A 57,671-nucleotide genomic window follows, 5' to 3' on the forward strand; every position below is an offset into this window, starting at 1 on the left:
CTGCCCGGCTGGCGGCAGCGCCTGCACTCGGCGACGTCATAGCGTTTCCTCGCCAAGCGTGATCCAGTAACGACCATCCAGGGGCACCGGTTGAAACTCCCGATAAAAGGTTTCCAGGGTTTGCTCCGGGTCCAGTTCAGACAGCGCCTCCGGGTGCAGCCAGCGAGCCAGCGCCTGAACCGCAACTACGTTCATCGGTGTGTTATAGAAGTGATGCCAGATCGCCATGGCCCGCAGCTCCCGGATTGGCTCCAGGGCCCGAAGCCCGGGCCGATCCGTCGCTCGCCGGAACGACTCGCGGGCCATCGGCCCATCAACACCTGCCCCCAGCATCACATAGGGCTGATCGGCATCGGACACCTGGTACTTGCGCGAACCAATGGCCGTGGCCAGGTAGCGATCGGGAGGGTCACTGAGCAGGTACTCCAGATTCATCACACCGGAAACCCCGGGCACCCGGTCTGCCGCCACATTGCGCCCGCCCGCTGCGTCAATGAAGCGCCCCATCATTCCCCGGACCATGGTTTCGCAGCAGCTGTCATGCAGGCCTAACCGGCTGTGGAGAAACACCCTGGGCCGGTTGTCCGGAGGGATGTCAGATACCACCTCACTGACCCGTGCAAGCTCCTCCCGGTAGAAACGGTTGAACCTCTGCGCCTCCTGCTCTCGGCCAAGAACATCTCCCAGCAGGGCCATACTTCGGGGTGTATTGACCAGGGGCTGCTGCCGGAAATCGACAAACACGACCGCCACGCCAGCCCGCTCAAGGCGCTCAATCAACGCCCTGTTGTGGGCTCCGGGACCATGGCCCTCCAGGCTGAAGATGGCCAGGTCGGCCCCGATGGCCAGCACCGATTCCAGACTGAAACTGTCGGCAGATGCATGCCCCACCTTGGGCACCTCCGCCAATGCGGGAAAGCGTTCCAGATACTGGGCATAACCACCGGGGTCGGTCTGTTCGAAATCCGGCAATATGCCGGCCAGGCGATCAATCGTTGCATCGCCGTCCAGAATGGCCAGCGCCGGTATATAGCGGCTCTCACCCAGTATCACCCGGTCCACGGTCTCGGGAATGGTCACCTGCCGGTCGGCCAGGTCCGTGACGGTTATCGCCGCATGGACCACGCCAGCCTGGATCAGAAGAACGCCGCCCAGCAGGGCGGCGACAAACTGTGACAATGCCATCAGCGACCTCAGAACCGCATGGCCAGGCCAAGGCGAATGTCACGACCGGGTTCGGGCATACCAACAATGCCTTCGTAGTCCTCGATATGCTGGTAATCGGCGTTACTGGCATGATCCAGGTACTGCTTGTCACCCACATTCTTGACCGTGAGGGTCAGTCTCAGATCTTCACTGCCGGTAGGCAGCCAGTGAACAAACACGTCGTGTACGCCGTAGCCGGGCTTGTCGATGGTACCCACAGAGGTTTCCAGGCCATCAATACCCTTGACGAACCGGCCCTGCCAGCCAAACTCCAGGTTGCGGTCCCAGCGGTAGGCCAGATCAGCAATCCAGGTGTCGCCCATGGTGTTGCCAAGCAGGTTATGCTCGTAAACGGTCAACGGCTGGCCATCCACTTCGGCATCGTTACTGTGGAAACTGAGCCCGGCGGACAGCGCCTGCCACTGGTAACCGGTTGAAATCAGGTAGCCATCGGACTCCAGGTCACCGATGTTCTTGTAGATGGACTCCCGGAAAGGCAGCAGCGGGTCGGCAATCGCATCCTTGATCTCGGAACGGTACACCTCCGCAGACAGGCGGAAGCGGTCATAGCGGTAGTCGAAACCAACTTCGGTATTGCGGGCCTTTTCCCCCTTCAGGTCGGGATCGTTTTCCGAGCCTTCCAGTTTGAAGGAGTCCTGGGTGGTGGGCCCACGAAATGCCTCGGCATAGCCGGCCTTCAGGGTCAACCCGTCGACCACCTCCCAGGCCAGGTTGGCGTTCGGACTGACCTCATCCTCACTGAAGCGCTGGTCATTGTTGTCCTTGAGCCGGTAGTCATCATAGCGGGCACCGGCACTGAACAGCAGACGGCTGGTGAGCCATACATCACCCTGGAGGTAGATACCCAGCACTTCACCGGTCTGCTGTTCGGCCTTCTTGTCGTCCTCGTAGCCGGCATTGACATTGTCTTCCCGATAGTCCACGCCGTAGGTGAGGCTGTGCTCGCCGAAACGGCTGGTATTGCGTAGGTCGCCGCCGGTGTTCTTGCTGAACCCAAAGTAGCGACCCCAGCGGTCCTCAACGTTCTGCTCGATGTCGGATTCGGTGTGGTAAACGGTTGCTTCCAAATCCACCAGGGCATTGCCGGAGGGTGCATATCCGTAATTCAGTGTGGTGGTATCCCGGCGGCCATCAAGGTCGTACAGGCGATTGAAACCACTAACGATCCACTGTGGGCGCTGGGGCCGTTCGCCCTTGTCGGTGCGGACTTCGTGACTGAGTTTCAGGGTCTGATCGGCCGGCAACTGGCCTACCAGTTTGGCAAAGCCAAGCTGTTGGCGGGCATCACTGCCGGCAACACGCTCACCATTCCCATCCTTGAAGGGCTCGTGATCACTCTGGCTGACAGACACCAGGGTGCTCCAGTTATCGCTCAGGCGGCCAAAGGCTGTTCCGCTTGCCTTGTAGCCGTCGGTGTTGGAGAAAGAACCCAGCTTGACCAGGGCGCCAGCGTTTTCTCCCGGTCGCAACAGGTCTTCCGGATCCCGGGTCACGAAACGGATTGAACCACCCAGGGCACCCGCACCATCCGTGGCCCGACCGGCCCCGGCGTTGACCTCAACCTGCTTGAGCAGTTCAGGCTCCACCGACAGACGACCGGAATGATGAAACAGCGCCCCGGCCTGGGTGGCGCCATCCACTGATACGTTCAGCAGGGGATCTTCAAAGCCCCGCACATAGACTTTCTGGGCAATGCTGTTCGAACCACCCACATTGACATCCGGGCGCCCGGCAAACACATCGTTCAGATCATCCGCCTGGTAACGATCCAGGTTCTGCCGGTCAATGACGATATCGCTGGCAGCTTCCCGCTCAGCGGTCACCTGTATTGCCTCCAGGGACACCGGGTCTGCATGGGCCAGGGGGGATGCGGCCAGGGCAAGCCACAAGGCGTTGCGACGAAAACCAGCCACTCGAGATTCAGTTCCTAGATTTGCCATGGGTACTGCGCTCCAATACTGAAAATGATTCCTATTTGGGGCGCATTCTCGATTAGAAAATCGAGGAAGTGAACGACTTTTACATTTGTTACAAACGTGACGCAGGAAACCACAGATCCATTTGAAGCCCCCGGCCGGGCCGATTCCGGGCCTGAATCCAGCCACCAATGGCCTCAACCTGACGACGAGCCAGGGATAGCCCCAGTCCATGCCCGCCAGGTCCGGACTGACCCGTGCGGGAGGCCCGAAAGAATGGCTTGAAGATCAGCTCAAGCTGCTCGGCCGGCACGCCCGGCCCCTGGTCGCTGACCGACAGCCGGTATCCGTTGTCCTGGGGCTCCAGCACGATCCGGATACAGCCCTCCGCCGGGGCGTAGTGACAGGCATTGCGCACGACATTCTCAACCGCCTGGGCTATGGCCCGGTGACTGCTCCCCGCCAGCATGGCCTGATCAGGCAATTCGGCCACAATCCTGCGGCTGGGGTTCTCGTAGCGGGCATCCTCAACGATGGAGTCCACAAGGTCGGTCAGGTTCAGGTCTTCGTTGCCCAGGTCCGGCTGTTCGTTCTCGAGCCAGGCCAGGGTCAGGGTATCTTCCACCAACGCCCGCATCAGATCACACTCCCGCCGGATACGCGGCAGGAAATGATGAGTATCAATGCCTTCCTCAACGCAACTGACGGCCATATCGATCCGGGTCAACGGGGTTCGCAACTCGTGAGAGAGGTCAGCAATCAGACGGCGCTGGGACAGGATCAGATCGCCAATACGCTCCGCCATACGGTCAAAGGTATCTGCCAGGGCGGTGAGTTCATCGTTACGATTGCCCAGCAGGGCACGCACCCGGGTTCCCAGATTACCTTCACTGAACTGACGGGTAGCCAGTTCCAATTGCCGGATGGGATTCATCACATGCCGGTAAATGACCAGTGACAGCACCAACAGCACCACTAACGGCAAGGCCACTTTCAGGAACAGCTTCATCTCCGGCAGGTAGGTGCCCGGGCGCATCCGTTGCGGCAGGGTAATCAGAAAATGGGTATGGCCATCGGCAAAGGTCATGTCCATGATCGGGTTGTCCGCGAAGTAGAGATGGATTTTCCACTCTACGTTCCGGCCAAGACGAAAGCCTTCCATAAACTGCCCGGACAACTCACTTCCAGCCAGGGGCTGCACCGACGACCGCACCACCGCCGCCCAGGTATCCTCCTGCACCTGAAGGTTCTCCAGCCAGTCTGCCAGCGCCCGTTCATCGCCGGATAGGTATAGCCGCTCGGCCGTTCGCCCCCATTGCTTCAGAGTGTCCTGATGGTGCTTGGCGATAAAACTCATCTGCTGTTCGGTGGTGGCCCCCAGAAAGGAGATCACCCAGACCAGCACTAGCGTACCCAGGGCCAGGGTGCCGCAAAGGCGCCACCAGAGTTTGCGGCTCACAGAAAACAGTACCCCCGGCCATGGACAGTCTGCAGGCGGTCCGCCGCCATGCCGGCCTCAACCAGCTTGCGGCGCACCCGGCTCAAATGCATATCCAGACTCCGGTCGTAACGGCTGAACTCCTTTTCCAGAACCACCTGGTACAGATAGGGTTTGCTGAGAGCCTCCGACTGGTGCAGAACCAGCATCCAAAGCAGTCGAAACTGGATGGGCGTCAGGCAAATTGCCTCGCCGTTGCAAACCACCGACAGACTTGCGCGATTGAGCGTCAGATTACCAACCACCAGTTCCGTGGGGTCGGCACGCTGGTCGCCTGCCTTGAGGGTGCGCCGGAGCAGTGCTTCGATCCTGAGCAGCAATTCGGTAAAGCTGAACGGCTTGGGCAGATAATCGTCCGCACCCTGCTGGTAACCCAGGATACGCTCCTCCTCCGCGCCACAGGCGGTCAACATCATGACCGGCGTCTGGCGGGTCTTTCGCAGGCGCTCCAGGACATCAAACCCGTTCATCCTGGGCAACAACACATCCAGCAGGATCAGGTCCAGCCGCAGGCTGAGCGCGTCAAGCAGGGCCTGGTCGCCCTCAAAGCACTGTTGAACCTGATACCCCTTGCTGGTCAGCAGCCCTGATAGCTGATCGCTCAGGGTCTGGTCGTCTTCAACAATCAGGATTCTTGGGCGGGACTGGGTACCAGAGGACATTACCGGGCAACCTTAACTTATCAATTCACCTTATCATATGCAGTTGATTATCATTTATCAATCACACGACTACCAACGTTGAGACTTATTCCCGAGAACCCGAAATAACCAGGAATTCTAATAACCAAAGCGAATATCATATACCGCCATATTATTGGCCTACCCGAGGTCTGGCCCAGTAAATTAGCTGTTCTATCATCCAGTTAATCCGGGCAGACCACTCCATGAAAACAAGATTCGCTCTGACCTTTGCCTTGCTGCTGCCGGCCTTGCCGGCGCTGGCTGACGACCAGGCAAACGCCGCGCAAACCGCGCTGCTCGCCGCTTCCTGCGCCAACTGCCACGGTACCGATGGCAAGCTGGCCGGCGTTATCCCGGCGATCGCCAACCGGCCCGCCACGGCGCTTGAAAACCAGCTGATGGAGTTCAAGCACAGCGACTCCACCCGGGCCACCGTCATGCCGCGGATTGCCAAAGGCTATTCCGATGACGAGCTGAAAGCCCTGGCCCAGTATTTCTCGCGCATCGGCTCCGCCCAGCAGCGCTGATTATCACCACGACAGAAGAATCGAGACCATGACCAAATCAAACATCAAGAATCAGGGCCTGAACTCGTCCCGTCGTGATCTGCTCAAGTTGATGGGCGCGGCCTCTGCCTTGCCTCTGCTGGGCGCCTGCAGCAGCCTTGGCGGGCCCGCCAGCAAAGATCTGTCGGCACGGGTCGTGGTAGTGGGTGGCGGCTTTGGTGGCGCCACCGCCGCCAAGTACCTGAAGCGAAACGCACCGGATCTGGACGTTACCCTGGTTGAACCCAACAAGGTGTTCTACACCTGCCCGTTCTCGAATCTGGTACTGGCGGGCATGCGTACCATGGACAGCATCAGCCACAACTACAACGAGCTGCGTGAGCTGGGTGTCCGGGTAGTACACACCACCGCCCAGGATGTTGACCCGGTTTCCCGCACGGTCAGCCTCGGCGATGGCAGCAGTATCCGTTATGAGAAACTGCTGTTATCACCGGGCATTGATATCCGCTGGAACGCCATCGAAGGCTATGACCAGGCTGCTGCAGAACAGGCGCCCCATGCCTGGAAGGCTGGCGACCAGACCCGATTGCTGCGTCGCCAGATCGAAGCCATGGATGATGGTGGAGTGTTCGTACTGACCGCCCCCGCCAACCCGTTCCGGTGTCCGCCAGGGCCCTATGAGCGCGCCAGCCTGGTAGCCCATTACCTGAGCCAGCACAAACCCCGCTCAAAGGTGCTGATCCTGGATGCCAAGGACAACTTCTCCAAGCAGGGCCTGTTCATGCAGGGTTGGAAAGACGTGCACGGCGACCGCATTGAGTGGGTCGGGCTGTCTGGCGACGGCAAGGTGGTTCGTGTTGATGCCGGCAAGCGGGAAGTGGAAACCGAATTCGGCACCATTCACAAGGCCTCAGTGCTGAACGTGGTGCCACCCCAGAAGGCCGGCTTTATTGCTGACCGGGCGGGCGTAACCAATGAGTCCGGCTGGGTGCCGGTGGACCCGGTTACCTTCGAATCCACCCAGGTAAAAGATATCTACGTGGTGGGCGACGCCACCATTGCCGCCCCGATGCCAAAGTCCGGCTTTGCTGCCAACGCCCAGGGCAAGGTGGCCGCCGCGGCCATCATTGCCGCCCTGGAAGGTCAGCGGCCGCTGGAGCCGTCCTGGGCCAACACCTGTTACAGCCTGATCAACCCGGAATACGGCATTTCCGTGGCTGCGGTGTACCGGATTCAGGAAGGCCTGATTCACGAGTCCTCCAGCGGCGTAAGCCCCAGCGATGCCAATGCCACCTTCCGCAAACTGGAAGCCGATTACGCCTCCGGCTGGTACAGCGCCATCACCCAGGACACCTGGGGCACGCGCCGCTAGGCCGGGACGATGGGCAACCTGTTCTCAGACCACCTGAGCGCCGTGCTTTGGGCCGGCGCCCTGCTTGGCGTAGTGTACGGCATGATCGCCCAGTGGAGCCGGTTCTGCCTGCTGCGGGGCCTGTTTAATCGTTGGCAGCAGAACGACAGCCGCCGGCTCAGGGCCTTTGCCCTGGCCATGGCGGTGGCATTAATCAGCAGCCAGTGGCTGGCCTGGCAGGCCGGCATCAACCTCACCCGCACCCCCTACCACCCTGGCAGCCTGCCGGTGGTCGCGCTGATTGTCGGCGGCTTGCTGTTTGGCTATGGCATGGCCCTGGCCAATGCCTGTGGCGCCCGTTCGCTGGTGTTACTGGGCACCGGCAATCTGCGGTCGCTATTGGTATTGCTGGTGCTTGGCATTGCTGCCTACATGACCATGTCCGGCGTGCTGGCTGAATTCAGGTTATGGATGGAAGATCTTTACCGCCCTACCCTCCCTGTCACCGATCTAACCCTGATTACGACGCCCATGGGGCTCGACACCACAACCGGTCGCCTGGCTCTGTCCGGTGTTCTGTCTCTGGCATTGATTGCCTGGGCACTGTCTTCCCGAGCATTCCGGACCTCGCCCCGGGACTGGCTGGGCGGGCTGCTGATCGGGCTTCTGGTGGCTGCAGGCTGGTGGATTACCGGGGTGCTGGGCGCAGACGACTTTGACCCGGTTCGGCTGGCGTCTCTCACCTTTGTCGCACCGGTTGGCGACAGCCTGCAGTACCTGATGCTCTCCACCGGCACCTCTCTGCGCTTTGGGGTTACCGTGGTGGCGGGCATTGTAGCGGGCAGTCTTCTGGTGTCGCTGCTCACCCGGGAATTCGTCTGGCAGAGCTTCACCAGCCCGGGCCACAATGGCCGTGCCATCGTCGGCGGATTCCTGATGGGCGTGGGCGGCATCATGTCGATAGGCTGCACACTGGGCCAGGGGCTCAGTGGCTTTTCCACCCTGGCAATTTCCAGTTTTCTGGCCCTTGCCGGTATAGTAGCAGGCTCACGCCTGGCGCTTCGTTTCAGTGGCGGCAGTGCTGCCAGCCGCTAAGCGCACGGCCAATGGTTCTGATCAATTCGAGGTAGTCATGATATCCCGTTTCCTGCTCGCTGCTCTTGCCCTGATGTTCGTGATGGGTACCGCCAACGCCGATCAGCGTTGGCAAAGGGTAGAAGCCGTGACCCAGGCACTCGACAACCGGGTACCTGAACTGGAAGGCCTGAGCCTTGAGCTTCCCTTGGTGGCGGAAGACGGCAGCAGTGTTGCGTTGTCCGTGTCGTTTACCGGTAGCCTGGAAGATGGCGAACACATCGAAAAGATCCGCCTGTTTGCCCCCGGCAATCCACGCCCAGAGGTAGCCGATATTACCCTGGGCCCGCTGGCTTCACCCGCCAACATTGCCACCCGGATTCGCCTCAGCGAAACCCAGCAGGTGGTGGCCCTGGCCATCACCAACCAGGATCGCGCCTTTCTCACAACCCGGGATGTAAGAGTGACCGTCAGCGGCTGTCTGGTGGGGGGCGGTGATGCGTCTGCGATGGCCATGGCCAATCCGCGCCTGGCGCTGGCTGGCAGTGCTCGCCCGGGGCAACCGGTTACCGTGCGCTCGCTGATCAATCATCCGATGGAAACCGGACTGCGGCCGGATGGTCAGGCCGACAACAGCATTGAACAACTACTGGTTGAATCGCTGACCGCCACCCTGAACGACGAGCCGGTACTGACCGCCCGCTTTTTCACGGGCACCTCCGCCAACCCTTACCTCCAATTCCAACTGACGCCGGAAGAGGAAGGCGAACTGAAGCTGGTCTGGCAGGATCAGAAGGGTGAACAAATGGAAGCAAGCCAGGCTATCAGGTTCTGAACCGCACCCGCAGCCGGCGTCATTCGGCCAGGGCCTCCTGCAGCAATGCCTGAAGGTGGTCTGGCAGATTGCCGGCCAAATTCAGGGCCGCCTCGTGGCCCCGGAGGGTCATCTTGCCCCAGGTGCGGCGCACGATGCGCAGCCACTTCTCTTTGTCGTAGTCCGGCTTTTCCTCGAAGAACTGCGCAAAATAGCGTTCCAGAAACACCATGCACGCCACGTCTTCCAGCAATTGGGTGTCTTCATCCTCCCGCAGCTTGCGCTTGGTCAGAATCAGCTCCACCCGTTCGCATTCTTCCGGCGGGTAGCCACATTCGGCCATGATTTCCGCGGCCCGCCGGCCATGCATGCGGCCACAGGCCTGGCGCCACTGGTAGTAATTTTGCCGGCCCTCCCCGTAATCACTACGGGGTATGGTCCAGCGCTCGATATGCTGGGCCCGGCAGGCAATCTGCATACGCTCGGAAGGCGCCGGTTCCAGCGTGAACAGCCAACGCGTCATGTGCAGGCTGTAGGCATATTCCCTGGGTAGCGCCTCCCCTTCCACCAACTCCTGGTTCGGATCGGCCAGATTGGCCCGATCAATCATTTCAAGAGCTTGCTGCAATCTGGTCTCATCCGTCATTCAGATATTCCTTGTTAACCCAAAAGAGGTAGCGCATTTACCTTATAGATGCGGGCAGCTCTTTCGGTGATTATTGCAATATATTGATATTCCACCCAAGTAAGGAATCGGCCTATGGCAGTATCCCGGCCCGCAGTTCCCATGAAGTGGCAAGCCGCTTTCGAAAGCTATCAGGAACGCATGGAAGCTGCACTGGCCTATGCCGGCGCCTGGCTCTTGCTGGTGACGGTCTTACTGTATCATTTCAGCCACACCCACTTTCACCAGCACGAAGCCGACCTGGGCAATCTTGAGATGATACTCAGAATACCCTTAATGGTGGCGATTGGCCTTGCCTTTAGTGCCCGATGGATCGGCTTTCCCCGCTGGCCTGCCCGGTATTTTCTGCGTTTGATGGGTATTTGTCTCAGTGGGTTGGCCCTGTCCTTGCTGTTTTTGTTCGCCCTGTACGAACCCATCATTGTCACCCAGATTTCCGACTCCATGACCATCGCCCTGTTCGGTGCCACCATCATGGGGCTGCGCAGTTTTCGGGAGTGGTTACTGATTGTGGCGTCGCCCCTGGCGATCTTCCTGATCGCTGCCGTCGTTGCGGGCCTGCCGATCATGACCCTGGTTGCCGTCCTGATTGCTCCGGCTTTGTTGATGTTCGTCACCTGTATCCTCATGGCCTTTGTTCGCAAGGTCGCCGTTGACGGATTTATCGCCCGTGAAAGCGTGAACGAGGTGGCCACCACAGACCCGTTGACCGGACTTCTGAACCGTCGTGCATTCATGCCATTGTTGCAACAGGAACACGCCCGCGCCATGAGGGCCGAAGCCCCTTTCAGTGTCATACTGGCCGACCTGGACAAGTTCAAAAAGGTGAATGACACCTGGGGCCACGAGGCGGGGGATGACGTACTCAAAGAGGTGGCAGCCCGAATGCGCGACTGCCTCAGAAAGCAGGATGCGCTTTGCCGCTGGGGCGGTGAGGAGTTTCTGATTCTGTTGCCAGGGACCGACGCGGAAGGCGCCCGGGTGGTCGCAGAAAAATGCCGAGAACAGATACAGGAAACCCCTATCAACATGCACGGTGTGCACCACACCCAGACCGTCAGCCTGGGCGTGGCGGTATTCGGCCAGGGCGAGGCCATCGATCACCTGGTCAATCGGGCCGATGGCGCTTTGTATCAGGCCAAGCAGAATGGCCGCAACCGGGTCGAACTGGCAGGCTACGGCAATTGATCAAGCCTGGGCCGATTCCCGGGCCTTGATCCGGTCGTACCAGGCCTGCAGGTTGGCCTGTTCCGGCTTGATGCGGATATTCACCACCCGGGCAAAAGCGATGGTGGTAAAGGCATTGATGTCGGCGGCGGTAAAGCGGTCGCAGCAGATGTACTCTTTGCCGTCCAGATGCTTGTCCAGGAAGTGCATGAATTTCTCAACACCCTTCCCGCATTCCTCACCCCACTCTTTGATCGGGTTCATCCGGTCCTTGAAGTATCCGGTGGTGTGCTGGAAGCACATGCCAGTGGGCATAAAGAAGTAGAATTCCAGCCAGCGCAGCCATTGCTCCACCAGCGCTTTTTCGACCGGGGTTTGCCCCAGCAGTTTTGGCGTGTCCGGATAGGCTTCTTCAAAGTAACGGCAAATGGCCATGGTTTCCGCAATACAGGTGCCATCATCCAATTCCATGACCGGCACTTTCTTCATCGGGTTGCGGGCTACGTATTCCGGTGTCAGGTTCTCGCCCTTTTCGATATCCACCTGTACAAACTCGGCCTTATCCAGAAGGCCCTTCTCCGCCATGAATATGCGCACGCGACGGGGATTGGGGGCAGACTTGGTCTCAAAGATTTTCATATTGTTATTGGCTCCGTTCAGGGTGACGTCAAGGCTTTGAGAGTGAACGGAAAAAACGGTTGCGTCAAGCAACTGCTACTGGCCCGGCAACCATTCCCGAATCTGCCTGATAACCCAGGCGGGCTCGTCCAGGGGCAGGTCGTGACCCGCATCCGGATGCACTTTCAGGGTCCAACACCAGCGCTTTTCCAGCTCCGCACTGCACTGCCAGTGCACAATCCGGTCCCCTTTGCTGGCCAACAGCAAGGCATCGGCCATCGGTGCCCTGGTTTGAGGCTTATAGCGGGCCGCTGCCGCCAACTGCCGTATCGCGTTGTAGAACGACACCGGGCGCTGACGCTGAATGCTGTACCAGGCTTTACAGAGAGACAACGGCACCTCGCGGTTGGAGGTCAGCTCAAGGATATCCCGCTCCCGGTGGAACAGCTCCCGCCTCGCCAGCAATCGAAGTACCCGGGGCCAGGTGCCTGGCCGCATCCGGCGCCAGGGTGGGCTGAACCCTGAACTGGTATTGATCAGAACCAGATGCTGCAGTTCACCGGGCTCAGCATGCTGCGCCCAATCCAGCGCCACCATGCCGCCCATGGACAACGCCACGATGGAGAACGGGCGCGGGATGTGACCAACCTGCTCCAGCACCTTCTGCCGGATACCGGCAATAGTGCCGGGGCTGTCATCCCGATAGTGAATACCGGTACCAGGCAGATCCACCAGATGCACATGGTCGTCCGGCATCGCCGCTCGCAATTGCTCGGCAAAGGGGCCCCAGTGACCGTGTTCACGCGTCAAACCCCTGAGCAGTATCCAGTGCATATCATCGGGTATCCCTGTACCAGTGCATGATGGCCGCTTCTCTCAGCATGGACTGCTGCTCACCGGTGGGCAACCAGTTCAGGTGACTGGCCGCCGCACTGATCAGAAAGTCCATCCAGGTCAGATGGCTGCGCAGTACGCGCTGATGCCGGTGTGGCACCAGCGGGTTGAAAAATCCATCCAGCCGGAACAGTTGCCGTGGGCGTTTGCGTATCCAGCGCCAAGACCCCATTTCCAGGGTCAGGGGTAGAAACACACCACTGTTTTCCCGGTTTACCTGTTTGTAGAAATAGTCCCACAGATCGCCATGGGTCAGGTAGTGGGCAGACTGGGGCTCAAACCGGTAGTTGTGATTGGGGTAGGCCTGCTCCCAAATCAGTTTAAGCGCCATAACCGAATCAATACGTCGCATCGGGCGGCGGCGATAGGCATAAGGAAACCAGATCTGGTCCTGCCAGCCAAAACCGGAATGGCAATCCAGTGCCAGACTGAACGGTCGGTTTGGCAACAGGTCCTGAATCACTGCTTCCAGCGCCTGATTTTCCACTTCCATCCCCTGCTCTGGCCGGCCCCGATACCAGGGTAGTCGAGACGACCATTGCTGGCCGCCCAGTAAAAAGGCACTGCCATCCTGCGCGGTAATGGGCGCGTTGCGCATCAGATCCACTCCGCTGGGATTGCTGCGCTGGTTCAGATACATGCCACCGGGGTTCATGATCGGTAACAGGGTAATGTGGACTTTCTCAAGCAGGGCGTTGAGATGCTGGTCCCAACCCAGGCGAGCCAACAGGGAATCCAGCCAGGCCATCACCACCTGACTGCCAATACGTTCCAGCCCATGCACCCCACCCACGATCAGCACCACCGGCGCGTTGGTGGCCGGAGTACCTAAATCCACCCGATAGATCGGCAATTCGATGGGGCCGACCGCCACTCGGCCAGCCACCGCCGTGTTGACTAACTCCGGCGCTTCCGCCAACTGCCGCTCCAGCTGCACAAGTTCCGGCAGAAAGGTTCTGAGCAATCGCTTTTGCTGGCGATTCCGGCTGGCCTGCTCAGCCGGAATGACGCTGTGGGGAGTCAGTGCCCGTAGTTCGGTCATGGTGCAATCTCTGGTCGCTGAACGCCCGAGTTTACCCCCGAAATGCTGCAGTAGATTGACAGTGCGTCAGCGCCAAAAATATGCGATACAAACTATTCAGGAAGCGATATGATCAGAGCATCTGCCCCGATACTGATGGCGGTTTAACCTTCCATGTTCAGAACCCTGCTGCTCTGTGCGTTTTTCCTGCTGTCGGCCTGTTCCGACCAACCCCCACCGGGTTTGCCCGCCACTGAGCCACCCAGCCAGCCAGAACTGTCCAATGCACCGCCTGAATCCCCAGCAGCCACCGACATACCCGTTCGGCGAGTGATTCTCGCCGCGGACCCATGGTGCCCCCACAACTGCCTGGCAGGCGCGCTGCAGGAGGGCTACATGGTGGATATTGCCAGGGAGATCTTCGCGGAGGCGGGCTACGAATTCGATTACCAGAATTTCGGCTGGGCACGCTCGCTGCAGCTGGCACGGGAGCAATTGATTGACGGAGTGGTTGGCGCGCTGAAAGGCGATGCACCGGACTTCATCTTCCCCGAGACCAGCCTTGGCGAAGCCCGAATTACGCTATATACCCACCCACAAAGTCAATGGGAGTATGACGGCATTGACTCCCTGCAGGGCAAGACATTATTGGTGATTAACGGGTACGCCTACTCTCCGGAACTTGATCACTATATCAGCGAATACACGGATGATTCCGAGCGGATCTGGATTCTGTCTGGCCCGGCACCACTGGCCCGAGCCCTCCAGCTTCTGGAACGCGAACGCACCGACGTGTTTGTTGAAGACAGCGCCGTGATGTCCTGGTTTCTGGCTCAAAACACGTCCATTGCCGCCCCCAGAAACGCGGGGCTGGCCTACGAGGCCCCCCTGTTTATTGCCTTCCCGCCGGAAAACCCTGACGCAGCCGAACTGGCAAACCTGTTGGACAGCGGCCTCGCCCGGCTGACGGCCAATGGCAGGCTCGCCGCCATCCTGTCGGCTTACAGGCTCTCTGACCCGGACTTATAGGCGGTAATAGTGTCACCGGACGCGGTCCGCAACAGCAGCTCGCCATGGCGGCCAATTCGGCCATCGACCACCTCTGACATCAGGTCAAGAAACCGCTGTTCCTGGTTCATCAATGCCGGCGCGCAGGCCATCAGTGTGGTGGCCGGCGGCGTAAAGCTCAGGCCTTCTCCGGTCAGCCGGAAACCGCCGGAATAGCGGTTACAGGAGGCCCGGCCCGCAACCCGCCCCTCGTCAAGAAACTCGATCGTGATCCGGGACCGGTCGATGATCCCACTGCCTGCAAGATCTTCAACAACCCATTCCGCACCGCGGAACAAACGTTCCCGGTCACCACCGCAGCCCATGAAGGTTTCACCGTCCAGAGTCAACCGAACCTGCGCCGGATACTGGGCCCCGGCCATGTCGTCCTCGCACAGCTGGTGGGCTATACGGAATTCCAGTGCCTGACCGTCGAACCGTGCCTCGTAGGTTCGCCCGTGCCGGTTGGCCAATGTTTCATTCAGCACGATCTGCTCGCTGAGCTGCTGATCGTATGGACGGCTCAGGCTCATCTGGTTCTGCTCAATCTGCACTGACCAGAATGGCTCGGTACCGATGGCACGAAACGAACTTTCGATCGCCCCCGGCTCCAGGCACTCGGGATAGACCTGTCCGCGCAATGTCAGTGTGCCCCGCTCTCCCTTGCCCCAGAAACTGGTATCCGGGTCGCCCGGCGCCTTGTAGAGCGCACCGGAGGCAGCCACTGCCGGCTTCAGAAGTACCCGCTTGTTCAGGTATTCCAGCCCCACCAGATCACTGCCTTCAGAGCTGGTCATCCGAACATCCAGCTGACCGCAGCGATATTGGCCAAAATCGGACAAGCCCTCGGTTTGTGGATGGGAGGCACAGGCTGCCAGGGTGAGGCCCGTCAGCGCCACGACGGACAACGGCAATACTCGTCGCAAAAACATGAACACATCCTCTGTTGTTCCACACTACAGGTCGCTAGTTTAGAGATTCCCGGCCCGATTAACCATCATTGCGGACACGGGAACCTTGCATCCCGGAAAACAACCTTCGACGTGTCTCAGACAACCAGCGGAGCGGATTACTCCTGACCGCTGGGCTGTGGTACCGCAGTCATTTTTGTTCCATCGGCCGTTTCAAGCACCAATCGGCCGTCAGGCTCGAACTGATAATGCCGTACATCCCCCAGCAGCTTCAAAAACCGGTTTTCCTGCTGCATCAGAGGTTCAGGGCACGCCATGCGGGTGGCCGCCATGCGAGAGAGTTCAAGCTGGGTGCCATTGGCATCCCAGCCACCCTGGTAGCGGTTGCAGGAGGCACTTCCGGAAACCCGCCCTTCGTCAGTAAAGGCGATGGTGACATCGCTTTCTTCTGCCACCGGGTCGCCGTCAATTTCTTCGACCTGCCACTGACTCCCTGCCAGGTTCATGGTTTTTCCCGTCGCCCGCTCCTGGGACAGGGAACATCCCCATAACGACCCGGTGACCAACAACATAGCGAGGACATTCTTTGCAAGACTCATATAACCCCTTGAAACTTATGGAACAACCCTCACAGTCTACGCCTCGCCTGGTGGGAAATCGCTGACAGAAGAGTTAATCTTGCGTCATCAAAACACCGGGAGCACACCCATGACCGTCAAGCTCTATCAGTTCTGTATTTCCCACTATTCGGAGAAAGCCCGCTGGGCACTGGACTACAAAGGTGTCAACTACAAGCCGATCAATCTGCTCCCGGGCCAACACGCGCGAACCATCACCCAAATGACCGGGGCGGATTCCTCGGTGCCGGTGCTGGACCATGACGGCCAGATCGTTCAGGGTTCAGCGCAGATCGTGGATTATCTGGACCAGATGTTCCCCGACAACCCTCTGACACCGGAAGACCCCATACTTCGTGAACAAGCCCTGGAATGGGAAAAAAAGCTGGATGAACAGGCTGGGCCTGCCATTCGCACCTGGGTCTATCATTACTTTCTGCAACGGCCCAAAGTGGTGGTTCCTTTGCTCGCCGCCGGCACCCCGTTCTATAACCGGATTCTGCTCAGCCTGGCCTTCAGCCGGGTGGATGAGATCATGCGCAAGTGGATGAAGATCAACCAGAAAACGGCAGATGCGGCGCAACAGACCCTGGAGCAGCTGGTCACGGAACTGACCGACATCTACCGCCAGCGGCCCTACCTGGTGGGCGACCGGTTCAGCCGGGCAGATCTGGCCGCTGCAGCCCTGCTGGCGCCGCTATTCCAACCGCCCCAGTATCCGGTGCCCTGGCCAAAGCCCGCCCGTATTCCCAAACCGGTACAAAGCTGGCTGGAAGAGTGGCGCCCCAAACTCGAGCCGATCGAAGCCCTCTACCAGAAGCATCGCTGACGGTGTTCGTGTGTCGGAAACCGCCACTTGCGCTGACGTAATAGGACAACGTGTTTGGCGGTAATTGTGCCAAGATAGACCCTGAACAAGAACAACACCGGGTTCCTTAATGGCACTGATAGACATGATGAAGGCGGTGCTGGAAAACAGCGGCCTGCTGGCACTCTGGCAAACCGTAGCCCCTTGGCTGGCACTGGATGAGCGCCAGCTTATTTTTGTGGTAGCCACACCGATTTTTATCGGCGTTACCCTGTGGGAATACCTGAAAATCCGCCACGACCCGGCGCTGATGGATACCCGCGAGGCGGTCCGGAATTTCGCCCTGGGCGCTGGCTACCAGACCACAGAGCTGCTGTTCGCAGGCATCATCGCTTTTCCGGTTTATGCCCTGTGTTATCACTTCCGACTGTTCGACCTCGAGCTCAACGGGCTCACTGCCTTTCTGACCTTCCTGGGTGTCGACTTCTGTTTTTACTGGATGCACCGGGCCAGTCACCGGATGCGCTGGTTCTGGGCCGCCCACGTAGTGCACCACTCGTCAGAGCGGATGAACTTCTCAACCGCGATGCGCCAGAACGCCACCAATATTTTCAACGGCATGTGGATGTTCTATCTGCCGCTGGCACTGGTCGGTTTCAATCCTGTCTGGATTGGCGTGGCCTATGCGCTTTCCCTGGTCTACCAGTTTTTTATCCATACCACGCTGGTAAAGAGGCTGCCCGGCTGGTTCGAAGCTGTATTTAATACCCCAAGCCATCACCGGGTGCATCACGGCCGCAATCCCGGTTATATCGATCGTAACTATGGCGGCACGCTGATCATCTGGGATCGACTGTTTGGCACCTTCGTGGACGAAGATGCCAAGGACCCGCCCGAGTACGGCATCACCCGCCCGGTGGCCTCAAATAACCTGATTGTGCTCTGGACCCACGAATACGTGGACCTGTTCCGCGACATGCAGCAGCCAGGCGGACTATTGTCTCGACTCAAACACCTGTGGAAACCGCCGGAGTGGCAACGCCCGGCCGCAAAGGAACCCGGCCAGGACCATGCGCAAACAGACCCTGCTACTGACAACCCCTGACAACCATCAGATCAACGCGACCCTGTTTGAACCAGAGCCGTCACCCAACTGCTGCCTGATCATCAGTCACGGCATGGCCGAACATGGCGACCGCTATGCGGCCCTGGCCTCCTGGCTAGCCGACCAGGGCGTGGCGGTCATCAGCTATCACCATCGCGGCCATGGCCCGGGCAGTGGTCACCCAGGACACTACGCAGACTCGGACGGCTGGCAGAAAGTGGTGGACGACCTGAACCAGGTGGTCCACTGCGCCCGGGAACAGATGCCGGGTATTCCGGTCGCCCTGCTGGGGCACAGCATGGGTTCGTTCATTGCCCAAAGCTACGCCCAGCAATACGGCCAGAACCTGGATACGCTGATCCTCAGCGCAACCAACCGAATCCACACAGCTGAACTTCGGTTCTCGCTGCTACTGGTGCGCCTGATACGGGCGTTGCGTGGGCAGCGGCACGCCAGTAAGACCCTTGCCCGGATGACGTTTGGCAAATTTAACCGGATGTTCAAACCCAACCGCACGCCCTGTGACTGGCTCAGTCGGGACCCGCATCAGGTGGATCTGTACCTGGCCGACCCCTGGTGTGGATTCGAATGCACCACCGGGCTATGGCAAGACTTTATCCAGGGTATGCTGTCGATCAATCCCGCCCGGTGGCGCCCGGACCTGCCCGTTCACCTGTTCGCCGGCACCGATGACCCGGTGGGCGAAATGGGCAAAGGCATACGCTGCCACTTTCAGGCCATTCGGGAGGCCGGCGTGCAACAAGTCACCCTCCGGCTGTTTGAGGGCGGGCGTCACGAAACGCTGAACGAAACTAATGCTGAGGTGGTCTGGCAGCATCTGCTGCAATGCTTGCCCGGCCGAAGCCAGGGCCTCCGCCGTGACCAGGCCCTGGCAGGCTGACATCACCGGCATGGTTTCTGGCCTGTTTGGCCGCAGAGCCTGCCACCGGATACCGCTAACCTGATCAGACTTCAATGCCACCACAAGGTAATGATCAGCGTGAGTATCGAACAAGAACATTGGGTGACCAGCGGTGACCTGCTCCTGTACGCCAGAGTCGAAGGTAATCCCCAGGCCACGCCATTGGTATTGGTACACGGCTACCCGGACAACCACAGTGTCTGGGACAAGGTGACCGAGCAACTGAAAAAGGAATATCTGGTCGTCCGCTACGACGTTCGGGGCGCTGGCCGCTCCGACAAGCCTGCCAGAACCAGCGCCTATCGCATGAAGTGGCTCGCGCAGGACCTCAAGGCCGTGGCTAACGCGGTGATCCCGGATCGCAGCTTCCACCTGGTGGCCCACGACTGGGGCTCTATCCAGAGCTGGGAAACGGTGACCACCGGAGCCCTGGACGGGCGCATTCGATCCTACACCGCCATTTCGGGACCTTGCCTGGATCACGTGGGCTACTGGTTGCGGGACCAGATCATGGCACCCGGTTCCGGGGGCACCACCAAGGTCCTGAAGCAGCTGGCCAGCTCCTGGTATGTGTTCATGTTCCAGTTGCCGGTGCTGCCAGAAACCCTGTGGAAGGCCGGCCTCGACCGCTTGTGGCCGGGGTATCTTCGCAAACACGAACAGATTGCCGATGCCCAGTTCAGCGAATACCAGAAAGCCGACGGCCGCTATGGCGTCAAACTCTACCGGGCCAACTTTATTCGTAAGCTGCTGCGACCAGAGCCGAGGCTGGCAGGCTGCCCGGTGCAGGTGATCATCCCCACCCGGGATGCCTATGTGGGCCGCCAACTCACCGAGAACCTGGCCCGCTGGACCGGCAAGCTGACCCTGCAGGAACTGGATACCACGCACTGGGCACCCATCACCGAACCGGCGGCCGTGTCACGGTCGGTACGGGAATTTGTCGAAGCCCATCGCTGATATGGGCGACCGCCACAACGCAAAAGGCCGCTGAAATTCAGCGGCCTTTGAGGCAGTTGCCAGGCGGGAATCGTTCAGCGGGTGCCGTACACCACCATGGTTTTGCCCTTGACCCGAACCAGGCCCTGGTCTTCCAGCGTTTTCAGGACGCGGCCCACCATCTCCCTGGAACAACCAACAATACGGCCAATCTCCTGGCGAGTGATCTTGATCTGCATGCCATCGGGATGGGTCATGGCGTCTGGCTCCTTGCACAGGTCCAGCAGGGTGCGCGCCACCCGGCCTGTCACATCCAGGAACGCCAGGTCGCCAACCTTGCGGGTAGTCTGGCGCAGGCGAGAAGCCATCTGCTCGCCGATGAAATAGAGCACCCTCGGGTCCTGCTGGGCGATCTCACGGAACTTGGTGTAACTGATCTCCGCCACCTCACACTCGGTCTTGGCCTTGACCCAGGCACTGCGGGAATCCATGTTGTCGAACAGGCCCATTTCGCCGAAAAAGTCTCCGGCGTTCAGGTAGGCCATAATCATCTCGCGGCCATCATCGTCTTCAATGATGACGGTGACGGAACCTTTGACGATGTAAAACAGGGAGTCGCTTTTGTCACCGGCATAAATAATGGTGCTTTTGGCGGGGTAACGCCGACGGTGGCATTGGGAAAGGAAATAATCCAGGTGTTTGGTTTTCTGCTCAACCGGCTTGACGATGGTAGCCATAGTGCGGGACATGCCTCCTCAGAGTCTGGCGATTCCTGATGTTTTTCTGCCCCGCATTTCCTTGCGGGTTTCGCGATTTTTATTGTTTGCAGCGCAACTTATAACAAGAAGGTCATCTTTCGGCAACTCGAAAGCGGATACAAGATGTATCTGGGATCAATGCCTCTTTGGTCGCAAGCGGTAGCTGTCGCCACTATCAGACTGTGCTAGCATCCTCCATCAGGCTCCGGAGCAACCTTGATCACATCCGGCCATGAACCATCACCCATGGGAGAACCCGATGAAAGCAACCGTCGACTGGACCGGCAACGCCAGTTTCAGGGCTACCAGTGGCAGCGGCCACAGTGTGCAGATGGACGGCCCGCCCGATCACGGTGGCGAAAACCTCGGGCCACGCCCTATGGAAATGCTGCTGATGGGCGTGGGTGGTTGCTCGGCCTTTGACGTGATGAGCATCCTGAAAAAGAGCCGGCAAGACGTCACCGCCTGCCATACCGAACTTGAAGCAGAGCGGGCCGATGCCGTACCGGCTGTCTTTACCAAAATACACCTGCATTTTGTGGTTACCGGCCACAACCTCAAAGAGAAGCAGGTCGAGCGGGCGGTCAGCCTGTCTGCTGAAAAATACTGCTCAGCGTCCATCATGCTCGGAAAAGCCGGTGTCGAGATCACCCACAGCCACGAAATCCGCACCGCAGAGTAAGCGATTTCCGTAGCCAGCGCGCCCCATGCCGCCAGTGGGGCCACCGTAACCAAAAATGTCATTGTAGATACTATTCATTGACACACACGGTATGCATAATACGCAACTTTCTCCGCAGGTCTGCGCAAAAGGTGAGCAATTATTATGGAAACCAAACTCCAGCTGCACGGTTTCAACAACCTGACCAAATCCCTGAGCTTCAACATCTACGATATCTGTTACGCGCAGACCGAAGAGCAACGTGAAGCCTACATTGACTATATCGACGAGATGTACAACGCCGAGCGTTTGACCCAGATCCTGTCTGACGTGGTCAAGATCATCGGCGCCAACATCCTCAACATTGCCCGCCAGGACTACGAGCCCCACGGCGCCTCGGTGACCATGCTGATTGCAGAGCATGAACTCACCGACAGCGAAGCCAACAATGAGGAATCTCCGGGCCCGCTGCCCGACACCATCGTGGCGCACCTGGACAAGAGCCATGTGACCGTTCACACCTATCCGGAAAGCCATCCCCACGATGGCGTCAGCACCTTCCGCGCCGATATCGACGTGTCCACCTGCGGCCTGATTTCACCCCTGAAGGTGTTGAACTATCTGATCCACAGTTTTGACTCCGATGTGGTCACAGTGGACTACCGGGTGCGCGGCTTCACCCGTGATGTCGATGGCACCAAGCACTATATCGACCACGACATCAACTCGATCCAGAACTACCTGACCGAGGACACCCAGAACGCCTATCAGATGATCGATGTGAACGTGTATCAGGAAAACCTGTTCCACACCAAGATGATGCTGAAAGAGTTTAACCTGGATAACTATGTGTTCGGTGTGAATGCCGGCGAACTGGACCCGGCCGAAGCCCAGTCCATCGAAGACCGGCTGCGCCGCGAAATGCTGGAAATCTTCTATTCCCGCAACGTGGAATAAGCTCGTTCAGCGGTGGCATCGTGCCACCGCTGAACTTCTTCAGTTTTTTTGATCTGCCCCGCCAGAATTCTGCGTTTTCATCCTTCGTCTCTCCCCGGTTTAATAGAACCATCATCAACGAGAGGAGGACGACATGACGCTTCGCTCCCTGAAACAAATCATTCCCGCCCTGGGCACCTCTGATGGCGCCGGCGTAAAAATCAAACGCTCACTGGGTCAAAGCCAGGCCATTCGCATGGACCCGTTCCTGATGCTGGATGAGTTTGGCTCCGACCAGCCCCAGGACTATATCGCCGGCTTCCCTGCACACCCGCACCGGGGCTTCGAGACGGTCACCTACATGATCGAAGGGCACATGCTGCACGAAGACCACCTGGGCAACCGTGGCAACCTTCGTAATGGTGGCGTGCAGTGGATGACCGCCGGCCGGGGCATCGTGCATTCTGAAATGCCGCAACAGGAATCCGGTGTCATGCGCGGCTTCCAGTTGTGGCTGAACCTGCCGGCAGCCGAGAAAATGAAGCCAGCCGGCTACCGGGATATTCAGCCCGAAGACATCCCCGTGTTCAATCAGCCCGGAGCCTCGGTAAAGCTGATTGCCGGCGAGATGAATGTCAGCGGCGTGCAGGTATCCGGCGCCGTGACCGGCGGCACTACCGAACCGCTATACGCCGACATTCACCTTGAGCCCAATGCCCAGCTTTCGCTGCCCGTGGCACAGCCCCTGAACGCCATGCTGTACCTCTACGAGGGCAACGCGAGCCTGGTGACTGGTGAGGCACAAACCCAACTTCGGCTATCGGCTGCCAACCTGCTGGATGACGGCGATGAGATCCTGCTGGCGGCTGGCCCATCCGGTGCCCGGCTGCTGTTGATTGCAGGCCGCCCGATAGGTGAGCCGATTGTTCAGTACGGGCCGTTCGTGATGAATACCCGTGAGGAAATCGAGCAGGCACTGAGGGATTACCAGACCGGTCGCTTAACCGCCGCCTGAACATCAGGCGAAGGTTCGGCCCGCCATCAGGCGTTGGATCATGGGACGAATGATCAGCTCCATGGCCAACGCCATCTTTGGCCCCGGAATCACCAGCGTGTCGTGGCGTGACAGCGTGCTCTGGGGAATGGCCTGCAACAGCCAGGAAAAGTCCACCTCGTTGGAGTCTCGAAAGTGGATCACCACCATACTTTCGTCTTCACTGGGCACATCCCGGGCAATGAAGGGATTCGACGTATCCACCAGCGGTATCCGCTGGAAGTTGATGTGAGTATGGGAAAACTGGGGCACGATATCGTGCACGTAGTCCTCCATACGGTTGATGATGGTCTGTACTACCGCCTCCTGACTGTACCCCCGCTGGTTGGTATCCCGATGGATTTTCTGGATCCATTCCAGGTTGACAATGGGCACCACGCCGATCAGCAGGTCAACGTACTGGGCAATGTTGAAGCTTTCGCTGACCACGCCCCCGTGCAGCCCTTCATAGAACAGCAGGTCCGTGTCTGCCGGTAGTGGTCCCCAGGGGGTGAAGGTCCCCGGTTTATGACCGGCCTCAACCAGCTGGCGATCTTCATCGTGAACGTACTTGCGGTATCGTCCGTTGCCGGTATGGCTGTAGTCATAGAACAAAGCTTCGAGACGGTCGATATGATTGGCTTCCAGGGCGAAGTGGTTACGCTCGCCAAACTGCCCCTTGGCCGCCAGCCGGGCCATCTGTTCCCGGGTGTACCGGTGAAAACTGTCCCCCCCCACCATGGCGGCGTTCAACTCCTCGCTGGCAAACAACCGCCTGAAAATCTGGCCGGTGGTGGTCGTGCCGGCCCCGGAGGAGCCAGTCACCGCTATGATAGGGTGGCGTTTGGACATAATGAGAAATTCCCCGGATCAGGTCAGGCTGGTGAGCAGGCGTGGTTTTTCAACAACAAAGCCCTGAGCATAGTCCACACCCAACTGCCTGAGCATATCCAGAACGTCTCGGGATTCAACCTGGGAGGCAATGACTTCCCGGTTCATGTAGTGCGCCATGTCCACCATGGATCTCACCATTGCCTGGTCAGTCTGGCTCGACACCAGCTGGCTGGTGAAGGCGCTGTCAATCTTGATCAGATCCACCGGCAGGGAACGCATGAACTGGAACGAACTGGGGCCACTGCCGAAATTACCCAGACAGAACCGGCAGCCCAGTTCTTTCATTTCCATGATGAAATCGGCCACCGCCTGCACGTCGCTGATGGCAGAAGCCTCGGTCAGCTCAAACCACAGCCGTTCGATGGGCGCGTCTTTTTCACTGAGCTTCTCATAGATAAATTCCAGCAAGCTCTGATCATTCAACGAATACCCAGACAGGTTGATACACACGCCACCGACGTGTCGGGGGTCCGGCGCCTGGTCCCTCAGCCAGTCCAGCATATGCCCGACCACCCAGCGGTCCACCGCCTGCATGCGGTCATAGCGCTCAGCCATGCGCACAAAATCCTGGCCGGTTATCAGGGCGCCGCTGTCATCGTACATGCTGATCAGAATCTCATACTGGGCCGTCATCCGGGCCTCAGCATGAAGCGGTATGATCTTCTGGCAGCGCAGCAGCATGCGTTCTTCATCCGGATCCGACAGGCTGGCGACGCGCGCGGCGATCTGCTCCTGGCGGGCCTGGTCATCGGCATCCAGGGTATATTCGGCGATCTTGCCCGGCCCCATTTTCCGGGCCTGGGATAACGCCTGCTCCGAACTTCTCAGCCAGCGTTCAGCACTCACCAGAGCCGGCAACTCGGCCACCAGGCCAACGTTCGCCGACAACGTATACTGGCGGCCGCCAAAGGCAAACTCTGCCGATTCAATGGCCTCAATCAGGGCCGCGGCCACATCCTGGCCCTGCTCTTCCGCAACCAGCATGGCGAACTCATTGCCGGCCAGGCGCGCCACCGGCATGCCATCACCCACATGGCGGCACAACAGCTCTGCCACCTGTTTGAGGGTTTCATCACCAGCCTGGTAGCCAGCGGTATCATTGAGCAACCGGAAGCCACGCAGGTCCAGATGCAACAGAGTGCGGCTGTCTTCACGACGGGCCAGCTGCTGCTCCAGCATCCGTTCGAACTCCCGGCGGTTGAGCAAACGGGTCAGCTCGTCATGGGTGGATGCCCAGGACAGCTGGTCATAAACGTTGCGGACCATGCGGTCGATACTTTCATCCACCAGTGGTCGGTCGTACTGGTTATCAGGCACGATGACGCCTTTGCGCATCTGCCGGGCCAGCGCGTCCAGCTCCAGCTCAACCACCCGCATGCCCTGATGATTGACGAAGACAAAGCGGCTAAAGCCCCGGGCAATCCAGACCAGCCGGATATACTGGGGTTCATCAGGCCGGGTCTGGTCCCGCAGCCAGTCCCCGGTACGCAGCTGCTGTGACCGGTTGATCCAGCGCTGAAGGCTGCGCTGTTCCCGCTCGTTGAGGGTTTGCGGGTCTTTCTCGGCTGGTTTTGCCGGCGGCACTTCGACCATCTCAGGGGTTTTGTCGGGCCGGCGAACCAGGAAGTGCTTCAATTCATCGCGAATCTGGGATGACGGCATGTGATTGCTGGATATCGACGCCAGGCCGTCCTGGATCAGCCGCAGAAGCTCCGGCAGGTTGATACTGCTCTCCGGATCATCGGCAAAGGCCAGCAGCGAATCAATCACCGCCAGGTAGTCCTGCCAGAGCTGACTGTCTGGCCCCTGGCGAATCCAGGTCAGTGACAACAGGTCCCGCCAGCCGCCTTCCAGCAAACTGACCAGCGCCCGGGGTACCTTGCGACCGGCAATACGCTGATCAATCGCGGCGCTCACCGCCGCCTTGGACTCAGACACCTTCTGGGCACCCTCGGCCGCTGCCGTTACACGCTCGACGTTCCGGCGGTAGACCAGATTCTGCCGGTCAATCAGGGTGTCCAGCTCGGTCACCGTCTGTTCAAACACGCCGGTGTCCTGCTCGAAATCCGTGGCAATGCGCTGAACCAGCTCGTCGACCCGTCGCTGGACCACCGGGTTCAGGCGGCCACCCTTCACCCCCAGCTGGGCCAAACGGTTCATCACGCCGCGGACAGGGCTGTCCTGATCCTCAAAAAACGCCGGATCCCGCATCACTACCTTGAGCACCGGCACTTCCAGTTGGCGCATCCGGGCCTGCACATAGTCACTGAGCTTGGGGCTTTCCACGACACTTTTGAAAAAGCGATCAACGACATCCAGGGTTTGCTGCTGCTCGTCATCCAGCCGGGCTTCGCCGATTTCCTTGATCTTCTCGACCACACGCTCTTTCAGCGGGGCGGCGGATTCTTCCTGGCCCGCCGCGCGCACCTGCAACTCCTGCAATTCCCGGTGCAGTTCACCGGTCGACAGTGGGCGCGCATTGGGGGCAAAGTCCTCCCGGGGACTTTCCCCTCGGGAAACCCGGCTTGCCTGCAGGGTTGTGAGCAGATTGCGAACGGTGGAAAACGCCGTCTGGGCGGCCTGGGCGTAGCCGCGGAATTCGCCGGATAACCGGCTTTTCAGGGCTCGACTTGTGGTCGTGCCGCGGGATTCCTCGGCGGGCTGAGCCGGCCTCCCGGCCCGAGTCTCTTCTGGCCGGGTATCTTTCGGCGCGGGCGTGGGCTCGCTCTTTGGCGGTGCCTGCTCACTGAGGTATTTGGACAGGTCCAGGTCTGGCAGCACCCCATGACGAATGAGAATGTTGTTCAGTTCCCGGTACAGCGGCGCCAGTTGTTTAAGCACGGTTTGCTCAAAGGTCTTCAGGCAGATCTTCTCCACTTCCCGGGATGCCTTGAGCTGTAACAAGGCATGATGGAAGGCCTCACAGACCAGCGCCGGCCCAAGCGGGTTGTGGTGGCCGGTGCGATTGGCGATACCGAGCTTGTCCAGTCGCAGCTTGAGCTGAAGCAGGTCGCCCCGGTACTGGGTATCGGCCCGGGTGACCATTACCCGGATGGTCAGCCAGTCTTCGAACTCGTTCTTGTCGACCACAGACAACTCAGCCCCCGGCACCCCCTTCTGGGCTGGCTTCAGAGGAGATTCCAGGAACCTCGCCATATGGTGCCAAAGAATCCTCTGGCGCGCCTGGAGCTGCCCTGAGGCGTCCATATACTCGTTGGCCAACTGGTCGCTGGGTGCCTTCTGGGCAGCCTTGCGGAGCGCCTCTGCCATCTGCACGAAACAGGCATCCATCAGTGGCTCAATGAAACTGGTTACCGTTTTTGCGGACTGATGGAGAACAAACTGCACACGCTCACTCGGCGCCCGCAACGACGACCTTGCCTGATCACCACTGCTGCCGCAAAGCTGCAGCATGGCATTCAAGGCGTCGGGATTGGAGCGGGTGAAGTTTACCCCCATGGCGCCGTCGATACGCCGAACGGGACTGACGTGCAGTTCGTAACGACGCTGACCATCCGCACCGCGAAAACGAACCACCAGCTCGGACGGCTGGTTTTGATCGAACACCCGGTCCAGTTTTCGGGAGGTTTCACCGGAATAACGTATGAACAGGCCTTCGGCGCAAAAATCAGCAATCTGGCAGGGCCAGGTATTACCGCCACCTGCGTCGATCTGTGCCGCGAGTTTAATGGGCTGTCGGGTACTGCTACGACGTTCTCTCGGATCCATGAACTACCTGACCAATTGATAAGCCGGCCTGGTCGCCAATGACCGTTGCCCTGGCGAACATCCCTGAGTTAGTGGCTGTGATCTGCTGTTATGATAAAAAGAGTATAGCCAGCCCCGGAAAACAGCCAGCGAGCCTGTCACGACGAGCACCAGGGCGGAGCCGGAAAGACCATCAATCACAACGTACGGATACATGAGACAGCTTAGTCAGATCTATCTTCTTTTGCTACTGTTAACGGGGCTCCAGGGGTGTTCGACCATTGGCTACTATGGCCAGGCAGTGGGCGGCCATCTTTCACTGATGCTGCGGGGACAACCTGTGGAATCGGTTGCCCGCGACCCACAAACTGACCCTGAACTGAAACGAAAACTGTCCGTTGCACAGTCCGCACGCACCTTCGCAAATGACGTACTTCAGCTACCCGTCGGCAAGGCCTTTACCAAATACGTTGAACTGGACCAGCCCTGGGTTGTGGTCAACCTGGTTGCTGTACCCGAATTCTCGCTGGACCCTCACCAGTGGTGTTATCCCGTGGTGGGCTGCCAAGCCTACCGAGGCTACTTCAATCTGGAGCGGGCGCGCAAGGAGCAGGCCCGGTTCAACGCACAGGATTACGACACCTTCATCGGCGCTGTCACTGCCTACTCTACCCTGGGCTGGTTCAATGACCCTCTGCACACCGGTTTTACCAGCCTGCCAGATGACCGCATGGTGGCACTGATGTTCCACGAACTGGCCCATCAGGTGGTGTATATCAAGGAAGACACCGCGTTCAACGAAAGCTTTGCCACCGCCGTTGAACTGGAAGGCCTGAGAATCTGGCTGGAACAGCAGGCGTCCGAAGCCGGTTTTGACCGCGCCCTGCAGCGGCTGGAGCACCGTAACCGGACCCTGGACCTGGTCAACGGAACCAGCGCACAGCTCCGACAGCTTTATCAGCAACAACAGGTACTGGCCGCTGACGTGCTAAGGGGCCGCAAGGCAACCCTGTTGGAGGAACTGGCCCTTGCCTACGCCAAGCTATCCGAAGACTACCCGGAGCCTGGCCCTTTTGGCACACCACCGGTGCGCCTGAACAACGCCAACCTGGCTCTGTTCCAGCAATACAACCAGCATGTGCCGGCATTCCGGCAATTGTTGCGGGATCACCACTACGACTTCGGGCGCTTCTATGACTCGGTCAAGACCTTGTCCAGGGCCACGCCGGAGGCGCGGGAACAACAGCTCAGCGCCCTGTCACAACGGTTTGTAGAACACCTTTGAGTTGCGTTGGGTGTTGTAGGAGGCCAGCTTTGGCCCGGGCAAATCCTGCACCGCCGTGGGCAGAAAGCCCCGCTCCCGGAACCAGTGTTCGGTCTGGGTGGTCAGCACGAACAGTTTGCGGATACCCTGGGCCTTCGCCAGCTTTTCAATCATCGCCAGAATGTCGTCACCACGCCCGGCACGCCGGTACGACGGGTCGACCGCAAAACAGGACAGTTCACCGGTGCCTTCGTCCGGGTAGTGGTAGAGTGCGGCACAGCCAACGATCGTGCCATCCCGCTCGGCCACCACGAAGCGGTCCACTTCGGTTTCCAGCATTTCCCGGGAACGACGCACCAGGATACCCTGCTCTTCAAGGGGCTGGATCAACTCCAGAATACCCCCGATATCTTCCACCCTGGCCTGGCGGATCTGCTCGTAGTTATCCCCACTGACCAGGGTACCGGAACCGTCCCGGGTGAACAGCTCCTCCAGCAACGCGCCATCCTCAACGTAGCTGATGATGTGGGCCCGCCGCACGCCTTTCACACAGGCATCACAGGCTGCTTTGAGCAATGCCGCGTCGTGGCCGGTCACCGCATTGGTATTGAGGCGTTCCGATGCCTGGCGAGCCGACAGTTCCCGAATCAGCGAGCCGTCTTCTTCAAGCAGGCCTTCGTCATCGATGAACACGATCAGTTTTTCTGCCTGCAACGCAGCCGCTACCTGGCTGCCAACGTCCTCGTAGGACAAGTTGAAGGCATCGCCGGTGGGCGAATACCCCATGGGCGGCAGTAGAACGATGTGGCCCTGTTCCAGCAGCTGTTCGATGCCACGGGTATCCACCCGGCGCACTTTCCCGGTGTAGCCGAAATCCACGCCATCCAGGACGCCCACGGGCTTGGCGGTGACATAGTTTCCACTGGTGACCCGGATTCTGGCATTGTGCATGGGCGAGTTGACCAGGCCCATGGATAACTGGCTCTCCAGGTAGGCCCGTAATCCGCCAATAGCCTCCATAACCAGGGGCAGATGGTTATCCGGGGTGATGCGCAGGCCACGGGCAAAGGCGGACTCCAGGCCGGCGTCGTCCAGCCGGGACTGAATCTGCGGGCGACCACCGAAGGCCACCACCAGACGCACACCCAGGCTGCTGAGCAAGGCAATATCGTGGATGATATTGATGAAGTTCCGGTGCTCGATGGCGTCGCCGGGCATCGTCAGCACGACGGTTCGGCCGCGATGAGCGTTGATGTACGGAGATGAGTGGCGGAATCCGTGCAGCCATTCGTTCGATTTCAAACCTTTCTCCCCTTCCATCACAGACAGAACTGCTTGATCAGCCCGCGCAGAATGTCCACGGTTGGTTGTAATTGCGACATCTCAAGAAACTCATCCGGCTGATGGGCCTGGTCGATGGAACCAGGCCCCATCACCAGGGTTTCCAGGCCCAGCTTCTGCAACCAGGGCGCCTCGGTGGCGAAGGCAACCGCGTGGGCGGTATGGCCGGTCAGCGTTTCACACGCCTTGACCAGGGCCGCATCGGCCGGCGTTTCAAAAGGCGGTACGCCGTCGAACAGGGGCTCGAAAGTCAGATTCAATTGCCGGCGTTCTGCCAGGGGCTGCATCCGGTTGAGGATCGCCTGGCGCAGGGTTTCCATGTTCATCCCCGGCAACGGTCGCAAATCGAAGTGGAGTTCGCACTGGGCGCAGATCCGGTTCGGGTTGTCACCCCCGTGAATGCAGCCCAGGTTCAGCGTCGGCACCTGCACCTTGAAGTTGGGGTTTCGATATTTTTCCTGCCATTCCGTGCGCAGACTCAGCAGTTCCCCCAAGGCCTCGTGCATGCCCTCCAGAGCATTACGACCAAGGTCCGGGTTGGAGGAATGGCCGGACTGACCATCAAAGCGCAGCCGCTCCATCATGATGCCCTTGTGCATCCGCACCGGCTTGAGATTGGTCGGCTCGCCGATCACCGCATACCGGGCCTTCGGTTTGCCGGCCTCAGCCAGAGCCCGTGCGCCGTTCATGGAGCTTTCTTCGTCGGCGGTAGCCAGGATGATCAATGGTTGCTGAAGCGGTTGGTCGACAAAGGCTTTGGCCGCTTCAATGGCCAGCGGAAAGAAGCCTTTCATATCGCAGGTGCCCAGGCCGTACCAGCGATTGTCCTTTTCGGTCAGCGTGAACGGATCGCTTTGCCAGCGCTTGTCATCGAACGGAACGGTATCGGTATGGCCAGACAGCACCAACCCGCCCGGACCGCTGCCCAGGGTGGCAATCAGGTTGTATTTGCCCGGCATACCCGGCACTTCCAGGATTTCCACCGCAAACCCCATGGGCTCCAGCCATTCGGCCAGGGTTTTTACAACCGCCTCGTTACTGTGGTCCCAGTCCGGTGATGCGCTGCTGATGGAGGGCAGCGAAATCAACCGGGTCAGCATGTCCCGGATGTCCGGTACGGTCTGTAACTTGTCAGTGCTGTGCGCCATGGTAGCCTCCCGGCCGTTGATCTCAGTCTGCCCTGCCCCGCCGCCAGACATCAAATTGGGTGATGGCCCGAATCAATATTGGATAAGCCACCTCTCCGCCGGCAACGGTGCGTGACACTTCCAGCTCACGCTCACCCACGCTGACCAGGCGGCCTTCTACCTGATTACCGTTAGACAGCGTCACCCTGACCTGCCGCCCCAGCCAGGTCTGCACCCCTTCCAGGTCCGCCGGGTACCATTGCTGAACGCCGGGCTCCTCCCGGGGAATCACCGGTTCCAGCGCCTCCAAGGGCAACTGTGGCTCAGGGACTACCATTTCGGTCAGGTAGATGTCGGGGACCCCGGCACCGTTATAGTCAACGGGCCAGGCCGCTTCGGTCACGGATTCCGAGCGTACCGGTATTCCATAAGTTCCAGCGCCGGGCTGAATGGCAAATTGCAACTCGCCACCTTCCATCAGCCACTGTCGATAGAGCGCGAGCAACTGATCGCTACCATCGTAGCCGCGGGCTTTCAGGCCTGCCTCCATCACCGAGACAGCGTTACGGGCCCATTGGTTCACGTCCTGCCCGGTTTCCCGGGCACAGTATGCCGACAGGCGGCGCATCAGGCCGGCATCACGAAACGTAATACGAACCGGTTCAGCACTGCTCTCCAGGGTGGCCGCCAGGCCGGATAGATGAACCCGGGCGCCCGGCCATTCCGCTTCCAGGCTGCCGGTTTCTGCACTGTTGATCTCCAACCGGACCCCCTCAGGGCTCTGCTTCAGGTGCACATCACCGCGAATAGCGGAAATGCCCATGCGCATCAGGTCGCCACTGCCCAACTGCTGCCGGGGATCAGGTGCACAGGCCAGTGACACCAGCGGCGGCAGCCGCGATTGTGTCTCGGTACCCGCGGTCAGCCAGTTCCGGAACATGGTAGGCTCCAGAGCCATGCTGGCCTGCTCTGCCGCCAGCGACCAGGTCGCCGGCAGCGGTGACGGGTTGGCCAGGGTGGTCAGCAGGGTCACCGGGGAACCGGCATCAAACTCAATCAGACCCAGCTGCAACGGCTGGGTCAGTCGGAAATCTTCCCAGCGGGATTGCCTCAGGGTCACCCGCCCATCCAGAGCGGAACCAATCTGGCCTCGCTCCAGCACACCATAGCTGGAAAGCTCCGACCGCGCTTGTGCCATGCGCTGATCCGTCAGCCACCAGACGCCGGCCTTGAAACCGACAAAAGCCACGATTCCCAACGTGATCAGAAATGACAACAGGCGCTTCATCCGGTTGCTCCCGGGTCAGGTTGTTTAGTTCCGGGAAATCAGGGTACCAACGCCTTCGTCGGTAAAGATTTCCAGCAGACAGGCATGGGCAACACGGCCATCAATGATGTGGGAGGTGCGCACGCCGTTTTCCACCGCACTGAGCGCGCAGCGAATCTTCGGCAGCATGCCCCCGTGGATGGTGCCATCATCAATCAGGTCGTTGACCTGCTGGGCGGTCAGGCCGGTCAGCACCTTGTCTTCCTTGCTCTTCAGGCCGGAGACATTGGTCAGCAGAATCAGCTTTTCCGCCTTCATGGCTTCCGCCACCTTGCCGGCCACCAGGTCGGCGTTGATGTTGTAGGAGGCGCCATCCGGGCCCACACCGATCGGGGCGATCACCGGAATCACGTTGCTGCGGGTGAGCATGTCGATCACGTCGACATTAACACTAGCAACCTCGCCCACGTGGCCAATGTCGATGATCTCCGGTCGTTCCAGTTCCGGTGAACGGTCAACCACCTCCAGCTTGCGGGCACGAATCAGGTTGGCGTCTTTACCGGTCAGGCCCACGGCGGTGCCTCCCTGGGCGTTGATCAGGGATACAATTTCCTTGTTTACCTGGCCACCCAGCACCATTTCCACCACATCCATGGTTTCAGCATCGGTTACGCGCATGCCGTTCACAAAGCGGGATTTGATGTTCAAACGCTCCAGCAGCTCGCCAATCTGGGGGCCGCCGCCGTGAACCACGATGGGGTTGATACCCACCAGTTTCATCAGCACCACGTCCCGGGCAAAGCTGCTTTTGAGCTCTTCGTTTTCCATGGCATTACCGCCGTATTTGATCACAACGGTCTTGCCAGTAAATCTTTGGATATAGGGCAGGCCCCGGCTCAGTACCGAGGCCACCTGCATTGCTGTTTCACGATCCAGCGCCATGGTGATGTGCATTCCTTACTGTCAGAGAATGTGTCTTGTCAGAAGCCCGCAACCAGGTCGGGTGCGGCCTTCTGTAATTGTTCGCGGAAGACGGCTTTGATTCGTTCAAGCGCCTCGTCGGTTTCAGCTTCGAACCTGAGTACCAGAACCGGCGTGGTGTTGGATGCCCGGCACAGCCCCCAGCCATAGGTATAATCTACCCGAATGCCGTCGATGGTACTGATGTTGCCGTCACCAAATTCACCCAGTTCACCGAGGCGCTCAATGATCGCGAACTTCTCGCTTTCCGTCACCTCGACATTCAGCTCAGGCGTGCTGATATCCTCAGGGAAATCGGCAAAGACATCGTCACTGTGACGATCCTCAATACCCAGGATTTCCAGCAACCGGGCTGCCGAATACAGGCCGTCATCGAAACCGTACCAACGCTCACCAAAGAACACGTGGCCGCTCATTTCACCAGCCAACAGGGCACCGCTTTCTTTCATTTTCGCTTTCATCAGGGAGTGGCCGGATTTCCACATGATGGGCCGGCCGCCAGCTTCGGAAATCACGCCCGCCAGGCGGCGGCTGCATTTCACATCGTACAGTACGTCCGCGCCCGGGTTACGGGACACCACATCCCGGGCGAACAGCATCAGTAACCGGTCTGGCCAGATGATCTTGCCAGTGTTGGTCACCACGCCCAGGCGGTCGCCGTCACCGTCGAAGGCCAAGCCGATATCGGCGCCGGTTTCCTGCACTTTGGCGATCAGATCCTGCAGATTGGCTGGCTTGCCGGGGTCCGGGTGGTGATTGGGGAAGTCGCCATCCACCTCGCAATACAGCGGGGTTACCTCACAGCCAAGTTCCTCGATCAGCATGGGGCCGAGTTCGCCCGCGATACCATTGCCGGCATCCACCACGACTTTGAGCGGGGCAGCCACGGCGATGTCACCGACAATCCGGTCCAGATAGGCCCGGCGCACATCTTCCCGGGACTGGGCGCCCTGACCAGAGGTGAAGTCGGCGGTCTGAATACGCTGGTAAAGTTTCTGAATCGCCTCGCCAGACAGGGTTTCACCGCCCAGCATGATTTTCAGGCCATTATAGTTGGCGGGGTTGTGGCTACCGGTCACCATCACACCGGAGCCTGTCTGCAGCTGGTGTGTTGCGAAATAGAGCACCGGCGTGGGTACTGCTCCGACATGGATCACATTGCAGCCGGTGGCCATGATGCCACCGGCCAGCGCATCGGCCAGCTCCGGGCTGGAATGGCGACCATCGTAACCAACGCAGATGGAGGTAACTCCACGGGCCGAGGCCTCGGAACCAATGGCAAGACCAATCACCCTCACCACGTCGGGCGACAAGGTCTCGCCAACAATGCCCCGGATGTCATAGGCCCTGAAGATTTCAGGGGCAACCTCGACCGACGGCAGCTCGGCTTCCACTACCTCGGGGATATCCTCATCAAACAGGGCATCATCGCCACTGCCAAAACCAAGCACATCCTCGTCGCCATCGAGCATATCGATGTCGGGCATGTCCTTGTCCTGGAACAGGGGTTCTTCTTCACCGGAGGCGGGCTTTCTGGCACCGGCTGCCGATGGCTGCGGTTTTGCGCTCTCGGCGGCCTTTGCCAGCCGTTTATCAACCATCTGCGACAGGCGGAACAGCACCTCGCCAGTAGAGGCCACCATATCCCAACGGAAGGTCGGCAGTTTCACCCGCTCGCCACCAAACACCTTGTGCGACCACTGGATCAGGGCCGTCACATCCTGGCGAATGCCTCGCTGGGCGCCGCCCAACAACACCCAGACAACAATCGCGGCCGCCAGTGCCGGAATGCCGACCAGCACGGCAGCCACAATGGTATTGACCGGCGCCTCTGGCGCCCGGGCCGGCTGGAACACCACCGACCAGTCCGGATTCGTCAGGGTTCTGGCTTCAGAAGGGCCCGCCCCCCGGCCGGCGCTGACCACGGTGCGCTGGGAACCCGATGCCGCCTGCACCAGCGACAACTGGCCTCCCAACTGGCGGTTGCCAACGGTCAGAAGCGGCTGGAGCTGATCCGCGCCGTAAACCACCAGCACACTGCCCTGCACTGCATTGCTGACCGGATGTCGAACTGGCGCGGCGTACTGAAGATACCACTGATCGTTACGGGGAAAGGCGTCCGGCAATAGTGACTGCCCGTTCTCTGCCCGCCGGGCCAGCTCCAGGCCGGCAAACCCGAGCAGGCCGTCGCTGCTGCCGGTGCGGGGAATATCGCGGTAACGGAAGACAAAAACCGCCTGGGCTCCCGGCAACGCCGCCTGCAGCTGGCGCGCCAGCTCGTCCCGGTCACCTTGTTCGGCAAGCTGATTGCTCACATAGCGCTGATTGGCCAGGGCACGCACTTGTTCCTGCTGGGCGCTAAAATACTGGTTCAGCCTCTGTTGGGCGCCGTCGGCCTCAACCACCCGGGCCTGCTGGTAACTGCGCTCACCGGCGGGCACAATGACCAGGAAATGAAGCAGGGCCACCGCAACCACGCCGGCCAGAACCACCACCAGCGCCTGGTTGAGTGCTACGGTATTGAGTCGCTTGAGGCCTGACCCTGAAGATTCTGCTTTTCGCTTGTTTTTCTTTCCCGGCTTCTTTTCGGGATTGTCATCCACCGACGGCTCTTTGATTTTCTTTTTACCGAGTTTCATAGTGCTTCCCGCAATGATTTTTACGTCCCGGACAATCAGTTACCAGCAAAGTATAGACGCCGACCTGCATAAACGCTGCCAGCCTCCGGTAACCGACTCAGTGCGTTCCGGTTGAACCAAACCCGCCCTCTCCGCGGGTACTGGCGCCGAATTCAGACACCACTTCAAAGTCTGCCTGCACAACCGGCACCAGAACCAGCTGGGCAATACGTTCACCGATGGCGATGGTGAAAGCGGTTTGGCCCCGGTTCCAGCATGACACCATCAATTCACCCTGATAATCGGAATCGATTAACCCCACCAGGTTGCCCAGCACGATGCCGTGCTTGTGGCCAAGACCGCTGCGCGGCAGGATCATTGCCGCCAGCGACGGGTCGGCAATGTGCACGGATAGTCCGGTCGGAATCAGGTGAGTCTCGCCCGGCTCGACCGTTAATGGCGCATTCAGGCAAGCACGCAGATCCAGGCCGGCCGAGCCCGGCGTTGCATACTCCGGAAACGGTATGTCGGTGCCAATTCGATCGTCCAGGATTCGTACCTGCAGTTTCTTTTGCGTCATGAGTTCCCGACCTTGTTGCTGTGTTCGGCGATCAACGCCACCAATGTGTCTGCGATGGCCTGTTTGCTGTCCGGGCCAATCGCCTGCTCCCCGCTCGGCCAGAATACCGTGACGGCGTTCTGATCGCTGTTAAAGCCCAGCCCCGGGACGGACACGTCGTTGGCCACGATCATATTGAGCTTCTTGCGTTGCATTTTATCGTTGGCATAGCGGGCGACATCTGTGGTTTCCGCGGCGAAGCCCACGGTAAACGGAGGATTCTTGCGGGCGGCAATGGTCGCCAGCGTATCCGGATTGCGCACCAGCGACAGTGTCATCGCTTCGTCCGTTTTCTTGATCTTGTCGCCGGCACAGGCAGCAGGCCGGTAATCAGCCACCGCCGCCGTGGCGATAAAAATGTCGCAGCCCTCCGCCACTACCCGCTCGGCTTCCTGCAACATGTCTTGCGCCGTCATCACCGGCCGGACTGCCACGCCATCCGGCACCGGCAGGTTAACCGGGCCACTCACCAGCACCACCTGGGCGCCCGCATCTGCTGCCGCCCGAGCCAGGGCATAACCCATTTTGCCGGAGCTGTGGTTGGAGATATAACGCACCGGATCAATGGGTTCACGGGTAGGGCCGGCAGTGATCACCACCCGTTTTCCCGCCAGCGCTCCGACAGTGGCCCGGGTGGCATCAGCCAGAATCCAGCTGGCAAGGGCGTCCGGCTCCAGCATCCGGCCAGGGCCTGTATCACCACAAGCCTGCTCGCCCTGATCCGGCCCCCAGACGGTAATCTGCGGGTCTTCCGCCAGCAGAGACATATTTCTCTGGGTCCGGAAATTTTTCCACATGGCCTGATTCATGGCGGGGGCCACTGCAATGGGCGCCTCAGTGGCACAACAAACCGTGGTCAGCAGGTCATCCGCCATGCCCTGGGCCAGACGGGCAAGAAAATCCGCAGACGCGGGCGCCACCACCACCTGATCGGCCCATTTGGCCAGTTCAATATGACCCATGCCGGCCTCGGCCTCCGGGTCCAGCAGCGATGTACGCACCGGCTCGCCGCTGAGAGCCTGAAACGTCAGCGGCGTCACAAATGCCTCGGCACCCCGGGTCATCACCACCCGCACTTCAAGGCCCGCTTTCTTGAGCAGCCGGACCAGTTCGGCACTTTTATAGGCAGCAATGCCACCGGTGATTCCCAGCAGAATTCGTTTGGCAGCCATGAAGGGCTCCGTAATCCCGTAAAATGAAAGGGTTATAAGATAGCACGCCCGGGCCCGGCAGGCAGCCTGCAAGAGCACCCGTTCGTTTACCAAATGTTACTTTTTGGAGTAACCTTTGTAATTCTGAGAACCGATGCAGGATGCATCACAATCTGACACGCAAGGAAGCACAGCATGACCAACCCTGCCTGGCCAACCGATGAACGGCCCCGTGAGCGCCTTCTGGCCCACGGCCCGGAAGCCCTGTCTGACGCCGAACTCCTGGCCATTTTCCTGCGCACCGGCGCCACCGGCATGCCGGTGATGCAACTGGCCCGCCATCTGATCGCCGAGTTTTCCGGCCTGCGGGGCTTGATGACCGCCTCCCGCAGGCAGTTCTGTGAGGTCAAAGGCCTGGGCACGGCCAAATACGCCCAGGTTCAGGCCGCCATGGAGATGGCCCGCCGGGTGATGGACGAACCACTGCGCCAGGGCGATCCGCTACGCTCACCGGCCGACACCCGCCGTTTTCTCACCAGCCGGCTGGGCACTTACCCCCACGAAGTGTTCGCCGGCCTGTTTCTGGATAACCGCCACCGGGTGATCCAGTACCGGGAACTGTTTCGCGGCACCATTGACGGCGCGGCCGTGTATCCCCGGGAAGTGGTTCGCCAGGCCCTCGAAGACAACGCCGCCGCTGTCATTTTTGCCCACAATCACCCCTCTGGCGTCGCGGAGCCCAGCCAGGCGGACATTTCCCTGACCCGCAGACTGAAAGAAGCGCTCGGACTGGTGGATATCAGGGTTCTTGACCATATGGTTATCGGCCATGGTGAGGTAATATCCCTGGCTGAAAGAGGGTTGATGTAGCTGCAGCAGGGTCGATTCCGGAAAACTGGCCAAATTCCCAACAATTTTTTGCGTTGGTCGGCCAGTTCTGGTATAAAAGCGTCCCTTTCTGGCGGCGTCTGGCGAGCAGCGTTCAGTTTAGAGGCGCGAACCGGTGGCAGTTATTGCTCCGGAGCAACCAGAGACGCATTAAAAAACGAATTCGTATTGATAGACCATTGCTCAGGTCGGAGGCAAGTATGTCCAGAGTTTGTCAGGTTACCGGTAAGCGTCCGGTTACCGGTAACAATGTATCCCACGCGATGAACCACACTCGTCGTCGTTTTCTGCCGAATCTGCAGAACCACCGTTTCTGGGTTGAGACCGAGAAGCGTTTCGTGAAGCTGCGCGTTTCCACCAAGGGCATGCGCATCATCGACAAAAAAGGCATCGACGCTGTGCTGGCCGATCTTCGTGCCCGCGGCGAGAAAGTTTAAGGAGCCGCATCATGCGCGAGAAAATCAAGCTGGTTTCATCAGCAGGCACTGGTCACTTCTACACGACCAAAAAGAACAAGCGTAACACTCCGGAAAAAATCGAGATCAAAAAGTACGATCCGGTTGTCCGCAAGCACGTTGCGTACAAGGAAGCCAAGATCAAGTAATTGATCCTGCCTCCACAAAAAAACCCGGCCAGCGAGCCGGGTTTTTTTATACCTGAGCAAAACACCCCTGCACCGAAAGGGCCTCGCAGGCCTTAAAAAGTTTCCAGGTACCCCTTCGGCAAGGCCACATCCATGGCGATGGGCAAATGATCCGATACCGGATAACTGATCACCTCGGCACGTCGGATTTCCAGGGAAGGACTGACCATAATGTGGTCCAGGGCCTTTTCGGGCCGCCAACTGGGGAAACTGTGAGCCGTGCCCGGCAGGGGTATCAAGTCGGTTTCTTTCAAGGGCGTTTGGGTCAGCAGCTGCTCTGCATGAGCATTCATATCCCCCATCAGGACTACGTGCCGGTAGTCGGCAATGAGATCCCGCACGTAACCCAGTTGCCGCTGCTGTGCCGCCTTGCTGAGAGACAGGTGCATTTGTACCAGTATGAGCGGATCGTCTTCCGAACCATAGCGGGCAATGATCGCTCCACGGCCAGGAATCAGGCCGGGCAGCTTGTGCTCAGTGACATCCAGAGGCCGATACCGACTCAACAGACCGTTACTGTGCTGCGCGATCTGACCAAGATTGCGGTTTAATTGCTGATACCAGTAGGGAATACCGGCGGCTTCTGCCAGATACTGAACCTGGTTGATATAGCCACTGCGCAAACTGCCACCGTCGCATTCCTGCAACGCCACCACGTCGTATTGCCGCAACAGGGTGGCAATACGGTCGAGATTCTCGATGCGGCGACGATGAGGCAGAAAGTGCTGCCAGCTGCGGGTCAGGTAGTGATGGTAAGACGAGGTATTGATGCCCACCTGGATATTGAAGGTGAGCAGCCGGATATGACGATGGGGCTCGAACTCAGGCACATGCTCGCTACCAGAACAGGCCCCCCGGGGACCTTCCGGCCCCCGGAGAATGCCATTAATCTGATTGCGCAGACGCTTATACATAACAGGGGATTCCCACGCTGAACCTGAACGCGCCCCTCACTACCGGCGGCTCATTCTGCCGCAGCACGTTCCTGCTCGACCAGGTAGTCAACCACAGACAACACGGCCTCATGACCACCTGCCATGGAGGCGCTGACCACGTACTTGCCATTTACCAGCATAGTCGGTGTACCGGTGATGCGCGCGCCGCGGATCTTGGCCTGGGCCTGCTGAACCCGTGCACGAACACCGAAGCTGCGGTAGTTGTTGAGAAACTCCTCGGCATCAACGCCGTGCCCGCTGACGAAATCCGCCAGGGCTTCGGGGGAATTCAGGGGGCGACGTTCACCAGCCAGCGCGGTAAACAGGGCGTCATGAACCTTATCCAGCTCGCCCATGGCCTCTAACGCATAAAAGGCATAAGCATGCGGCTCCCAGCTCTGCCCAAGTGCCGCTGGCAACTTCACGACGTTCACGTAATCGGGAGCCTGATCAGCCCAGGACTCGATCAGTGGTTTGAAGGTATAGCAATGCGGACAGCCGTACCAGAACACTTCAGCAACCTCTACGCCGTCATCGGATGCGGTGCGAACGGGATTATCCAATGTGCGGTAATGGGTGCCTTCAACCCATGACTGAGCCTGCGCAACAGCACCGACCGCCATAGACAGCGCGAAAACAACAACTGTGCCTAGTGTTCTTATCATCGGGAATCTCCGAGTTCGATGTTCTGATGTGCCAACGATTATGACCCAGCAAACCGGGAAAGTTCCACTGCTGGCCAGAAGGGAATGGTTACGGAAAGGTAAGCAGCAAAAACCCCGCCTTGGCGGGGTTTTTACAACTCGCTACAGAAGCCGGACTCAGTTAAGGCCAGAAACGTAGTTTGCCAACGCCTTGATTTCAGCATCGGTCAGGCGGGTGGCAACGTCCACCATGATGTTGGCATTAGAGGTACCAGCACGCTCACCGTCACGATAGGCTTTCAATTGCTTTTCGATGTACTCGGCGGTCTGACCACCCAGTGCCGGGTAGCCTGCAGGCTCATTGCCAACGCCGTTCGGACTGTGACAAGCAGCACAGGCAGGAACGCCGGAGGCCATGTTACCGCCACGGTAGAGTGCCTGACCACGCTCAACCAAATCCGGATCCGCCTGGCCCACAACCATTTCCTGCTCGTTGTAGTAGGCAGCCAGATCCCACAGATCCTGATCAGACATGTTATCCAGCAAACCGGTCATTTCCGCAATGGCGCGATCGCCATTCTTGATATCCACCAATTGCTGATACAGATACTTCTCTCCCAGCCCGGTCAGCTTCGGATACACCGCCATGATCGGCTTGCCACCACCCTCGCCATGACAGCTGGCACACACCGCTGCGTTCTGTTCACCCGCTTCCGGATCCCCTGCCCCGTGAGCCATTGCCGTCAGGCCAACTCCGAGAACAACTCCTGCGATCAGTCTTTTCATGCTCGCTCCGCTTCTCTCATCTTTGCATCTTGAAAGTATTCTTCGTTGTGCAGCCGGCAGGCGCCAATCTGTCTGGCTTTTCACCGGGGCTGACAGCGGCAACGCGCAGCGTCCCGCCGGAAATTGGTGTAGCATTATACATTAATCGCCGATAACTGAAATCCAAAGGAATACCAACCATCGTGGACCCTGATCTGACTCAAAAAAGCGTTTCGTTCAACAGTGCCCGTTTTCTGATCAGCGCGTCCAAACTGGACGAGTGCCCGCCAGACATCGGTGCCGAAGTTGCCTTCGCCGGGCGTTCCAATGCCGGCAAGTCCAGCGCGCTGAACGCCATTACTGCCAACGGCAAACTGGCCCGGACCAGTAAAACACCCGGCCGCACCCGGCTGATAAACTTTTTTACACTCAATAAAGAAAACATGCGCCTGGTCGACCTGCCCGGTTACGGCTACGCCAAGGTCTCCCGAGACATGAAAGACGACTGGCAACAGCATCTGGGGCATTACCTGAATGATCGCCGCTGCCTGCGAGGCCTCGTGCTGGTGATGGATATCCGGCACCCACTCACCGACTTCGACCAAATGATGGTGGAATGGTGCGAGCATAACAACCTGCCGTTGATGATTCTTGCCACCAAAGCTGACAAGCTGAAATTCGGGCAAGCGAAAACGGCCATGCTGGGCATTGCCCAGAAACTGAAACCCTTTGCGTGCGTTGCACACCTGATTATGTTTTCCGCCACATCAAAACGAGGCGTGGATGAATGCCGGGAAGCATTGACAGACTGGCTGGAAGCGCCGGAATCGGAAACCCCCTGATGAAAAAACCGGCCTGCCATCAGACAGGCCGGTGAAACGTCAGGGTTTGCGACGTACCTGAGAACTCACTCAGGAGACGCAGGAAATGTCCGGTTTCCCACGTCACTACCTTTGAACGCGATCGCGGAAAAAAGTTCAATTTTTAACCAACCCCGACAGAAACCCCGGTTTCAGCCCGCGAGGACTCGCCGTTCTGCTCCGGATTTTCCGGCAGCGTTGGCCGATACTTTTCACGTAACGCCAGCACCTGCTCGCGATAATCCGGGGTCAGATAAGGCAATTCCAGAGTCAGCACCTGATAAATACCCTGCTTGAGTTCGGTCAGGGTGAGACTGGCAGGCTCGTCACTGGCGTGGGCGGTCTTCAGAAAAGCCATCCAGTTGGTGATCACCAGCCAGACGTTGAGCGACATGGCCGAACGTAGATCTTCCGGCTGCGGCTCGATGATACCCGCCTCCGCCAGCTTGCCGAAGATCCGATTGATGGCAGCAAGGCATCGATTGGTGAATTCCCGGTAGTCCTGGCGCAGCCGGGTATCGCTGTCCAGCAGATATTCCAGGTCCCGGTGAAAGAAGCGGTAACTCCACAAACCGTCAAACACCGATTCCAGGTAAAAGGTCAGGTCGTCGAGCGTCAGCAGCCGATCCTCCGGAATATCGAGGTAATAATCCACCAGTTTTTCATACTCCTGGAAGATCTCGTAGATGATGTCGGACTTGTTCCGGAAGTGGTAATACAGGTTGCCCGGAGAAATCGCCAGGTGCGCGGCAATGTGATTGGTGGTGATGTTCCTTTCACCCCGCTCGTTAAACAGCTCCAGACTGGATAGCAGAATCTTGTCTCTGGTTTTCATCGTCCCGCCAGTGATTGTTGTTATCTGCATCACGGATGGCCCGATGAGCCAACCGTCATTTCTTGACTGCCTAGAGTATATACTCTAATAATAGCCTCAAGTGCAAATCGTCCAGATTTTAGCCAACCAAAAACAACAGGCTCAGGGTATCGCCCGGCAGCCAATGGGGAGAGAAACATGGGAGCCACTGTCGTCCAGCTCACCGAGAGCAAAAAGCAGATTCAGCACACCCATCGCGTGTTTGAGGACCAGAAGAAGGCGTTCCGGAACAACCCGATGCCGTCTCTGACCGAACGCAAGGAGAATCTGAAACGGCTCAAGCGTGCCTTGCTAAGCCATCAGGACCGTCTGGTAGAGGCCATTGACAGGGACTTCAGCTGCCGTTCCAAAGATGAAACCCTGATTGCCGAGGTAATGCCATCCATCCAGGGTATCAACTACACGCTCAAGCACCTGAACGAGTGGATGAAGCCATCCAAGCGGCACGTCTCCGTTCTGTTCCAGCCCGCCAGCAACAAGGTGCATTACCAGCCCAAGGGTGTGGTCGGTGTGATCGTGCCCTGGAACTATCCGCTGTATCTGGCTGTCGGTCCACTGGTGGCGTCTCTGGCTGCCGGCAATCGCACCATGATCAAGATGTCGGAATTCACTCCGCACACCTCCGCACTGTTCAAGGAAATCATTGAATCCATGTTCCCGGAGGACCTGGTGTCGGTGATTACCGGCGAGGCGGACGTGGCCGCTGATTTCTCCCAGCGCCCCTTTGATCATCTGCTGTTCACCGGTTCCACCTCGGTAGGCAAACTGGTGATGCGCGCGGCCGCAGAAAACCTGACGCCGGTGACCCTGGAACTGGGCGGCAAGTCGCCTGCGATTGTGTCTCCGGATGTGCCGATGGAAGACGCGGCCCAGCGGATTGCTTTCGGTAAGGCATTTAATGCGGGCCAGACCTGTGTGGCACCGGATTACGTTCTATGCCCGGCGGATCGGGTTCAGGGGTTTGTGGATGAGTTCCGCGCGAAGTTTGCGGAGATGTATCCAAGCCTGCGGGATAACGATGATTTCACGGCGATCATCAATGAGCGCCAGTACGATCGCCTGCAGAGCTATCTGGAGGACGCCCGGGCCAAGGGTGCGGAGCTGGTGGAGATCAATCCGGCCAATGAGAACATGAAGGACGGCACCCGGAAGATTCCGCTGACGCTGGTATTGAAAACCACGCCGGATATGAAGGTGATGCAGGATGAGATTTTCGGGCCGATTCTGCCGGTGGTGAGTTACGGCGGTCTGGAGGAAGCCGTTCATTACATCAATGATCGTCCGCGTCCGCTGGCGCTGTATTTCTTTGGCTATGACAAGTCGCATCAGCAGTTTGTGGTGGATAACACGCTGTCTGGCGGTATGTGTATCAACGATGCGTTGATGCATGTGGCGCAGGATGATCTGCCGTTTGGGGGTATCGGTGATTCCGGTATGGGCCATTACCACGGTAAAGAAGGGTTTCTGACCTTCTCCCATCATCGGGCGATCTTTACCAAGCAGAAGTTCAACAGCGGTAAGTTTGTCTATGCGCCGCACGGAACGGCGGCCCATCGGATGGTTTATAAGCTGTTTATTCGCTGAAGCCTGACTGCTTGGTGCAGGGCTGGAGTGTGGTGCGTCTTTCCAAGACACGCCGTGAATACTTCCATGTAAGCTTGAGCAAAACATCCCTGTTTTGCACAGTCTTGGAAAGACGCACCACACCCCAGCCACCGGCACAGTGCCTGCCGCCCTATAACAATAATGTTAAAAGAAGCCTCAACAATGACCACGCCTTCCCCGAAATACTGCCCTGAAGATCGACCTGAGCTTAGCCGACGCAGTTTCCTGAAAACCGGCCTCGGCGGCGCCATGTTCCTGAGCACCGTCAGCATGACCGCCGGCCTCACAGGCTGTGCTACGGCCCCCGCCGGGCGGGTGAGTGCCGTTGATTCCCGTATGGACGCCAGTTACCAGTTCGAGTTTTTGAGCCGGGATGATATTGCCCTGTTCGAGGCGCTGTTGCCGGCGATGTTTGCCGGTGCGCTGCCGGAGGAGCCGAATCAGCGGCAACATGCGATTGCCGGGACCATTGAGCGGATTGATCAGGGCATTGTGATGTTCGGGCCGGCGAATCAGAAGGAGCTGCGCAAGCTGTTTGATCTGCTGAATTTCGCGCCCACCCGGATAACCCTGGCGCGGGTGTGGTCGGACTGGCCGTCAGTCAGTACTGAGAGTGCCGAGGCGTTTCTCAACCGGTGGCGGGATAGCCGGATTGGTCTGCTGAACAACGGCTACATCGCGCTGACCAAGATCAGTAACGTGGCGTTTTATGGCCACGACGCGCACTGGCACTTGTCTGGCTACCCCGGGCCACCCACCTGGGCGGTTGATGCCCTGCCCCAGTTCCACAACGCCTGACCCCATCGCAGATTACGGAGAGCAGTATGTCCATGAACGATCCTATCGCCCGGGGCCTGGCTTCTGGCTGGAATGTGACTGATGCCAGCAAACTGACCACCGATCAAACCGTGGAAGCGGATGTGGTGGTCATCGGCACCGGTGCCGGTGGCGGCACCACGGCGGAGATTCTTGCCCGGCAGGGGCTGTCGGTGATTCTGGTGGAAGAAGGCCGGCTGTATTACCAGAAAGACTTCAAGATGGATGAGCTGACGTCCTATGCCAGCCTGTATCAGGAAGGCATGAGCCGGGTCACCGCCGACGGCGCCATCGCCATTCTGCAGGGCCGCTGCGTGGGCGGTTCGACGACCGTGAACTGGACCAGCAGTTTCCGCACGCCAGACGAAACCCTGAATTACTGGAGCCAGAACCTGGGCTTGAGCGATCTGGCCCCGGACACCATGGCCCCCTGGTTCCAGGGGCGGGAAGAGCGCCACACCATGGCGCCGTGGGTAACGCCGCCGAACTTGAATAACGACATCCTGAAGCAAGGCTGTGAAAAACTCGGCTATTCCTGGCAGGTGATCCCCCGAAACGTCAAAGGCTGCTGGAACCTGGGCTACTGTGGCGTCGGTTGCCCCACCAACGCCAAACAGGGCGCGCTGATGACCACCATCCCTGGCGCCCTCGACAACAACGCCCAATTGTTCCATGGCCTGCGCGCCGACCGGCTGGTGATGAACCAGGACCGCATCGACCACCTGCAAGCCAGCGCCATGGGCCCGAACGGTGTCACGCCCTCCGGCGTCACCGTCACCCTCAAAGCCCGCCACTTCGTAGTCGCCGCCAGCGCCATCGGCTCCCCCGGGTTGCTGCTGCGCTCAGAGCTGCCGGACCCCTACAAGCGCGTCGGCAAACGCTCATTCATTCACCCGGTCAACGCCACCGTCGCCCGTATGCCCGCCAAGGTTGATCCCTTCTACGGTGCGCCGCAGTCGATCTACTCCGACGAATTCAACTTCAAACACGGCGTCGACGGCCCGGTAGGCTACAAACTGGAAGTGCCGCCGCTACACCCGGCCATGGCCGCCGGCGTCGTCCCCGGCCACGGCCAGGAACAGAGAGACAACCTCGGCCAACTGCCCTGGATGCAATCCGTCATCGCCCTGCTGCGCGACGGCTTCCACGAAGACAGCCCCGGCGGCACCGTCAGCCTGCGGGACGACGGCAGCCCGGTACTGGACTACCCCATCACTGACTACCTCTGGCAAGGCATCCGCCAGGCCTACCTCGACATGGCCGAAATCCAGTTCGCCGCCGGAGCCGAAGCCGTCCAGGCCGTGCACCTGGACTCCGGCTGGTACACCAGTTGGAACCAGGCCAAAGACGCCATCAACCAACTCCCCATGAAACCCCACCGCGCCCGCCTGTTCACCGCACACCAGATGGGCGGCTGCGGCATGGGTGCCGACCCGAAAAACTCCGTGGTCAACGGCTTCGGCGAACACCACCAGGTAGCCAACCTGAGCATCCACGACGCGTCCATCTTCCCCACCAGCATCGGTGCGAATCCGCAGTTATCGGTGTATGCATTGGCGGCAAGGAACAGTAACCGGTTAGCGCAGAAGCTAAGAAAGCAAGGCTAGCCTTCGCTCCTGCAATAAGATGAAAACGTGGAAAACTCCCAGAGATTCCGGGGAGACCTGCACTCAGTTGGGTAGCGCTGGTCGGGGGTGTCCTCCCGGGAGTCTTGAGGGCCATGGACGGCCCGAAAGAAGCACACAGGGAAGTGCTCGTAGCGTCTCCCGGGAGGCCACCCCGGACCGGCGCCAGCACCGAAACAAGGCACCATTCGCAAAAGGCCCGGTACACCACGCGGACTACAGCATGTAAACGGTTCCTGCTATCCTACGGCCCATCAACAAAAGGAGCTGTGCATGCCCAAAGTCATCTACCCAGGCACCTTCGACCCAATCACCAACGGCCACACCGACCTCATAGAACGCGCCGGCCGCATGTTCGACGAAATCGTCGTCGCTGTTGCCTACAACCCGAAGAAACAGCCCCTGCTCAACCTCGAAGAACGCTGCGAACTGGTCCGGCAAGCCACCACCCACCTCCCGAACGTCAGCGTCACCGGCTTCAGCAACCTGCTCGCCGACTTCGTACGGGAACAGAACGCCACCGTCATACTCCGCGGCCTGCGCGCAGTCTCCGACTTCGAGTACGAATTCCAGCTCGCCGACATGAACCGCCGCCTGGCCCCGGAAGTGGAGAGCGTGTTCCTGACACCCGCCAACCACCTGTCGTACATCTCGTCGACCCTGATCCGGGAAATCGCCTCGCTCGGTGGCGACATCTCCGAATTCGTCGACCCCGCAGTGGCAAATGCCCTGAAAGAGAAGTTCAGCAAGTCCTGAAGGGATTAAAGCAGTGGCGGCATCGGAATCTCGATGCCATTGATATCCAGAACCAGATCCTGCAGGCGGCCAGTCATGACCAGTTGGTCGCCGGCATCCACCAGCAACCCCTGTTTGATCAAGGGTGCCACCTGCATGCGCACGGCCGGATAGTTCTCAGCCAGGGCCAACGGCATACGGAAGTCCAGCGCCCCGGTTAAGCCCTGCATCACCATCAGCATGTTGGCCCGTTCACTCTCAGACAACTCGGGATGGGACAGATCCAGGCTTCCCTGTACGGCTCCCTCTGGCGTATCCAGGCTCAACTCCCGGATGCCGGCGGAAAATCCGGCGGCCGCCAGCCCGCGAACCGAGTCGTTAAACCGCTGCATCAGGGCCATCTGCTGCTCGAACGCCGCCTGCGGGGATTGACCGGCCTGCGCCGCCATCAGCTGCATGTCGGTCATCACCGAACTGAACTCATTCCAGCTGGCAACATCAAGACCATCTACAGCGAACTCTATCCGGTGCGGGCCGAAGGTACCGTCATCAAAGACAACGGAGTCCAGCTCCAGGGCAATCGAGGAATCCAGTCGCTCGCCTTTTCGGTCTGCCTCGCTATGACTGCTCAGGGCGATACCGTTAAACGCCACGGGTGGCACCTGAGGACCCTGCATGGTCAAGGCATCAATCGTGACCGCACCGGCGCCGGTCCAGATATCACCGGATAACCAGGCAAGGCTCTGCTCCATGTGCACGTTTTCAATGGTGACATTCATCTCCGGCCCGGACAGCACCACCGCCGGCCAGACCACCAGCATGTCGGCTTTTTCACCCAAACGGCCAATATCAATCCGTGCCAGACCACCGCTGCTGCGCAAAACACCACCACCGTGTGGCTCGCTGATCTCGATAGCAGGGGCCTGCAATTCCAGCGTGGCGGAACCCCAAACCCGGGTTTCCAGTGTCAGTTTTGGTTCGTCGTTGGGGAACCAGCCTGCCCCCTCCGGCTGCCAGCCTTCCGTAGGTCTGAAATTCAAGTGGCTGCCAGTAATGCCGTGAGAAACCTGAACCTCAAAATCTATGCGGTTACTCTCGCCCGTGGCCGGGTCCAGAAAGGTGGCTGTGCCAGACACTTCGGAGCTCATCACACCGCGCCGGTACCGATCGGTTTCCATGCGCAGGAATGGCTGGGCATTGTTGACTTCCTCGGTCGCATTCAGCCAATGTTGCTCAGTCAGATAGCCCACGCCCCAGGGGGCTACGCCAGCCACTACCAGTATCGCCGTGCCGGCGATGGTCCAACGTTTAAGATTCAAGGTTCCAATCCTGTTGTGTTTTTATTTCCTGCTGGCCGGGGCCAGCGTATTAATTCGGTTTAGAGGTTAACCGGTCCAGCAACACCAGCTGCGAAGCCAGGCGCTCCTCACCTTCTTCTGGCTGATTCTGTAGATAACTGCCATCAGACTGCAATACCCAGGACTGGCAGTTATCTGAAAGATAGGTATCCAGATCCTCGGTCACCCGCTCGATCAGCGCCGGCTCTTCGATCGGGAAGGCGGTCTCAACCCGGCTCAGCAGGTTCCGCTCCATACCATCGGCGCTGGAACAGTAAACGTCGGGTTTGCCGTTGTTGCCGAAGTAATATACCCGGGTATGCTCCAGAAAGCGCCCGATGATGGACCGCACCCGGATATTTTCTGACAGGCCCGGCACCTGGGGACGCAAGCAGCAGATACCACGAATGATCAGATCAATACTGGCACCGGCCTGGGACGCCCGGTACAGGGCTTTGATCACCTGCGGCTCGGTCAGGGCGTTGAACTTGAAGATAATGCGCCCGTTCTCCCCAAGCCCGGCTTCCCGCTCTATCAGGCTGATCAGGCGATTGTGCAGGGTGAAGGGGGCGTGAAACAACTTCTTGATCTTCAACGCCTTGCCCATGCCGGTCAGCTGCTGGAACAGCTTGTTGACATCGTCACCGATGGATTCGTCGCAGGTCATGAAGCTGTAATCGGTGTACAGCCGGGCGTTACCGGCATGGTAGTTACCGGTACCCAGGTGCACATAACGGCGCAGCCGGCCTTCTTCCCGGCGCACAATCAGGATCATCTTGGCGTGGGTTTTGTAGCCCACCACGCCGTATACCACAATAACCCCCGCCTCCTGCAGACGGCTTGCCAGCTCCAGGTTTTCGGCTTCGCTGAACCGGGCCCGCAGCTCGATAACGGCGGTCACTTCCTTGCCCCGCCGGGCGGCATCCGCCAACGCCTCGACAATTTCGGAGTCGGCTCCGGTACGGTACAGGGTCTGGCGGATCGCCAGCACATGGGGATCTTTCGCCGCCTGACGCAGCAGGTCGACCACCGGGCTGAAGTTTTCATAGGGATGCAATAACAGCAAGGGCCGCTTGCGGATGGCATCAAACATGGATTCCTTGCTGCGAATCTGGCGCGGAATCGAGGGTGAAAAACTGGAATAGGTCAGGTCGGGGCGATCCACCAGGCTGCCAACGGCCATCAGACGGGTCAGGTTGACCGGCCCATGCACCTGATACAGATCCCGCTCGGTCAGACCGAACTCCCGCAACAGAAACTGCACCAACTCCTCCGGGCAGTTGTCGGCCACCTCCAAACGCACTCCGTCACCAAACCGGCGACTCAACAATTCGCCGCGCAGGGCCGACGCCAGGTCTTCCAGGTCGTCCTCCAGCTCAAGGTCAGCGTTACGGGTCAACCGGAACTGGTAACAGCCTTTCACTTCCATGCCCGGGAACAACTCGTCCGCGTGGGCGTGGATCATCGATGACAGAAATACCAGGTTGTCGCCGCCGTCACAGACGTCATCCGGAAGCCGAACCAGACGAGGCAAGGAGCGGGGTGCAGGCACAATGGCCATGCCGGTTTCCCGACCGAAGGCGTCTTTGCCATCAAGTTCAACGATGAAGTTGAGGCTCTTGTTCACCAGGCGAGGGAACGGGTGCGACGGGTCCAGCCCGATGGGGCTGACCACCGGTAATATCTCTTCCTCGAAGTAGTTCCGCACCCACTCTGCCTGGGCCGGCGTCCACTCACGGCGCCGGACAAAGTGAATGTTCTCTTTCTCCAGCTCGGGGATCAGCACGTTATTGATGATGTCGTACTGCTCGTGGATGTAGTCGTGGGCCACCCGGCTGATCTCCGCCAGCACCTGGTCTGGCTGCATGCCGTCCACGCCCACGGTCTCCCGACCGTACTTCATTTGCTGGCGCAGGCCCGCCACCCGGATTTCAAAGAACTCGTCCATGTTGCTGCTGAAAATGCAGCAGAAGATCAACCGGTTGATCAGCGGATGAGTGGTATCCAGCGCCTGCTTCAACACCCGGTAGTTGAACTGAAGCTGACTCAGCTCGCGGTTGAAATAGTTTTCACTGGCGTCCAGATTGATGTCTTCACCCACCGGCGGTACATCTACCGGCGCAGGCACACTCTGGTCACTGATCTCTGCGGTTTGCGCATTCTCGGTTGTCATTACTCTTTATATCCATGGTTATTTCGGGCGCCTTCAAGCCCCTCTATGCCCGCGAACGATCCCTCATCAGTCTCGCCGCGCGCACTGCAAAATAGGTCAGGATGCCGTCAGCACCGGCACGGCGCATGGCCATCAGGCTCTCCATCATCACCGCATCGCCATCCAGCCAGCCGTTCTGCGCAGCGGCCATATGCATGGCGTACTCGCCGCTCACCTGATAGACAAACGTGGGCACCTGCAGTTCGGTTTTCACCCGGTGCACAATATCCAGATAAGGCATGCCCGGTTTAATCATCACCATATCGGCACCCTCGGCCAGATCCATCGCCACTTCATGAATGGCTTCGTCACTGTTGGCCGGATCCATCTGATACGTCGCCTTGTCGGCCTTGCCCAGGTTGGCGGCAGAACCGACCGCATCCCGGAACGGGCCGTAATAGCTGGAGGCATACTTGGCAGAGTAGGCCAGAATCCGGGTATTCACATAACCGGCACCTTCCAGGGCATCGCGGATAGCCGCCACGCGACCGTCCATCATATCTGAAGGGGCAACCACATCAGCCCCCGCATCGGCATGGGACAACGCCTGGTTCACCAGAGCTTCAACGGTGACATCGTTCAACACATAACCGTTATGATCAATAATGCCATCCTGGCCATGGGTGGTGAACGGGTCCAGGGCAACGTCGGTGATCACGCCCAGTTCCGGCTGAGCTTTCTTCAGGGCACGAACCGCCCGCTGAGCCAGACCGTCCGAATCCCAGGCACCCGAGCCAGACAGATTCTTCCTCTCAGCAGGGACGACCGGAAACAGCGCCACCGCCGGAATGCCCAGCTCCACCAGTTCCGCAGCCTGCTCCACCAGAAGATCGACGCTCAGGCGCTCCACCCCCGGCATGGACGGCACCGCCTCACGCTGGTTCTCGCCTTCAAGCACAAACACCGGGTAGATCAGGTTATCAGGCGACAGCTGACTTTCCCGAACCAGTCGGCGGGAAAAATCACTGGCGCGGTTACGACGCAAACGGGTCGACGGATAGGCTCGGCTTGAGATCGGCGGGCGCTGTTTGGACACGGATAACCTCCTGAATATGGATGGCTTTGGAAAGTGATGACATCATACACCCCAGAGGCCACGCATTGCAGGTTTGAGCCCAGTGTGCCGTTGACCGATGACAATCCAGTGACAAAAAACGGACGGCCCTGCCTCAGAATGACAGTCGCCGCCCGCCAACGAAGGGAATCAGATGGATCGGTTGTTAAACCCTACTTCCACCTTGCGTGGGGAGTCCGCACGGAAGGTGGTGTCCACCTCCTGTATCCGACCGCCACTTTGCAGGAATGCTTCGATATCAGCCTGCAACTGGGCCCTGACCCGTGCCCTGCCGGCAATGGAATGGTTATCGTCACTGTCGCTGGTCCAGTTACCGGACTGCTCCAGATTGCTTTCGTCGAATTCACTCATGGTATTTTCTCCATCAACGAAAACAGAACTACAAGTACTGTTGGCTCTACGCCTGACAGCACCCCGTCTCGACCGCCGGCCGCCTGCGGCCCCGTCTTGGCGTCTTTATAATCCGGTTTTGGTGACGACGCTATTTCCTGACAACCACTTTTTTGTAACTTTTTGTATCCAATCTCAAGCCCATGATTTTAAAGATGTCTTGTATGACAAAACAAACAACTGCAAATTGACACAAAGAATGAACCATGATTCACTACTTGTAAGGAGCCGGCATGGCCTATCGTGAAACCGAAAAGATGCGCGAACGGAAAGCCCGGGCACGCCAGAACATCATCGAGCGCACCTGGGAATGTGTCGCTGAAGGTGGCTTCCGAAGCGCCCGCATCACCCGGATTGCCGGCCTGGCCGGCGTCGCCACTGGCACCATCTATCGGCATTTCGAGTCCCGCGAGGACCTTTTTGCCGAAATCTTCCGGTTGGCCACCCAGCGGGAAGTCGACAAAGTGGCCGAAGCGCTCAACGTATCCGGGAACGCCGTTGAACGCCTCGACAACGCCTTGAGGAAATTTGCCCAGAGGGCCCTCAAAGGCCCCATGAAAGCCTGGGCCCTGATCGCCGAACCGGTGGATCCGAAGGTAGAAGAAGAGCGACTGGTTTACCGAAAGGCTTACGCCAGCTTGTTTGAACAAGCGATCCGGGATGGCATAGCCGAAGGCTGCATACCGAACCAGAACGCACGGCTCGCCAGTACCTGCCTGGTGGGCGCGATATCAGAATCCCTGGTGGGGCCCCTGTCACCAACCCAGACAGACATACCGCCGGGGCAAGACAACAACGAAGATGAGCTGGTCAACACCATCGTCTGCTTCTGCATACGGGGGTTGACCGGCACCAGGAGCTAACCATGAACAGCCCGCAGCGCAAGACCGAGTCCACCGCCGACAACCGCTACCTGTCGGCCACCCACGAGGTGATCAACCAGCCACGACCGCTGGAGAACTACAACCTCTACGAACAGGACACCGCGCTGCGGGAGGCGGTACTGCGAGAGGGCGCCGGCTTCGCCAACGACGACCTGAGTCAGTTTGGCGCCTGGGCCGGCCAGGCGGATACCATTGACCTGGGCAACCAGGCCAACGCCAACAAACCCTCCTTCCGCACCCACGATCGCTACGGCCACCGGGTAGATGAGGTGACCTTCCACCCGGCCTACCACGAACTCATGCGCGTGGCCCTGGAGAACGGCCTGCACAGCTCGCCCTGGACCAACCCCGGCAAGGGCGCCCACGTCGCCCGCGCCGCCAAATACTACCTGCACTCCCAGGTAGAAGCGGCCCATTGCTGCCCGATCACCATGACCTTCGCGGCCATCCCGTCGATCCAGAACCAGCCAGACCTGGCCAAACTCTGGGCCCCGAAAATCCTGGCCAACGAATACGACAGCCGCAACGTACCAGACACCGACAAAACCTCCGTGACCATCGGCATGGCCATGACCGAGAAACAGGGCGGCAGTGACGTACGTGCCAACACCACCGTGGCCTACCCGACAGGCCAGGAAGGCCCGGGCCAGCCCTACGAACTGGTCGGCCACAAATGGTTTGTCTCTGCCCCCATGTGCGACGCTTTCCTGGTCCTGGCCCAGACCACCAGCGGCCTGTCCTGCTTCCTGATGCCTAGATGGCGCCCGGACGGCACAAAGAACCCCTGGCAGGTACAGCAGCTGAAAAACAAAATGGGCAACGTTGCCAACGCCTCCAGCGAAGTGGAAATCCGCGGCGCCCTGGCGTGGATGGTCGGTGAAGAAGGGCGCGGCGTCAGAACCATCATTGAAATGGTCGCCATGACCCGCTTCGACTGCATGATCGGCAGCGCCGCCGGCATGCGCCAGGCCGTCGCCCAGGCCAGCCACCACTGCCACAACCGCAGCGCCTTCGGCGCAACCCTCAGCGACCAGCCGCTGATGCAGAACGTCCTGGCCGACCTGATCATCGAAAACGAAGCCGCCCTCGCCTACACCATGCGCGTAGCCCGGGCGATGGACAACCAGAACAACGAACACGAACGCCTGCTGGCCCGCCTGGCCACCCCCGTAGGCAAATACTGGATCTGCAAACGCACCCCCAACCACGCCTACGAAGCCATGGAATGCATCGGCGGCAGCGGCGTGATGGAAGACTGCATCATGCCCCGACTGTTCCGGGAGTCTCCGGTCAACGCCATCTGGGAAGGCAGCGGCAACGTCCAATGCCTCGACACCCTCCGCGCCCTGCAGAAAGAACCCGAAACCCTGGACGCCTTCTTCAAAGAAGCCGCCGAAGCCCGTGGCACCGACCGCCGCTTCGACCAGTTCCTGGCCCAGCTCCAGCACGACTTCGCCGACATCAGCGACTTCCAGTACCGGGCCCGCAACCTCGTCGACCGCATGGCCCTGACCATGCAAGGCTCCCTGCTGCTGCGCTTTGGCGATAAAAACGTCGCAGACGCCTTCTGCGCCTCAAGACTGCAATCCAGCGGCGGCATGAACTACGGCAACCTGCCCTCCGGCACCAACCCGGCGGCGATTATCAAACGGGGGACGCCTGTAGTAGGCTAGGGGAAACCCAGACAGCCCGTCCCGAAAGCCAGGGCAACCGGCTGAAGCGACTCCCCGTATACCGTTCGGGAAGCGGTGAGGGTGGGCTGTTCAAAACCTTGCGGAGCCATGGATGGCGGAGCAGAGCGTACAAGGACGTATCCACAGCGTGTTTTGAACAGCCCACCCTCACCGCTTCCTGCACCAAACGAGCCAAACCAGACATGTCAGAAGCCCTGAGAAAACTGCTCAAAGAAGGCAAAAACCCACAACAGCACCAGGACATCACCCCCCACGTAGGCGTCCTCACCCTACACTTCCAGCTCTACGCCTGCGAAGACCTCAAAGCCAAACGCAAAGCCTTCACCGCCATGAAAGCCATCTGGGGCAAAGAACCCGACCTCGCCGTCGCCGAAACCGCCGACCACGACGCCCTCGACTGCGCCACCTGGACCATCGCCGCCCTCGGCGCCAGCGCCCAGCAAATCACCCAGCGCCTCGACCAGATTGAAAAAGACATCCAGGACCGCATCGACGCCGCCATCCTCGACGTCCACCGGGAAATCCTCTGACCCCAACAGAGGCCAAAATCCCCATGGCCCTCGAGGCATAGCGTCATTCCTGTTCAGGCCTTATACTACCGCCCCTCAGGGAATACATGACCTGCAAGCACGCAGGCTATACTACGAGTGTCGGGCAACGCCCGGCTTCGTCCGCCAGGTTTCCGGAACCGACCTTGCGGATAACCACTGAAAGAAGTGTGTGGCTCTATGACCGGAAAGAAAAAATCCGCCCAGGCCTCCGTTGAGGCCATGTATCGCGTATTCACGGTGCCCGAGGCGCCGGAATCCACCCTGAGCCGCATCGACCAGAACATCTCCCGGAACCTGGCGGGCTTCCTCCAGGAACACATCGTCGCCGTTGAACGCGACCTGAGCGATGTCGAAAAAAACTTCGCCGACTCCGTGATTCCGGAAAAGCCGGTATTCGTCTCCGAACAGGCCCAATTCCTGCTCGACAAACTGGTCGCCAACTCGGTGCACACCGCCTCACCGGCATTCATCGGCCACATGACCTCGGCACTGCCCTACTTCATGCTGCCGCTGTCCAAAATCATGATTGCCCTGAACCAGAACCTGGTAAAAACCGAAACCTCCAAGGCCTTCACGCCGCTGGAGCGCCAGGTACTGGGCATGATTCACCGGCTGGTGTACCAGCAGGACGGCTCCTTCTACCGCAAATGGATGCACGACCCCCGGCACGCCCTGGGCGCCATGTGCTCCGGCGGCACCGTTGCCAACCTCACCGCCCTGTGGGTCGCCCGCAACCGCGCCTTCCCCGCCGAAGGCAGCTTCCGCGGCCTGCACGAAGAAGGCCTGTTCCGGGCACTGAGGTATTACGGCTGCGAAGGCGCCGCCATCGTTGTCTCCAAGCGCGGCCACTATTCCCTGCGCAAAGCCGCCGACGTACTCGGCCTGGGCCGCGACGCCCTGGTGCCGGTGGAAACCGACGAATTCAACCGTATCCAGCCCGATGCCCTGCGGGACAAATGCCTGGAACTGCAGAAACA

The 57,671-nt window shown here is 59.3% G+C and carries 54 protein-coding genes (1 of these 54 cut by a window edge); 26 read left to right on the forward strand and 28 right to left on the reverse strand.

The window, feature by feature from the left end; translation table 11 throughout:
• Positions 1-36: 36 nt before the first annotated feature.
• From J122_RS01305 to J122_RS01320, 4 genes are all read right to left on the reverse strand, one after another.
• Positions 37-1,185, reverse strand: coding sequence for an ABC transporter substrate-binding protein (locus tag J122_RS01305; protein ID WP_061330793.1), 1,149 nt, complete (start codon positions 1,183-1,185; stop codon positions 37-39).
• An 8-nt stretch (positions 1,186-1,193) separates the two neighbouring features.
• Positions 1,194-3,140, reverse strand: coding sequence for a TonB-dependent receptor domain-containing protein (locus J122_RS01310; RefSeq protein ID WP_227510038.1), 1,947 nt, complete (start codon positions 3,138-3,140; stop codon positions 1,194-1,196).
• A 115-nt stretch (positions 3,141-3,255) separates the two neighbouring features.
• Positions 3,256-4,602, reverse strand: a complete 1,347-nt coding sequence (locus J122_RS01315) for a sensor histidine kinase (RefSeq protein WP_061330795.1) — start codon at positions 4,600-4,602, stop codon at positions 3,256-3,258.
• Positions 4,599-5,303, reverse strand: a complete 705-nt coding sequence (locus tag J122_RS01320) for a response regulator transcription factor (RefSeq protein WP_061330796.1) — start codon at positions 5,301-5,303, stop codon at positions 4,599-4,601. The genes J122_RS01315 and J122_RS01320 overlap by 4 nt, the downstream gene beginning before the upstream one ends.
• Positions 5,304-5,527: 224 nt before the next feature.
• On the opposite strand from J122_RS01320, the gene J122_RS01325 reads away from it, so the two are divergent.
• Genes J122_RS01325 through soxZ form a run of 4 tightly spaced genes read left to right on the forward strand, consistent with a single transcriptional unit; the run spans position 5,528 to position 9,090 of the window.
• Positions 5,528-5,851, forward strand: coding sequence for a c-type cytochrome (locus tag J122_RS01325; protein ID WP_058091478.1), 324 nt, complete (start codon positions 5,528-5,530; stop codon positions 5,849-5,851).
• Between the two features lie 28 nt (positions 5,852-5,879).
• The gene (locus J122_RS01330) at positions 5,880-7,202 is read left to right on the forward strand and encodes an FCSD flavin-binding domain-containing protein (RefSeq protein ID WP_061330797.1); all 1,323 of its coding nucleotides are present in this window, start codon (positions 5,880-5,882) and stop codon (positions 7,200-7,202) included.
• A 9-nt stretch (positions 7,203-7,211) separates the two neighbouring features.
• On the forward strand, positions 7,212-8,276 hold the full coding sequence (locus J122_RS01335) for a YeeE/YedE family protein (protein ID WP_061330798.1): 1,065 nt from the start codon (positions 7,212-7,214) through the stop codon (positions 8,274-8,276).
• Between the two features lie 37 nt (positions 8,277-8,313).
• Positions 8,314-9,090 (forward strand): thiosulfate oxidation carrier complex protein SoxZ, encoded by a 777-nt coding sequence (gene soxZ, locus J122_RS01340; RefSeq protein WP_156471708.1) that lies wholly within the window; start codon positions 8,314-8,316, stop codon positions 9,088-9,090.
• 19 nt (positions 9,091-9,109) lie between these two features.
• On the opposite strand, the gene J122_RS01345 is transcribed toward soxZ, so the two are convergent.
• Positions 9,110-9,715 (reverse strand): DUF4202 domain-containing protein, encoded by a 606-nt coding sequence (locus J122_RS01345; RefSeq protein WP_061330800.1) that lies wholly within the window; start codon positions 9,713-9,715, stop codon positions 9,110-9,112.
• A 114-nt stretch (positions 9,716-9,829) separates the two neighbouring features.
• Between J122_RS01345 and J122_RS01350 the strand changes: the two genes are divergently transcribed.
• Positions 9,830-10,942, forward strand: coding sequence for a GGDEF domain-containing protein (locus tag J122_RS01350; protein WP_061330801.1), 1,113 nt, complete (start codon positions 9,830-9,832; stop codon positions 10,940-10,942).
• Here J122_RS01350 and J122_RS01355 read toward each other — a convergent pair whose 3' ends face one another.
• From J122_RS01355 to J122_RS01365, 3 genes are all read right to left on the reverse strand, one after another.
• On the reverse strand, positions 10,943-11,560 hold the full coding sequence (locus J122_RS01355) for a glutathione S-transferase family protein (protein WP_061330802.1): 618 nt from the start codon (positions 11,558-11,560) through the stop codon (positions 10,943-10,945).
• Positions 11,561-11,635: 75 nt separating this feature from the next.
• Positions 11,636-12,373 (reverse strand): alpha/beta fold hydrolase, encoded by a 738-nt coding sequence (locus J122_RS01360; RefSeq protein ID WP_061330803.1) that lies wholly within the window; start codon positions 12,371-12,373, stop codon positions 11,636-11,638.
• Between the two features lies 1 nt (position 12,374).
• Positions 12,375-13,475 (reverse strand): M14 family zinc carboxypeptidase, encoded by a 1,101-nt coding sequence (locus J122_RS01365; protein WP_061330804.1) that lies wholly within the window; start codon positions 13,473-13,475, stop codon positions 12,375-12,377.
• Between the two features lie 153 nt (positions 13,476-13,628).
• On the opposite strand from J122_RS01365, the gene J122_RS01370 reads away from it, so the two are divergent.
• Positions 13,629-14,483, forward strand: a complete 855-nt coding sequence (locus J122_RS01370) for a substrate-binding periplasmic protein (RefSeq protein WP_061330805.1) — start codon at positions 13,629-13,631, stop codon at positions 14,481-14,483.
• On the opposite strand, the gene J122_RS01375 is transcribed toward J122_RS01370, so the two are convergent.
• The gene (locus J122_RS01375) at positions 14,456-15,433 is read right to left on the reverse strand and encodes an META domain-containing protein (RefSeq protein WP_061330806.1); all 978 of its coding nucleotides are present in this window, start codon (positions 15,431-15,433) and stop codon (positions 14,456-14,458) included. The two genes, J122_RS01370 and J122_RS01375, sit on opposite strands and share 28 nt — an antisense overlap.
• 137 nt (positions 15,434-15,570) lie before the next feature.
• A complete protein-coding gene (locus J122_RS01380) occupies positions 15,571-16,011 on the reverse strand; it encodes an META domain-containing protein (protein ID WP_061330807.1) in 441 nt (146 codons plus the stop codon).
• A 109-nt stretch (positions 16,012-16,120) separates the two neighbouring features.
• On the opposite strand from J122_RS01380, the gene J122_RS01385 reads away from it, so the two are divergent.
• From J122_RS01385 to J122_RS01400, 4 genes are all read left to right on the forward strand, one after another.
• Positions 16,121-16,858, forward strand: a complete 738-nt coding sequence (locus J122_RS01385; RefSeq protein ID WP_061330808.1) for a glutathione S-transferase family protein — start codon at positions 16,121-16,123, stop codon at positions 16,856-16,858.
• A gap of 109 nt (positions 16,859-16,967) precedes the next feature.
• Complete coding sequence (locus tag J122_RS01390; protein ID WP_061330809.1) at positions 16,968-17,942, forward strand: sterol desaturase family protein; 975 nt, start codon at positions 16,968-16,970, stop codon at positions 17,940-17,942.
• Positions 17,908-18,843, forward strand: coding sequence for an alpha/beta fold hydrolase (locus tag J122_RS01395; RefSeq protein ID WP_061330810.1), 936 nt, complete (start codon positions 17,908-17,910; stop codon positions 18,841-18,843). Before J122_RS01390 ends, J122_RS01395 begins: the two co-directional genes overlap by 35 nt.
• A gap of 90 nt (positions 18,844-18,933) precedes the next feature.
• Positions 18,934-19,824, forward strand: coding sequence for an alpha/beta fold hydrolase (locus J122_RS01400; protein WP_061330811.1), 891 nt, complete (start codon positions 18,934-18,936; stop codon positions 19,822-19,824).
• Between the two features lie 74 nt (positions 19,825-19,898).
• Here the strand turns inward: J122_RS01400 and crp are convergent, their stop codons facing one another.
• A complete protein-coding gene (crp, locus tag J122_RS01405; RefSeq protein WP_007153756.1) occupies positions 19,899-20,540 on the reverse strand; it encodes a cAMP-activated global transcriptional regulator CRP in 642 nt (213 codons plus the stop codon).
• 280 nt (positions 20,541-20,820) lie between these two features.
• Here crp and J122_RS01410 point away from each other — a divergent pair, with 280 nt between their 5' ends.
• The 3 genes from J122_RS01410 to J122_RS01420 all read left to right on the forward strand — a co-directional run bounded on the left by J122_RS01410 (position 20,821) and on the right by J122_RS01420 (position 23,173).
• Positions 20,821-21,243 (forward strand): OsmC family protein, encoded by a 423-nt coding sequence (locus tag J122_RS01410; protein ID WP_061330945.1) that lies wholly within the window; start codon positions 20,821-20,823, stop codon positions 21,241-21,243.
• Positions 21,244-21,387: 144 nt separating this feature from the next.
• Positions 21,388-22,179, forward strand: coding sequence for an adenosylmethionine decarboxylase (gene speD, locus J122_RS01415; RefSeq protein WP_061330812.1), 792 nt, complete (start codon positions 21,388-21,390; stop codon positions 22,177-22,179).
• Positions 22,180-22,312: 133 nt separating this feature from the next.
• Positions 22,313-23,173, forward strand: a complete 861-nt coding sequence (locus tag J122_RS01420; RefSeq protein WP_061330813.1) for a pirin family protein — start codon at positions 22,313-22,315, stop codon at positions 23,171-23,173.
• A gap of 3 nt (positions 23,174-23,176) precedes the next feature.
• Here the strand turns inward: J122_RS01420 and J122_RS01425 are convergent, their stop codons facing one another.
• Complete coding sequence (locus tag J122_RS01425; RefSeq protein ID WP_061330814.1) at positions 23,177-24,043, reverse strand: phosphoribulokinase; 867 nt, start codon at positions 24,041-24,043, stop codon at positions 23,177-23,179.
• Positions 24,044-24,061: 18 nt separating this feature from the next.
• A complete protein-coding gene (locus tag J122_RS01430) occupies positions 24,062-27,814 on the reverse strand; it encodes a DUF1631 family protein (RefSeq protein ID WP_061330815.1) in 3,753 nt (1,250 codons plus the stop codon).
• 193 nt (positions 27,815-28,007) lie between these two features.
• Between J122_RS01430 and J122_RS01435 the strand changes: the two genes are divergently transcribed.
• Entirely contained in the window at positions 28,008-29,078 is a 1,071-nt protein-coding gene (locus tag J122_RS01435) for an aminopeptidase (RefSeq protein WP_061330816.1), read from the forward strand.
• Here the strand turns inward: J122_RS01435 and argA are convergent.
• The 7 genes from argA to coaBC all read right to left on the reverse strand — a co-directional run bounded on the left by argA (position 29,052) and on the right by coaBC (position 38,182).
• Positions 29,052-30,359: an amino-acid N-acetyltransferase gene (argA, locus tag J122_RS01440; RefSeq protein ID WP_061330946.1), complete on the reverse strand. Its 1,308-nt coding sequence runs from the start codon at positions 30,357-30,359 to the stop codon at positions 29,052-29,054. The two genes, J122_RS01435 and argA, sit on opposite strands and share 27 nt — an antisense overlap.
• Before the next feature lie 17 nt (positions 30,360-30,376).
• Positions 30,377-31,546 (reverse strand): acetylornithine deacetylase, encoded by a 1,170-nt coding sequence (argE, locus tag J122_RS01445; protein ID WP_061330817.1) that lies wholly within the window; start codon positions 31,544-31,546, stop codon positions 30,377-30,379.
• 22 nt (positions 31,547-31,568) lie between these two features.
• A complete protein-coding gene (locus J122_RS01450) occupies positions 31,569-32,813 on the reverse strand; it encodes a hypothetical protein (protein WP_061330818.1) in 1,245 nt (414 codons plus the stop codon).
• Positions 32,814-32,837: 24 nt separating this feature from the next.
• The gene (gene argB / locus J122_RS01455; protein WP_058091499.1) at positions 32,838-33,734 is read right to left on the reverse strand and encodes an acetylglutamate kinase; all 897 of its coding nucleotides are present in this window, start codon (positions 33,732-33,734) and stop codon (positions 32,838-32,840) included.
• 38 nt (positions 33,735-33,772) lie between these two features.
• Positions 33,773-36,412, reverse strand: coding sequence for a phosphomannomutase/phosphoglucomutase (locus J122_RS25985; RefSeq protein ID WP_061330819.1), 2,640 nt, complete (start codon positions 36,410-36,412; stop codon positions 33,773-33,775).
• A 97-nt stretch (positions 36,413-36,509) separates the two neighbouring features.
• A complete protein-coding gene (gene dut, locus J122_RS01465; RefSeq protein WP_058091501.1) occupies positions 36,510-36,971 on the reverse strand; it encodes a dUTP diphosphatase in 462 nt (153 codons plus the stop codon).
• Complete coding sequence (coaBC, locus tag J122_RS01470) at positions 36,968-38,182, reverse strand: bifunctional phosphopantothenoylcysteine decarboxylase/phosphopantothenate--cysteine ligase CoaBC (RefSeq protein WP_061330820.1); 1,215 nt, start codon at positions 38,180-38,182, stop codon at positions 36,968-36,970. Before coaBC ends, dut begins: the two co-directional genes overlap by 4 nt.
• A gap of 174 nt (positions 38,183-38,356) precedes the next feature.
• Between coaBC and radC the strand changes: the two genes are divergently transcribed.
• From radC to rpmG, 3 genes are all read left to right on the forward strand, one after another.
• A complete protein-coding gene (radC, locus tag J122_RS01475) occupies positions 38,357-39,031 on the forward strand; it encodes a RadC family protein (RefSeq protein ID WP_061330821.1) in 675 nt (224 codons plus the stop codon).
• 218 nt (positions 39,032-39,249) lie between these two features.
• Positions 39,250-39,486, forward strand: a complete 237-nt coding sequence (rpmB, locus tag J122_RS01480; RefSeq protein ID WP_058091504.1) for a 50S ribosomal protein L28 — start codon at positions 39,250-39,252, stop codon at positions 39,484-39,486.
• Between the two features lie 11 nt (positions 39,487-39,497).
• The gene (rpmG, locus tag J122_RS01485; protein ID WP_008173465.1) at positions 39,498-39,653 is read left to right on the forward strand and encodes a 50S ribosomal protein L33; all 156 of its coding nucleotides are present in this window, start codon (positions 39,498-39,500) and stop codon (positions 39,651-39,653) included.
• 92 nt (positions 39,654-39,745) lie between these two features.
• Here the strand turns inward: rpmG and J122_RS01490 are convergent, their stop codons facing one another.
• From J122_RS01490 to J122_RS01500, 3 genes are all read right to left on the reverse strand, one after another.
• A complete protein-coding gene (locus J122_RS01490; RefSeq protein WP_061330822.1) occupies positions 39,746-40,606 on the reverse strand; it encodes an endonuclease/exonuclease/phosphatase family protein in 861 nt (286 codons plus the stop codon).
• Positions 40,607-40,656: 50 nt separating this feature from the next.
• Complete coding sequence (locus J122_RS01495; RefSeq protein WP_061330823.1) at positions 40,657-41,292, reverse strand: thiol:disulfide interchange protein DsbA/DsbL; 636 nt, start codon at positions 41,290-41,292, stop codon at positions 40,657-40,659.
• A gap of 156 nt (positions 41,293-41,448) precedes the next feature.
• The gene (locus J122_RS01500) at positions 41,449-42,057 is read right to left on the reverse strand and encodes a c-type cytochrome (protein ID WP_061330824.1); all 609 of its coding nucleotides are present in this window, start codon (positions 42,055-42,057) and stop codon (positions 41,449-41,451) included.
• A 182-nt stretch (positions 42,058-42,239) separates the two neighbouring features.
• On the opposite strand from J122_RS01500, the gene yihA reads away from it, so the two are divergent.
• Entirely contained in the window at positions 42,240-42,878 is a 639-nt protein-coding gene (gene yihA / locus J122_RS01505) for a ribosome biogenesis GTP-binding protein YihA/YsxC (RefSeq protein WP_061330825.1), read from the forward strand.
• Between the two features lie 142 nt (positions 42,879-43,020).
• Here yihA and J122_RS01510 read toward each other — a convergent pair whose 3' ends face one another.
• The gene (locus tag J122_RS01510) at positions 43,021-43,731 is read right to left on the reverse strand and encodes a TetR/AcrR family transcriptional regulator (protein WP_061330826.1); all 711 of its coding nucleotides are present in this window, start codon (positions 43,729-43,731) and stop codon (positions 43,021-43,023) included.
• A gap of 177 nt (positions 43,732-43,908) precedes the next feature.
• Here J122_RS01510 and J122_RS01515 point away from each other — a divergent pair, with 177 nt between their 5' ends.
• The 4 genes from J122_RS01515 to coaD all read left to right on the forward strand — a co-directional run bounded on the left by J122_RS01515 (position 43,909) and on the right by coaD (position 48,572).
• A complete protein-coding gene (locus tag J122_RS01515) occupies positions 43,909-45,354 on the forward strand; it encodes a coniferyl aldehyde dehydrogenase (protein WP_061330827.1) in 1,446 nt (481 codons plus the stop codon).
• Between the two features lie 183 nt (positions 45,355-45,537).
• Positions 45,538-46,173 carry a hypothetical protein gene (locus J122_RS01520; protein WP_061330828.1) on the forward strand — a complete coding sequence of 212 codons (636 nt, stop codon included), beginning with the start codon at positions 45,538-45,540 and terminating at the stop codon, positions 46,171-46,173.
• A gap of 26 nt (positions 46,174-46,199) precedes the next feature.
• Positions 46,200-47,798: a GMC family oxidoreductase gene (locus J122_RS01525; RefSeq protein WP_061330829.1), complete on the forward strand. Its 1,599-nt coding sequence runs from the start codon at positions 46,200-46,202 to the stop codon at positions 47,796-47,798.
• Positions 47,799-48,089: 291 nt separating this feature from the next.
• Complete coding sequence (gene coaD / locus J122_RS01530) at positions 48,090-48,572, forward strand: pantetheine-phosphate adenylyltransferase (protein WP_061330830.1); 483 nt, start codon at positions 48,090-48,092, stop codon at positions 48,570-48,572.
• A gap of 5 nt (positions 48,573-48,577) precedes the next feature.
• On the opposite strand, the gene J122_RS01535 is transcribed toward coaD, so the two are convergent.
• The 4 genes from J122_RS01535 to J122_RS01550 form a co-directional block, all read right to left on the reverse strand.
• On the reverse strand, positions 48,578-49,870 hold the full coding sequence (locus J122_RS01535; RefSeq protein WP_061330831.1) for a DUF945 family protein: 1,293 nt from the start codon (positions 49,868-49,870) through the stop codon (positions 48,578-48,580).
• A gap of 49 nt (positions 49,871-49,919) precedes the next feature.
• Positions 49,920-52,061, reverse strand: coding sequence for a polyphosphate kinase 1 (gene ppk1 / locus J122_RS01540; protein ID WP_061330832.1), 2,142 nt, complete (start codon positions 52,059-52,061; stop codon positions 49,920-49,922).
• A 43-nt stretch (positions 52,062-52,104) separates the two neighbouring features.
• Positions 52,105-53,136 carry a porphobilinogen synthase gene (gene hemB, locus J122_RS01545; protein ID WP_171039992.1) on the reverse strand — a complete coding sequence of 344 codons (1,032 nt, stop codon included), beginning with the start codon at positions 53,134-53,136 and terminating at the stop codon, positions 52,105-52,107.
• A 168-nt stretch (positions 53,137-53,304) separates the two neighbouring features.
• Positions 53,305-53,526, reverse strand: a complete 222-nt coding sequence (locus J122_RS01550) for a hypothetical protein (RefSeq protein WP_061330833.1) — start codon at positions 53,524-53,526, stop codon at positions 53,305-53,307.
• Between the two features lie 272 nt (positions 53,527-53,798).
• On the opposite strand from J122_RS01550, the gene J122_RS01555 reads away from it, so the two are divergent.
• The 4 genes from J122_RS01555 to panP all read left to right on the forward strand — a co-directional run.
• On the forward strand, positions 53,799-54,428 hold the full coding sequence (locus tag J122_RS01555; RefSeq protein ID WP_061330834.1) for a TetR/AcrR family transcriptional regulator: 630 nt from the start codon (positions 53,799-53,801) through the stop codon (positions 54,426-54,428).
• A 2-nt stretch (positions 54,429-54,430) separates the two neighbouring features.
• Positions 54,431-56,122 (forward strand): isovaleryl-CoA dehydrogenase, encoded by a 1,692-nt coding sequence (locus J122_RS01560; RefSeq protein ID WP_061330835.1) that lies wholly within the window; start codon positions 54,431-54,433, stop codon positions 56,120-56,122.
• A 203-nt stretch (positions 56,123-56,325) separates the two neighbouring features.
• Positions 56,326-56,673, forward strand: coding sequence for a DUF503 domain-containing protein (locus tag J122_RS01565; RefSeq protein ID WP_061330836.1), 348 nt, complete (start codon positions 56,326-56,328; stop codon positions 56,671-56,673).
• Between the two features lie 198 nt (positions 56,674-56,871).
• On the forward strand, positions 56,872-57,671 hold the 5' portion of the coding sequence (gene panP / locus J122_RS01570) for a pyridoxal-dependent aspartate 1-decarboxylase PanP (RefSeq protein ID WP_061330837.1). 877 nt of this gene lie beyond the right edge of the window; only the first 800 of its 1,677 coding nucleotides appear in the window; the start codon lies at positions 56,872-56,874; its stop codon lies beyond the right edge, outside the window.

Source organism: Marinobacter excellens LAMA 842 (assembly GCF_001574445.1).
GTDB lineage: Bacteria > Pseudomonadota > Gammaproteobacteria > Pseudomonadales > Oleiphilaceae > Marinobacter > Marinobacter shengliensis.

Coding starts and splice junctions, on each gene's coding strand:
- argE (WP_061330817.1), bottom strand. CDS start 31,546: ATGGCGCACAGCACTGACAAGTTACAGACCGTACCGGACATCCGGGAC.
- rpmG (WP_008173465.1), top strand. CDS start 39,498: ATGCGCGAGAAAATCAAGCTGGTTTCATCAGCAGGCACTGGTCACTTC.
- J122_RS01565 (WP_061330836.1), top strand. CDS start 56,326: ATGTCAGAAGCCCTGAGAAAACTGCTCAAAGAAGGCAAAAACCCACAA.
- J122_RS01350 (WP_061330801.1), top strand. CDS start 9,830: ATGGCAGTATCCCGGCCCGCAGTTCCCATGAAGTGGCAAGCCGCTTTC.
- J122_RS01495 (WP_061330823.1), bottom strand. CDS start 41,292: ATGATAAGAACACTAGGCACAGTTGTTGTTTTCGCGCTGTCTATGGCG.
- J122_RS01520 (WP_061330828.1), top strand. CDS start 45,538: ATGACCACGCCTTCCCCGAAATACTGCCCTGAAGATCGACCTGAGCTT.
- J122_RS01320 (WP_061330796.1), bottom strand. CDS start 5,303: ATGTCCTCTGGTACCCAGTCCCGCCCAAGAATCCTGATTGTTGAAGAC.
- J122_RS01360 (WP_061330803.1), bottom strand. CDS start 12,373: ATGCACTGGATACTGCTCAGGGGTTTGACGCGTGAACACGGTCACTGG.
- rpmB (WP_058091504.1), top strand. CDS start 39,250: ATGTCCAGAGTTTGTCAGGTTACCGGTAAGCGTCCGGTTACCGGTAAC.
- J122_RS01335 (WP_061330798.1), top strand. CDS start 7,212: ATGGGCAACCTGTTCTCAGACCACCTGAGCGCCGTGCTTTGGGCCGGC.
- coaBC (WP_061330820.1), bottom strand. CDS start 38,182: ATGGCTGCCAAACGAATTCTGCTGGGAATCACCGGTGGCATTGCTGCC.
- J122_RS01420 (WP_061330813.1), top strand. CDS start 22,313: ATGACGCTTCGCTCCCTGAAACAAATCATTCCCGCCCTGGGCACCTCT.
- J122_RS01425 (WP_061330814.1), bottom strand. CDS start 24,043: ATGTCCAAACGCCACCCTATCATAGCGGTGACTGGCTCCTCCGGGGCC.
- J122_RS01380 (WP_061330807.1), bottom strand. CDS start 16,011: ATGAGTCTTGCAAAGAATGTCCTCGCTATGTTGTTGGTCACCGGGTCG.
- speD (WP_061330812.1), top strand. CDS start 21,388: ATGGAAACCAAACTCCAGCTGCACGGTTTCAACAACCTGACCAAATCC.
- J122_RS01395 (WP_061330810.1), top strand. CDS start 17,908: ATGCGCAAACAGACCCTGCTACTGACAACCCCTGACAACCATCAGATC.
- J122_RS01450 (WP_061330818.1), bottom strand. CDS start 32,813: ATGAAGCGCCTGTTGTCATTTCTGATCACGTTGGGAATCGTGGCTTTT.
- J122_RS01555 (WP_061330834.1), top strand. CDS start 53,799: ATGGCCTATCGTGAAACCGAAAAGATGCGCGAACGGAAAGCCCGGGCA.
- J122_RS01305 (WP_061330793.1), bottom strand. CDS start 1,185: ATGGCATTGTCACAGTTTGTCGCCGCCCTGCTGGGCGGCGTTCTTCTG.
- J122_RS01365 (WP_061330804.1), bottom strand. CDS start 13,475: ATGACCGAACTACGGGCACTGACTCCCCACAGCGTCATTCCGGCTGAG.
- J122_RS01560 (WP_061330835.1), top strand. CDS start 54,431: ATGAACAGCCCGCAGCGCAAGACCGAGTCCACCGCCGACAACCGCTAC.
- argB (WP_058091499.1), bottom strand. CDS start 33,734: ATGGCGCTGGATCGTGAAACAGCAATGCAGGTGGCCTCGGTACTGAGC.
- radC (WP_061330821.1), top strand. CDS start 38,357: ATGACCAACCCTGCCTGGCCAACCGATGAACGGCCCCGTGAGCGCCTT.
- J122_RS01355 (WP_061330802.1), bottom strand. CDS start 11,560: ATGAAAATCTTTGAGACCAAGTCTGCCCCCAATCCCCGTCGCGTGCGC.
- J122_RS25985 (WP_061330819.1), bottom strand. CDS start 36,412: ATGAAACTCGGTAAAAAGAAAATCAAAGAGCCGTCGGTGGATGACAAT.
- crp (WP_007153756.1), bottom strand. CDS start 20,540: ATGGCTACCATCGTCAAGCCGGTTGAGCAGAAAACCAAACACCTGGAT.
- J122_RS01390 (WP_061330809.1), top strand. CDS start 16,968: ATGGCACTGATAGACATGATGAAGGCGGTGCTGGAAAACAGCGGCCTG.
- J122_RS01330 (WP_061330797.1), top strand. CDS start 5,880: ATGACCAAATCAAACATCAAGAATCAGGGCCTGAACTCGTCCCGTCGT.
- J122_RS01410 (WP_061330945.1), top strand. CDS start 20,821: ATGAAAGCAACCGTCGACTGGACCGGCAACGCCAGTTTCAGGGCTACC.
- J122_RS01500 (WP_061330824.1), bottom strand. CDS start 42,057: ATGAAAAGACTGATCGCAGGAGTTGTTCTCGGAGTTGGCCTGACGGCA.
- J122_RS01515 (WP_061330827.1), top strand. CDS start 43,909: ATGGGAGCCACTGTCGTCCAGCTCACCGAGAGCAAAAAGCAGATTCAG.
- J122_RS01375 (WP_061330806.1), bottom strand. CDS start 15,433: ATGTTTTTGCGACGAGTATTGCCGTTGTCCGTCGTGGCGCTGACGGGC.
- dut (WP_058091501.1), bottom strand. CDS start 36,971: ATGACGCAAAAGAAACTGCAGGTACGAATCCTGGACGATCGAATTGGC.
- J122_RS01510 (WP_061330826.1), bottom strand. CDS start 43,731: ATGAAAACCAGAGACAAGATTCTGCTATCCAGTCTGGAGCTGTTTAAC.
- ppk1 (WP_061330832.1), bottom strand. CDS start 52,061: ATGACAACCGAGAATGCGCAAACCGCAGAGATCAGTGACCAGAGTGTG.
- J122_RS01435 (WP_061330816.1), top strand. CDS start 28,008: ATGAGACAGCTTAGTCAGATCTATCTTCTTTTGCTACTGTTAACGGGG.
- J122_RS01385 (WP_061330808.1), top strand. CDS start 16,121: ATGACCGTCAAGCTCTATCAGTTCTGTATTTCCCACTATTCGGAGAAA.
- J122_RS01525 (WP_061330829.1), top strand. CDS start 46,200: ATGTCCATGAACGATCCTATCGCCCGGGGCCTGGCTTCTGGCTGGAAT.
- J122_RS01400 (WP_061330811.1), top strand. CDS start 18,934: ATGATCAGCGTGAGTATCGAACAAGAACATTGGGTGACCAGCGGTGAC.
- coaD (WP_061330830.1), top strand. CDS start 48,090: ATGCCCAAAGTCATCTACCCAGGCACCTTCGACCCAATCACCAACGGC.
- J122_RS01430 (WP_061330815.1), bottom strand. CDS start 27,814: ATGGATCCGAGAGAACGTCGTAGCAGTACCCGACAGCCCATTAAACTC.
- soxZ (WP_156471708.1), top strand. CDS start 8,314: ATGATATCCCGTTTCCTGCTCGCTGCTCTTGCCCTGATGTTCGTGATG.
- J122_RS01345 (WP_061330800.1), bottom strand. CDS start 9,715: ATGACGGATGAGACCAGATTGCAGCAAGCTCTTGAAATGATTGATCGG.
- J122_RS01325 (WP_058091478.1), top strand. CDS start 5,528: ATGAAAACAAGATTCGCTCTGACCTTTGCCTTGCTGCTGCCGGCCTTG.
- J122_RS01490 (WP_061330822.1), bottom strand. CDS start 40,606: ATGTATAAGCGTCTGCGCAATCAGATTAATGGCATTCTCCGGGGGCCG.
- J122_RS01550 (WP_061330833.1), bottom strand. CDS start 53,526: ATGAGTGAATTCGACGAAAGCAATCTGGAGCAGTCCGGTAACTGGACC.
- J122_RS01370 (WP_061330805.1), top strand. CDS start 13,629: ATGTTCAGAACCCTGCTGCTCTGTGCGTTTTTCCTGCTGTCGGCCTGT.